Source organism: Amycolatopsis acididurans, assembly GCF_012328925.1.
Lineage (GTDB): Bacteria > Actinomycetota > Actinomycetes > Mycobacteriales > Pseudonocardiaceae > Amycolatopsis_E > Amycolatopsis_E acididurans.
In genome coordinates this window covers 1-57,671 of record NZ_JAAXLS010000008.1, presented here as the reverse complement: position 1 = coordinate 57,671, position 57,671 = coordinate 1, and the positions used below count along the sequence as shown (strand labels likewise).

General features: G+C 70.6%; 50 protein-coding genes and 1 riboswitch (1 of these 51 running past the window's edge). Of the genes, 26 read left to right on the top strand and 24 right to left on the bottom strand.

The genetic code is table 11. From position 1 onward, the window contains the following. The 6 genes from HFP15_RS14560 to HFP15_RS14535 form a co-directional block, all read left to right on the top strand. A protein-coding gene (locus HFP15_RS14560; protein ID WP_168515694.1) for an ABC transporter ATP-binding protein crosses the window boundary here: on the top strand, positions 1–623 show its 3' portion. The gene continues 151 nt to the left of window position 1, outside the view; only the last 623 of its 774 coding nucleotides appear in the window; its start codon lies off the left edge, out of view; its stop codon occupies positions 621–623. Next, complete coding sequence (locus HFP15_RS14555) at positions 620–1,498, top strand: branched-chain amino acid ABC transporter permease (RefSeq protein WP_168515693.1); 879 nt, start codon at positions 620–622, stop codon at positions 1,496–1,498. Before HFP15_RS14560 ends, HFP15_RS14555 begins: the two co-directional genes overlap by 4 nt. Then, positions 1,491–2,636 carry a branched-chain amino acid ABC transporter permease gene (locus tag HFP15_RS14550; protein WP_168515692.1) on the top strand — a complete coding sequence of 382 codons (1,146 nt, stop codon included), beginning with the start codon at positions 1,491–1,493 and terminating at the stop codon, positions 2,634–2,636. Before HFP15_RS14555 ends, HFP15_RS14550 begins: the two co-directional genes overlap by 8 nt. Beyond that, positions 2,633–3,880 carry an ABC transporter substrate-binding protein gene (locus tag HFP15_RS14545; protein WP_168515690.1) on the top strand — a complete coding sequence of 416 codons (1,248 nt, stop codon included), beginning with the start codon at positions 2,633–2,635 and terminating at the stop codon, positions 3,878–3,880. The genes HFP15_RS14550 and HFP15_RS14545 overlap by 4 nt, the downstream gene beginning before the upstream one ends. 63 nt (positions 3,881–3,943) lie before the next feature. Next, on the top strand, positions 3,944–4,729 hold the full coding sequence (locus HFP15_RS14540; protein WP_168515688.1) for a 2-keto-4-pentenoate hydratase: 786 nt from the start codon (positions 3,944–3,946) through the stop codon (positions 4,727–4,729). 77 nt (positions 4,730–4,806) lie between these two features. Then, positions 4,807–6,057 carry an HNH endonuclease signature motif containing protein gene (locus HFP15_RS14535; RefSeq protein ID WP_168515686.1) on the top strand — a complete coding sequence of 417 codons (1,251 nt, stop codon included), beginning with the start codon at positions 4,807–4,809 and terminating at the stop codon, positions 6,055–6,057. A 1-nt stretch (position 6,058) separates the two neighbouring features. Here the strand turns inward: HFP15_RS14535 and HFP15_RS14530 are convergent, their stop codons facing one another. Genes HFP15_RS14530 through HFP15_RS14520 form a run of 3 tightly spaced genes read right to left on the bottom strand, consistent with a single transcriptional unit; the run spans position 6,059 to position 9,443 of the window. Further along, positions 6,059–8,077 carry a phage holin family protein gene (locus tag HFP15_RS14530; RefSeq protein ID WP_168515684.1) on the bottom strand — a complete coding sequence of 673 codons (2,019 nt, stop codon included), beginning with the start codon at positions 8,075–8,077 and terminating at the stop codon, positions 6,059–6,061. Continuing rightward, complete coding sequence (locus HFP15_RS14525; RefSeq protein ID WP_312871596.1) at positions 8,074–8,670, bottom strand: DedA family protein; 597 nt, start codon at positions 8,668–8,670, stop codon at positions 8,074–8,076. The genes HFP15_RS14530 and HFP15_RS14525 overlap by 4 nt, the downstream gene beginning before the upstream one ends. After that, positions 8,667–9,443, bottom strand: coding sequence for an MBL fold metallo-hydrolase (locus HFP15_RS14520; protein WP_168515682.1), 777 nt, complete (start codon positions 9,441–9,443; stop codon positions 8,667–8,669). Before HFP15_RS14520 ends, HFP15_RS14525 begins: the two co-directional genes overlap by 4 nt. 122 nt (positions 9,444–9,565) lie before the next feature. Between HFP15_RS14520 and HFP15_RS14515 the strand changes: the two genes are divergently transcribed. The 6 genes from HFP15_RS14515 (at position 9,566) to HFP15_RS14490 (ending at position 18,419) form a co-directional block, all read left to right on the top strand. Beyond that, entirely contained in the window at positions 9,566–9,841 is a 276-nt protein-coding gene (locus tag HFP15_RS14515; RefSeq protein WP_168515680.1) for a hypothetical protein, read from the top strand. A gap of 482 nt (positions 9,842–10,323) precedes the next feature. Further along, a complete protein-coding gene (gltB, locus tag HFP15_RS14510) occupies positions 10,324–14,853 on the top strand; it encodes a glutamate synthase large subunit (protein WP_168515678.1) in 4,530 nt (1,509 codons plus the stop codon). After that, on the top strand, positions 14,846–16,297 hold the full coding sequence (locus HFP15_RS14505) for a glutamate synthase subunit beta (protein WP_168515676.1): 1,452 nt from the start codon (positions 14,846–14,848) through the stop codon (positions 16,295–16,297). Before gltB ends, HFP15_RS14505 begins: the two co-directional genes overlap by 8 nt. A gap of 150 nt (positions 16,298–16,447) precedes the next feature. Beyond that, a complete protein-coding gene (locus HFP15_RS14500) occupies positions 16,448–17,233 on the top strand; it encodes a DeoR/GlpR family DNA-binding transcription regulator (RefSeq protein ID WP_168515674.1) in 786 nt (261 codons plus the stop codon). 249 nt (positions 17,234–17,482) lie between these two features. Continuing rightward, positions 17,483–17,689, top strand: a complete 207-nt coding sequence (locus HFP15_RS14495; RefSeq protein WP_168515672.1) for a CbtB domain-containing protein — start codon at positions 17,483–17,485, stop codon at positions 17,687–17,689. Position 17,690: 1 nt separating this feature from the next. Continuing rightward, positions 17,691–18,419 (top strand): CbtA family protein, encoded by a 729-nt coding sequence (locus tag HFP15_RS14490; protein ID WP_168515670.1) that lies wholly within the window; start codon positions 17,691–17,693, stop codon positions 18,417–18,419. Here the strand turns inward: HFP15_RS14490 and HFP15_RS14485 are convergent. Next, complete coding sequence (locus tag HFP15_RS14485) at positions 18,379–19,845, bottom strand: cobyric acid synthase (protein ID WP_168515668.1); 1,467 nt, start codon at positions 19,843–19,845, stop codon at positions 18,379–18,381. The two genes, HFP15_RS14490 and HFP15_RS14485, sit on opposite strands and share 41 nt — an antisense overlap. After that, complete coding sequence (locus HFP15_RS14480) at positions 19,842–20,759, bottom strand: cobalamin biosynthesis protein (protein WP_312871595.1); 918 nt, start codon at positions 20,757–20,759, stop codon at positions 19,842–19,844. The genes HFP15_RS14485 and HFP15_RS14480 overlap by 4 nt, the downstream gene beginning before the upstream one ends. Before the next feature lie 36 nt (positions 20,760–20,795). Here HFP15_RS14480 and cobU point away from each other — a divergent pair, with 36 nt between their 5' ends. The 3 genes from cobU to HFP15_RS14465 all read left to right on the top strand — a co-directional run bounded on the left by cobU (position 20,796) and on the right by HFP15_RS14465 (position 23,269). Then, entirely contained in the window at positions 20,796–21,413 is a 618-nt protein-coding gene (cobU, locus tag HFP15_RS14475) for a bifunctional adenosylcobinamide kinase/adenosylcobinamide-phosphate guanylyltransferase (RefSeq protein ID WP_168515666.1), read from the top strand. Further along, positions 21,413–22,435, top strand: coding sequence for a nicotinate-nucleotide--dimethylbenzimidazole phosphoribosyltransferase (cobT, locus tag HFP15_RS14470; protein WP_376768873.1), 1,023 nt, complete (start codon positions 21,413–21,415; stop codon positions 22,433–22,435). Before cobU ends, cobT begins: the two co-directional genes overlap by 1 nt. A 120-nt stretch (positions 22,436–22,555) precedes the next feature. Beyond that, positions 22,556–23,269, top strand: coding sequence for an adenosylcobinamide-GDP ribazoletransferase (locus tag HFP15_RS14465; RefSeq protein WP_168516020.1), 714 nt, complete (start codon positions 22,556–22,558; stop codon positions 23,267–23,269). Here the strand turns inward: HFP15_RS14465 and cobC are convergent. The 4 genes from cobC to HFP15_RS14445 are packed head-to-tail and all read right to left on the bottom strand — an operon-like array spanning position 23,252 to position 28,167. Then, positions 23,252–24,283, bottom strand: a complete 1,032-nt coding sequence (gene cobC / locus HFP15_RS14460) for an Rv2231c family histidinol phosphate aminotransferase CobC (RefSeq protein WP_168515662.1) — start codon at positions 24,281–24,283, stop codon at positions 23,252–23,254. The two genes, HFP15_RS14465 and cobC, sit on opposite strands and share 18 nt — an antisense overlap. Beyond that, on the bottom strand, positions 24,276–25,604 hold the full coding sequence (locus HFP15_RS14455; RefSeq protein WP_168515660.1) for a cobyrinic acid a,c-diamide synthase CobB: 1,329 nt from the start codon (positions 25,602–25,604) through the stop codon (positions 24,276–24,278). The genes cobC and HFP15_RS14455 overlap by 8 nt, the downstream gene beginning before the upstream one ends. After that, positions 25,598–26,212 (bottom strand): cob(I)yrinic acid a,c-diamide adenosyltransferase, encoded by a 615-nt coding sequence (cobO, locus tag HFP15_RS14450; protein WP_168515658.1) that lies wholly within the window; start codon positions 26,210–26,212, stop codon positions 25,598–25,600. The genes HFP15_RS14455 and cobO overlap by 7 nt, the downstream gene beginning before the upstream one ends. Further along, complete coding sequence (locus tag HFP15_RS14445; RefSeq protein ID WP_168515656.1) at positions 26,212–28,167, bottom strand: putative cobaltochelatase; 1,956 nt, start codon at positions 28,165–28,167, stop codon at positions 26,212–26,214. The genes cobO and HFP15_RS14445 overlap by 1 nt, the downstream gene beginning before the upstream one ends. Before the next feature lie 85 nt (positions 28,168–28,252). Then, a riboswitch (cobalamin riboswitch) is annotated at positions 28,253–28,314 on the bottom strand. 43 nt (positions 28,315–28,357) lie between these two features. On the opposite strand from HFP15_RS14445, the gene cbiE reads away from it, so the two are divergent. Continuing rightward, on the top strand, positions 28,358–29,527 hold the full coding sequence (cbiE, locus tag HFP15_RS14440; RefSeq protein ID WP_312871594.1) for a precorrin-6y C5,15-methyltransferase (decarboxylating) subunit CbiE: 1,170 nt from the start codon (positions 28,358–28,360) through the stop codon (positions 29,525–29,527). Continuing rightward, positions 29,524–30,288, top strand: coding sequence for a precorrin-4 C(11)-methyltransferase (gene cobM / locus HFP15_RS14435; RefSeq protein WP_168516016.1), 765 nt, complete (start codon positions 29,524–29,526; stop codon positions 30,286–30,288). The genes cbiE and cobM overlap by 4 nt, the downstream gene beginning before the upstream one ends. Before the next feature lie 24 nt (positions 30,289–30,312). On the opposite strand, the gene HFP15_RS14430 is transcribed toward cobM, so the two are convergent. After that, on the bottom strand, positions 30,313–31,356 hold the full coding sequence (locus HFP15_RS14430) for a cobalt-precorrin-5B (C(1))-methyltransferase (protein ID WP_168515654.1): 1,044 nt from the start codon (positions 31,354–31,356) through the stop codon (positions 30,313–30,315). Between the two features lie 29 nt (positions 31,357–31,385). Between HFP15_RS14430 and HFP15_RS14425 the strand changes: the two genes are divergently transcribed. Genes HFP15_RS14425 through HFP15_RS14415 form a run of 3 tightly spaced genes read left to right on the top strand, consistent with a single transcriptional unit; the run spans position 31,386 to position 36,025 of the window. Continuing rightward, positions 31,386–32,114 (top strand): cobalt-precorrin-6A reductase, encoded by a 729-nt coding sequence (locus tag HFP15_RS14425; protein WP_376768872.1) that lies wholly within the window; start codon positions 31,386–31,388, stop codon positions 32,112–32,114. Beyond that, positions 32,111–32,758, top strand: coding sequence for a 5,6-dimethylbenzimidazole synthase (bluB, locus tag HFP15_RS14420; RefSeq protein ID WP_168515652.1), 648 nt, complete (start codon positions 32,111–32,113; stop codon positions 32,756–32,758). The genes HFP15_RS14425 and bluB overlap by 4 nt, the downstream gene beginning before the upstream one ends. 51 nt (positions 32,759–32,809) lie before the next feature. Then, positions 32,810–36,025 carry an arabinosyltransferase domain-containing protein gene (locus HFP15_RS14415; protein ID WP_446680242.1) on the top strand — a complete coding sequence of 1,072 codons (3,216 nt, stop codon included), beginning with the start codon at positions 32,810–32,812 and terminating at the stop codon, positions 36,023–36,025. A gap of 54 nt (positions 36,026–36,079) precedes the next feature. Here the strand turns inward: HFP15_RS14415 and HFP15_RS14410 are convergent, their stop codons facing one another. From HFP15_RS14410 to HFP15_RS14400, 3 genes are all read right to left on the bottom strand, one after another. Continuing rightward, complete coding sequence (locus tag HFP15_RS14410; RefSeq protein ID WP_168515648.1) at positions 36,080–37,573, bottom strand: precorrin-2 C(20)-methyltransferase; 1,494 nt, start codon at positions 37,571–37,573, stop codon at positions 36,080–36,082. Positions 37,574–37,717: 144 nt separating this feature from the next. Next, the gene (locus tag HFP15_RS14405; RefSeq protein WP_168515646.1) at positions 37,718–38,341 is read right to left on the bottom strand and encodes a precorrin-8X methylmutase; all 624 of its coding nucleotides are present in this window, start codon (positions 38,339–38,341) and stop codon (positions 37,718–37,720) included. After that, on the bottom strand, positions 38,338–39,375 hold the full coding sequence (locus tag HFP15_RS14400; protein WP_168515644.1) for a ferredoxin-like domain-containing protein: 1,038 nt from the start codon (positions 39,373–39,375) through the stop codon (positions 38,338–38,340). Before HFP15_RS14400 ends, HFP15_RS14405 begins: the two co-directional genes overlap by 4 nt. 214 nt (positions 39,376–39,589) lie before the next feature. Here HFP15_RS14400 and cobN point away from each other — a divergent pair, with 214 nt between their 5' ends. Beyond that, entirely contained in the window at positions 39,590–43,132 is a 3,543-nt protein-coding gene (gene cobN, locus HFP15_RS14395; protein WP_168515642.1) for a cobaltochelatase subunit CobN, read from the top strand. Between the two features lie 91 nt (positions 43,133–43,223). On the opposite strand, the gene HFP15_RS14390 is transcribed toward cobN, so the two are convergent. The 5 genes from HFP15_RS14390 to HFP15_RS14370 all read right to left on the bottom strand — a co-directional run bounded on the left by HFP15_RS14390 (position 43,224) and on the right by HFP15_RS14370 (position 46,684). Further along, complete coding sequence (locus HFP15_RS14390; RefSeq protein ID WP_312871593.1) at positions 43,224–43,982, bottom strand: adenylate/guanylate cyclase domain-containing protein; 759 nt, start codon at positions 43,980–43,982, stop codon at positions 43,224–43,226. A 68-nt stretch (positions 43,983–44,050) separates the two neighbouring features. Next, a complete protein-coding gene (locus HFP15_RS14385; protein ID WP_168515640.1) occupies positions 44,051–45,415 on the bottom strand; it encodes a sensor histidine kinase in 1,365 nt (454 codons plus the stop codon). Beyond that, complete coding sequence (locus HFP15_RS14380; RefSeq protein ID WP_168515638.1) at positions 45,412–46,095, bottom strand: response regulator transcription factor; 684 nt, start codon at positions 46,093–46,095, stop codon at positions 45,412–45,414. The genes HFP15_RS14385 and HFP15_RS14380 overlap by 4 nt, the downstream gene beginning before the upstream one ends. A gap of 14 nt (positions 46,096–46,109) precedes the next feature. Further along, positions 46,110–46,289 carry a hypothetical protein gene (locus tag HFP15_RS14375; protein WP_168515636.1) on the bottom strand — a complete coding sequence of 60 codons (180 nt, stop codon included), beginning with the start codon at positions 46,287–46,289 and terminating at the stop codon, positions 46,110–46,112. After that, on the bottom strand, positions 46,286–46,684 hold the full coding sequence (locus tag HFP15_RS14370) for a hypothetical protein (RefSeq protein ID WP_210717259.1): 399 nt from the start codon (positions 46,682–46,684) through the stop codon (positions 46,286–46,288). The genes HFP15_RS14375 and HFP15_RS14370 overlap by 4 nt, the downstream gene beginning before the upstream one ends. A gap of 101 nt (positions 46,685–46,785) precedes the next feature. On the opposite strand from HFP15_RS14370, the gene HFP15_RS14365 reads away from it, so the two are divergent. Beyond that, on the top strand, positions 46,786–47,553 hold the full coding sequence (locus HFP15_RS14365; RefSeq protein ID WP_168516010.1) for a LamB/YcsF family protein: 768 nt from the start codon (positions 46,786–46,788) through the stop codon (positions 47,551–47,553). Here the strand turns inward: HFP15_RS14365 and HFP15_RS14360 are convergent. The 3 genes from HFP15_RS14360 to HFP15_RS14350 all read right to left on the bottom strand — a co-directional run bounded on the left by HFP15_RS14360 (position 47,528) and on the right by HFP15_RS14350 (position 49,778). Continuing rightward, the gene (locus tag HFP15_RS14360; protein WP_168515632.1) at positions 47,528–48,760 is read right to left on the bottom strand and encodes a cytochrome P450; all 1,233 of its coding nucleotides are present in this window, start codon (positions 48,758–48,760) and stop codon (positions 47,528–47,530) included. The two genes, HFP15_RS14365 and HFP15_RS14360, sit on opposite strands and share 26 nt — an antisense overlap. Next, positions 48,750–49,511: an alpha/beta fold hydrolase gene (locus HFP15_RS14355; RefSeq protein ID WP_168515630.1), complete on the bottom strand. Its 762-nt coding sequence runs from the start codon at positions 49,509–49,511 to the stop codon at positions 48,750–48,752. The genes HFP15_RS14360 and HFP15_RS14355 overlap by 11 nt, the downstream gene beginning before the upstream one ends. 69 nt (positions 49,512–49,580) lie before the next feature. Next, a complete protein-coding gene (locus HFP15_RS14350; RefSeq protein WP_246271730.1) occupies positions 49,581–49,778 on the bottom strand; it encodes a hypothetical protein in 198 nt (65 codons plus the stop codon). 218 nt (positions 49,779–49,996) lie between these two features. On the opposite strand from HFP15_RS14350, the gene HFP15_RS14345 reads away from it, so the two are divergent. From HFP15_RS14345 to HFP15_RS14335, 3 genes are all read left to right on the top strand, one after another. Then, positions 49,997–52,357 (top strand): Tex family protein, encoded by a 2,361-nt coding sequence (locus tag HFP15_RS14345; RefSeq protein ID WP_312871592.1) that lies wholly within the window; start codon positions 49,997–49,999, stop codon positions 52,355–52,357. A gap of 112 nt (positions 52,358–52,469) precedes the next feature. Continuing rightward, complete coding sequence (locus tag HFP15_RS14340) at positions 52,470–52,883, top strand: DUF6401 family natural product biosynthesis protein (RefSeq protein WP_168515628.1); 414 nt, start codon at positions 52,470–52,472, stop codon at positions 52,881–52,883. A 137-nt stretch (positions 52,884–53,020) separates the two neighbouring features. Beyond that, positions 53,021–53,662, top strand: a complete 642-nt coding sequence (locus tag HFP15_RS14335) for an SDR family oxidoreductase (RefSeq protein WP_168515626.1) — start codon at positions 53,021–53,023, stop codon at positions 53,660–53,662. Between the two features lie 71 nt (positions 53,663–53,733). Here HFP15_RS14335 and HFP15_RS14330 read toward each other — a convergent pair whose 3' ends face one another. From HFP15_RS14330 to HFP15_RS14320, 3 genes are all read right to left on the bottom strand, one after another. After that, entirely contained in the window at positions 53,734–54,207 is a 474-nt protein-coding gene (locus HFP15_RS14330) for a MarR family winged helix-turn-helix transcriptional regulator (RefSeq protein WP_168515624.1), read from the bottom strand. A gap of 135 nt (positions 54,208–54,342) precedes the next feature. After that, complete coding sequence (locus tag HFP15_RS14325) at positions 54,343–55,854, bottom strand: DivIVA domain-containing protein (protein WP_168515622.1); 1,512 nt, start codon at positions 55,852–55,854, stop codon at positions 54,343–54,345. 71 nt (positions 55,855–55,925) lie between these two features. Beyond that, a complete protein-coding gene (locus HFP15_RS14320) occupies positions 55,926–57,140 on the bottom strand; it encodes an FAD-dependent monooxygenase (protein ID WP_168515620.1) in 1,215 nt (404 codons plus the stop codon). 104 nt (positions 57,141–57,244) lie between these two features. Between HFP15_RS14320 and HFP15_RS42180 the strand changes: the two genes are divergently transcribed. Then, the coding region (locus HFP15_RS42180) for a GntR family transcriptional regulator (protein WP_312871591.1) at positions 57,245–57,671 on the top strand (427 nt) is incomplete at its 3' end.

Below are 57,671 nucleotides of genomic sequence, written 5' to 3'. Positions count from 1 at the left end.
GCGGGCTCTACCGCGCGAGCGAAGGCCGGGTGCTGCTCGGCGAGGAGGACATCACCGGGCTTCGCGCGCACAAGCTGGCGCGGCTGCGGATCGGGCGCGCGTTCCAGAACGCCGCGCTGTCCCCCGGTTCCACGGTGCTGGACAACGTGATGCTCGGCAGGCACGCGCTGACCAGCGGCGGCTTCCTGGCCGCCGGACTGCGCCTGCCGTGGGCCATGCGGCAGCAACGCCGCCATGCCGAGCGGGCCCTGGAGATCTGCGAGTTCCTCGGCATCGGAGAGCTCGCGCACACCCCGGTCGGCGCACTGCCCTACGGCGCGACCAAGCGCGTGGACATCGCCCGCGCGCTCGCGGTCGAACCCGTGCTGCTCCTGCTCGACGAACCCGCCGCGGGCATGAACGCGGGCGAGACGGCGGACCTGGCGACGACGATCGAGGACGTGCGCGCCGAACTCGGCATCTCGATCCTGCTCGTGGAGCACGACATGGGCCTGGTGATGGGCATCGCCGACCGGGTCACGGTGCTGGACTTCGGCCGCCGGATCGCCGACGGCACACCGGCCGAGGTGCAGGCCGATCCCGAAGTCGTGAAGGCATATCTGGGCACGGAGGCCGCGACGTGAGCACGTTTCTGCAGCTGGTGGTCAACGGTCTCGGCAAGGGCGCGGTGTACGCGTTGCTGGCGCTGGGGTTCGTCATCATCTTCAAGTCCACCGAGGTGATCAACTTCGCGCACGGCTCGCTCGTGCTCTTCGGCGGCTACATCGTCGTCGTCACGCGTGAAGCGCTGGGCTGGGGCGGTGCGGCGGTGCTCGGCATCGTCACCGCGGGACTGCTCGCGCTGGTGATCGAACGCCTGTTGCTGTCGCGGTCCCGGCTGGCCGACCCGGCGAGTCTCGCGCTGCTGACGATCGGCATCGACGTGATCGTCACCGAGGAGATCGTGCGGCGGATCGGGGTCACCGTCCCGTTCATCGGTGACGCATGGGACGCCAAACCCGTGCAGGTCGGCGGAATCACGCTGTTCCGAACCCACCTCGTCGCACTCGGCGTCGCCGCCGTGCTGATCACCGCGTTCTACCTCGCGTTCAAGTACTCGAACTGGGGCATCGCGATGCGGGCGCAGGCGGAGAACCGGGAAGCCGCCGCGTTGATGGGCATCCGCAGTTCGCTGGTGACCGCCACCGCGTGGGTGGTGGCCGGGCTGCTCGCCGGGGTGGCGGTGCTGTTCATCGCCACACAGGACTTCTCGGGCTCGGGACTGTCCCGTGGCACGCACTCCATCGCGCTCGCCGCGTTCCCCGCCGCCATCCTCGGCGGCCTGGACTCGACGGCGGGCGCGGTGGTCGGGGGGCTGATCGTCGGGCTCACGGAGGCGCTTTCCGCGCAGTACATCTCGTTCGCCTTCTCCAAGAGCGCGGTGTTTCTCGTGATGCTCGTCGTGCTCGTGGTCCGGCCGTCGGGACTGTTCGGAACGAGGGAGAGCACCCGTGTCTAGTGCGGTCGTCAGCAAGCCCGTCCCGGTCGTCGCCGCGCCGAAACGGTTACGGTGGCTGCGAATTCTCGCGTGGGTCGCGCTGCTGGTCGTGCTGCTCGCGCTGCCGCTGTATCTCGACGCGCAGTGGCTCAAGGCCGGCGAGTACGCGATGGTCGGCGCCGTCGGCGCGATCGGGCTCACGCTGCTGGTGGGGCAGGCCGGGCAGTTGTCGCTCGCGCACGCGTTCTTCCTGCTCGCCGGCGGCACCGCGTACTGCGTGCTGTCCGGGCCGACGAACGACGAACGGGTGATCGGGTTCGGGCTGGACCCGTTGCTGTCGCTGGTGCTCGCGGTCGCGTTCACCGCGTTGCTCGGACTGGCGTTCGCCCCGGTGGCGGGGCGGCTGCGCGGGATCTATCTCGGCGTGGCCTCGCTTTCGCTGGTGTTCCTCGGACTCTACTTCGGACAGTCCGCCTCGAAGCTCACCGGCGGCACGTCGACCGGCAGGCAACCCACGCGGTTCCGGCTGTTCGGTTTCCCGTTCGACAATTCCGGCCCGCACGTGGAAATCCTCGGTGTGCCGCTGCGGCAGGCCGAGCGGTCCTGGTACCTGTTCCTGGCGTTGACGATCGTCGCGCTCGTGCTCGCGTGGGGCGCGGTCAAGGGCAGGGTCGGCCGGTCGTGGCGTGCGGTGCGGGACAACGAGGCCTCGGCGGCCGTGATGGGCGTCAACGTCGCACGGGCGAAGGCGGGCGCCTTCACGATCTCCTCGGCGTACGCGGGACTCGCGGGCGTGATGACCGTGCTGTGGTTCGACATCCTCAAACCGGACGAGAGCGAGTACGGCACCTACGGCATCAACGTGTCCATCGCCTACCTCGCGATGGTGATCATCGGCGGCCTCGGCTCGGTCGGCGGCGCGCTCGTCGGCGCACTGATCGTGAACGGGCTGCCGCAGGTGCTCGCCCTGTACTCGACACAGTCCGGCCTGTTCACCCAAAGCGGCGCGGGCGCGTTCACGCCCGTTCTGGTGAGCACCTTCGTCTACGGCGCGGCGATCATCCTCGTCGTGCTGTTCGAACCCGGGGGCCTCGCGGCGATCGGTCGCAGGATCACGGGATTTTCGCGCAAGAACCCCGGAAAGGAAGGACCGCGATGAGGCGACTTTCCCTCGCGCTCTGCGTCGTGCTGGCGCTGGCCGCGTGCAGTACCAAGGCGAACAACTCGGGTTCGTCGGGATCGGACGCCTCCGGCGTCAAGACCGACGTCGGCGTCACCGCGTCGGAGATCGTGCTCGGCGTGATGAGCGACCTGAGCGGACCGTTCAAGAACCTCTCGATCGGCATTACGCACGGCAACCAGTTGTGGGTCAACGACATCAACGCCACGGGCGGCATCTGCGGCCGCAAACTGCGGCTCGAGGTCGTGGACCACGGCTACCAGGCGGAAACGGCCAAGACGCTGTACCCGCAGCTGGAGCCCAAGATCCTCGGCATGGTGCAGCTGGTCGGCTCGCCGATCACCGCGGCGCTGAAGGGCAACCTCCAGTCGGACAAGCTGACCACCACGCCCGCGTCCTGGTCCTCGGAACTGCTGGACAACCCCTACATCATGATCGTCGGCACCACCTACGACGTCGAGATGATCGACGGCATGTCCTACCTGCAGGACCAGGGCATGATCAAGGACGGTGACACGGTCGGGCACATCTACATCGACGGTGAGTACGGCGCCAACGGCCTGCGTGGTTCGCGGTACTACGCGCAGAAGCACAACCTGCAGCTCAAGGAAGTCAAGATCACCTCGACCGACACCGACCTGACCAACATCGTGACCGGCCTGCGTGGCCAGGGTGTCAAGGCGATCATGCTGACCACCACGCCGGCGCAGACCGGTTCGGTGATGGCGGCGAACAAGGCGCTCGGGCTGAACGTGCCGGTGCTGGGCAACAACCCGACCTACGACCCGGTGCTGCTCAAGAGCCCGGCCGCGAACGCCCTCGACAAGCTCTACGTCGTGGCGAGCAGCGTGCCGTACTCGGCCGACATCCCGAAGGAACAGCAGGTCGCGGCGAAGTACAAGGCCGCCAACTACCCCGAGCCGCCGAACGCCGGGACGCCGTACGGCTACGCGGTCGCCGAGGTGTGGGGCACCGTGCTCAAGAAGGCCTGCGACAACAAGGACCTGACCCGGGACGGCGTGCTGAAGGCGCTGCAGCAGACCACGTCGGCCGACACCGGCAACCTGGTCGCCGCGCTGGACTTCTCCAAGCCGGGCGCGCCGGCGACGCGGCAGGTCTACGTGGCACAGCCTGACGCGAGTGTCGAAGGCGGCGTGAAGTACGTGAAGCCGCTGTTCGAGGCCCCGGACGCGGCCTCGTACGTGGCTCCGCACCAGAAGTGAGCCGTGCCGGTGAGCGGGACGGCGGGCTTGCGTCCGCCGTCCCGCGCGGCAAGAGTGCAGAGCATGGAACAGACAGCGGTGCAGGAGGCGGCCGCGCGGTTGCTGCTCGCCTACTCCAAGGGCGAGCCGACCGCCCCACTGATCGAGACCTATCCCGAGGCGACGATCACCGATGCCTACCGGATCCAGCAGGAGCAGGTGCGAACCTGGGTCGGCGACGGCGACATCGTCAAGGGGCACAAGGTCGGGCTCGCCTCCAAGGCGATGCAGCAGCAGATGGGCGTCGACCAGCCCGACTACGGGCACCTGCTCGCGGGCATGTTCCACCTGGAGCACCACCCGATTCCCGCTGACAAGTTCCTGCAGCCGAGGATCGAGCCGGAGATCGCGTTCGTCCTCGGCCGGCGCCTGTCCGGCCCCGGCGTGACGGTCGCCGAGGCGATCCGTGCCGTGGATTTCGTCGTCCCGGCGCTGGAGATCGTCGACTCGCGCATCACGGACTGGAAGATCTCCATCGTGGACACCATCGCCGACAACGCCTCCTCCGGCGGTGTCGTGCTGGGCAGCAAGCCGACTCAACTGTCCGAAGTGGACCTGCGGCTGGTGGGCTGCACCCTGCAATTGGGTGCCGAGATGGTCGCCACCGGCGCGGGTGGCGCGGTGCTGGGTTCGCCGATCAACGCTCTGGTCTGGCTGGCCAACACGATCGGGCCGTTGGGAATCGATCTGGAGCCGGGGCACGTGGTGCTGCCGGGGTCGATGACGCGGGCGTTCCCGGTCAAGCCGGGCGACACGGTGTTCGCGAACATGGGGCCGCTGGGCGGAGTGACGGCGGTTTTCGCACCCTGAGCGAATACATCGCCGCGAATAACCATTCCAACCAAACGAGTTAAAACATACGTTCGATTCTCGGCTAAGCTGAATGCGTGACCACCGCTCCCGTCTTCGCATGCAGCAACTCCGTGTCGGCACTGTCCGACGCGGAGTTGCTGGATGCGTTGCGGGACAGGGAAATCGAGCGGCGCCGGGCCTATCGTGACCAGCTGCGGCTGATCGCGGAGATCGACGTGCGCGGTGTGGCGGTGGCGCGCGGGTATCGGGATGTCGCGGCGCTGGTGCGGGAAATGTTCGCCGTCAACCCGGCCGATGCGCGCCGGATGGTGACGCATGCCCGGCAGCTGAATCCACGGGTGGCGGCGTCCGGGGCGCGGACCGAGGCGGAGCTACCGGTGGTCGCCGACGCGCTCGCCGACGGCGTGATCGTCCCGGAGCACGTCGAGGCCATCCACGCGGCGGTGCGGGCACTCCCGCCGGCGGCCTCGATCGAGGACCGCGTCATGGCGGAGAAGATCCTGTGCGAGGCGGCCGTTGTAAGCGAACCGCGGATCGTGGCGCGCCTGGGCCGCGAGATCCGGCAGCGTCTCGACCCCGACGGCGATCCGCCTCGTGACGAGGATGCAGCGCTGCCCCGGCGGCGGCTGGACATCTCCGAACGGCACGGCGGCGGTGTGGCGGGCTCCTTCGACCTCGACGCGGAGACCGGTGCCCTGCTCACGGCCCTGCTGTCCCCGCTGACCGAACCCCGCGCCGGTGCGGACGGCCCGGACCTGCGGAGCCCCGCCGAGCGTCGCGGTGACGCCTTCGCCGAGGTGCTCCGGCTGGCCGCGCGGTGCCCGGACGTTCCCACCGAAGCCGGTGAGCCGGCCACGCTGCTGGTCAGTGTCACCCTCGATCAGCTGCGATCGGGGCTGGGGCATGGGCTGCTGGACCGTCACGAGATGCTGTCCGCCGCCCAGATCCGCCGCCTGGCCTGCGATGCCAAGGTCGTGCCGGTGGTGCTGGGATCGAAGAGCGAGACCCTGGACGTCGGCCGCGCCACCCGGGTCGTGCCCAGGCGCATCCGGCGCGCGCTGATCCGGCGGGACAAGGGCTGCACATTCCCCTCCTGCGCCCGCAAGGCCAAATGGACCGAAGCTCATCACGTCATCCCCTGGGCCCACGGCGGGCCCACCTCGCTGGCGAACCTCACCCTGCTGTGCAGCCATCATCACCACCTGCTGCACCGCACCGACTGGCGAATCCACATGATCCACGGCCACCCCTGGTACATCCCACCCGCCCACATCGACCCGACTGGCCGACCCCGGCGCAACACGCTTCACGTGATGCGCACGTAGGTCACCGGTCGGCAGGCTCCGGGTGGCCCAGCTTGGTCAGCCACAGCCTGAACAACTTGTGCAGTGCCTCCGCGCCGACCGGCTCGCCCGGGGGCTCGAAATCACGTGGGTAGATCAGGAAGCCGCGCTCCTGCGGACCGCCGAACGCGCCGTGGGAACCGACGTGCGGCTCGAACGGGGAGGCCTCATCGGTTTCCGGGTCGTAGCGGCTGTTGATCATGACGTCGGCGCAGTGCGGGAAGGTGTCCGCGCGCTTGATCAGCTCGACCGCGTGCGGGCTGTAGCCCGCCAGCGGATCCTCGCCGATGATCACGCCCGTCGCCAGGCGGTGCACGCCGTCGCGGCCCAGGACGACCGGGCCGAACTCCGCGCTGTGCACCAGCATGAACCCGACGCCGGGGTGATCCACCAGCGCGGGCAGCAGACCGGGATGCTCCCGCTCGATCGTCTCCAGTTTCACCCTGCCGTCGAACTCGGTGAACGACACCATCGCCAGATGCCCGGACACCGTCACCACCACGCCCGGCGCGACCCTGGTCACCTCCGGTGTCGTGCTGTCGCTGTGCCTGCGGTGCTCGATCTGGGTGCTCGGCCGCAGCGCCCGCGCCCGCAGCCGCTGCGCGATCGGCCCGCCGCCCTCCACCTCGGGATCCGGACCACCGCACAACCGCCCGACCAGCTCCTCGATCGACTCACCGAAGCGGTCCGCGAACGCCCAGCCCTGCGTCTGCCCGTGATCGGAGAGCACAACCAGGTGGTACCGGCGTGGCGCGAGGCGGCTCGCGCGATGCAGGCGCCCGATCTGCTGGTCGATCGCACGCAGTACGGCGAGCGTGTCGAAACGTTCGATGCCGGAATGGTGCGCGACCTCGTCGTAGCCCAGGAAATCCGCGTACACGACCGGCCGCCCGTCGAGCATGTCCTCCAGCACCGCCGAGACGACGACATCCCGCGCGATGACCGTGGTGCCCGGCCGCGCCAGCGGATATATGCCGCCGCGCTTCACCCGTGGCCGCACCCCGGCCCGCCGCTGCTTCGCGGCCGCGGCCAGCTCACGCCCGACGTCGGTCAGCGCCGAGGCCAGGGTGTGCACCGCGTTGACCGGGTTGGCGAAGTACGCGTAGTACCCGGTGCCGACCTTGTCCCTGCTGCGCCGGCGCAGACCCTTGGGCAGCAACACCGAAACCGCGCTCATCGTGAGGCTGTAGTGCGGCGCGTCGCCGGTGAACAGGTTGCCGTGGCTCGCGCCGTCCACGGCCAGCAGCCCCCGGCCGTCGGAGTGCCGCCGCTCGATCTCCACCGCGTCCTTGGGATGCGCGCACGCCATCACGTGGTCGCGATCCTTTTCGTACCAACGGAAGCCGAGGATGTCGTGATTGGACCCGTGCAGGATGCCCGCGACGCTGGCACCGGTCTGCGAACTCCAGTCGGTATGCCACTTGCCGAGCTTGTGGCTGTCCCGCGCCAGCCACTTGGCCAGCGTCGGCATGTCGCCGTCCCGCACCGCGCGCCGCACGACGTCGTAGCCGAGCCCGTCGACCTGCAGGAAGATCACACCCGGCGGCAGGTCACCGTCCCAGTCCGGGGAACGCCTGCTGCGCCGCACCGCGCGCCGGAAGAAGATCTCGTCCTCGTCGATCGCCAGCACGCTGCTGACCAACGCGTTCACCACGGAAATCCCGAGCACGACCAGCACCGCCGTGCGCAGCCCGTCGACCTCGACACCCGGCACCGCCCAGAGCGCGGCCAGCGCGCCCGCGCCCAGCAGCAGGAAACTCCCGATCCCCAGCGTGAACAACGCGATCGGCAACGCGATCCGCAACACCAGCGGCCACACCACACTGGTCAGCAGGCCCAGCACCAGCGCGCACACGATCGGCTGCCACCACTGCGGCATCGCGAAGCCGTCGAGCCACACATCGAGGCCCCGCAACGCGAACGCGACCGTCAACCACACGAACGCGACGCGGGCGATCGTCCGCCCGCGCCGCAGGAGCCGTCCTCGCTCCGCTTCCGTCATCTACTTACTTTCGCTTTCTCCCGGCGCCGGCGCGCCACCAGATTCACCACGCCGGTCACCACGAGCACCAGCACGGCGGCCAGTAGCGTGGCGATCAGCGGCGAGTCGAAGATACCGCCGCTCACCACTCCGAGCAGGGCGTACGCGACCGCCCACAAGGCACACGCCGCGAGCGTGGCGGGCAGCAGCCGCCGCCACGGGTAGGCCACCGCGCCCGCCGCGAGCAACACCGGGATGCGCCCGGCCGGAATCAGGCGGCCCACGACCACGAGCTGCCAGCCCTGCCGTTCGAACCGCGCCTGCGCGTTGGCGAGCCGTTCCGGTTTCTGTCCGCGCGCCAGCCACCGCACGGCCGCGTCGCTGCCGAGCCGTGCGACCGCGAACGTCGTCAGGTCGCCGATGCCCGCGCCCAGCACAGCCAGCAACAACACCAGTGGCAGCGACAGGTGCGCGGTGGTCATCGCGACCGCGGCGGCCGCCCCGACGAGCGCGCCGGTGGGCACGATCGGCACGACCGAGCCGATCAGCACGCCCAGAAACAGGGTGGGATAACCGATCGCGGAGGCGTCGGACCAGTCGAGCGACAGCGTCACCGGCTCACCTCGGACAGCGCGACCTCTTCGCCCGGCGGCGTCACGAGCACCCGAGTGTCCCCGGCCGCGGCGTCCGCGAACCGGTGCGGCGGCTCGGCGAGCAGGCGGCGCATCCGCGCGGTGCGCGCGATGCCGGGCACGGCCAGCGTGCCCCAGTGCACCGGTACCGCGATCTTCGGCCGGACGAGCCGGACGGCCTCGGCCGCCCGTTGCGGGTCGAGGTGGCCCGGTCCGAGATTCGGCCCCCAGCCCCACACCGGCAGCAGCGCTACGTCCACTTCGGACAGATCGGACATGCCCTCGTGCAGATCGGTGTCCCCGGCGACGTACACGGTGGCGCCCTCGGCCTCGATGAGGTGCCCGGTCGCCGGCGCCTGCGGGCCGTGCGTGAACCGCGGACCCCAACGGTGTCCCGAATGCGCCGCGTGCAGCGCCGTGACCGTCAGTCCGTCCTCGATCAGCCGCTCGCCGACGCCCAGCTCACGCACACACGAGAATCCCCGGCGCCGCAACCAGGCCCCGGCCCCGCGCGGCACCACCACCGGCACGTCTCGCCCGAGCAGGCGCAGCGACGGCAGGTGCAGATGATCACCGTGCAGATGCGAGATGAGCACGAGATCGGCCCCGGCCCACGTGTGTGGCTCCAGCGGGGCGGCGACCCGGGTGAGCCCGCCGACGCGTCGCGTGAGGACGGGATCGGTGAGCACGATGCGGCCCGCGATCTCCAGCCGGACTGTCGAGTGCCCCAGAAAACGCATCAACAGTCCGTCCACCACCCCAGTATCACCGGCCCTACCGGACGCCGCCCGTCCAAAAGCGAGACATACCGCACAATCTCCCGGAAATCCGTGTGACCTCGGGTTTTAATCGAGACACGCCGAAAGGGAGGCGTGAGATGGAAGCCAATGATGCCGAACTGAATCATCGTGAACAGGCCACGCTTCGCGCCGTGGCCCTCGGCCGGGCCGAGCTGACGTCCAGCCGTGAACCGGACCTGTTCATCGACGGACTCGCGGTCTGCGACCAGTCGTGTGCCCACCGGCTCGCGAACCTCGGGCTGATCGCCACGGCGCGCGACGGGCGCCCCGGCGAGCGGGTACCCGCGGTGCTCACGGAGACGGGCAAAACGGCCTTGATGACCATGCGGAGTGTGCCCGTGGCCGCTGCGTGACCCCACAATTGGGTAACACCTAGGTCACTACCGCTCACTTGGGTGAACCGATCACGGCGAGTCGCAAAAAGTGCGTTTGACCTGGTCAACCACTGCGTCGCGGCGCGGAACGCCGAACGGGCGATAGTCAACTCCGGCGTGGCATTTCCCACGCGCGGCGGTCGACGTATGTCGATAACAGCGAATTCACACTACTGTCATAAGACCCCGGAGAACCCGGGAGTAACAAGCGCGCCGCGTCAACGCCCCCACCAGAGGGTGGTTGCCGCGCGCCGAACAACCGGATAGAGCCAACTACACGCACCACAGGGCCACCCAGTGAAGTGTGGCCTGGCGTCGCAGCCTGCCCAGTGCCGGGCGCACGCCGAAACCCTTCTCGACTGACCATCGCGGTCCGGGACAACTGCGTTAGCCACGTCGACCAGACTTGGCACGAACGGGTGACTTCCTGCGACCGCCGACGCCTTAGGAGGCGGCCAGCCGTGACCCGCCACAGCCCGAGTGACCCCCAGGGGCTTTACGACCCGCAGTACGAGCACGATGCCTGCGGTGTCGCTTTCGTCGCCGATCTCGCCGGACGGCGAGATCACGAGATCGTGCGCAAGGCACTTGTCGCGCTGCGAAATCTCGAACACCGTGGGGCACGCGGGGCCGAACCGGAGACGGGTGACGGCGCCGGCATCCTCATCCAGGTCCCGGACGAGTTCTACCGCGAGGTCGTCGACTTCGACCTGCCCGAGGCGGGTGGCTACGCGGTGGGCACCGCGTTCCTGCCCACCGACGACACGACGCGCGGCCGTGCCATGAGCGCCATCGAGCGCATCGCCGCCGAAGAGGGCATGCGCGTCCTCGGCTGGCGTGAGCTGCCGGTCGACACCGAGCACGTCGGGCCCACCGCGGCCACGACGATGCCGCACTTCACCCAGCTGTTCATCGCCTCCCGCGAGGCCGGCGTGACCGGCCTGGCGCTGGAGCGCGCCGCGTTCTGCGTGCGCAAGCGGGCCGAGCACGCGCTGGAGCCCGAAGGCGTCTACTTCCCCAGCCTTTCCGCGCGCACCATCGTCTACAAGGGAATGCTCACCGAGCCGCAGGTCGAGAAGTTCTTCCCGGACCTGACCGATCAGCGTGTCACGAGCGCGATCGGGCTTGTGCACTCTCGCTTTTCCACCAACACGTTCCCGTCGTGGCCGCTGGCGCACCCGTACCGCTATGTCGCGCACAACGGCGAGATCAACACCATGCGCGGCAACCGGAACTGGATGGACGCGCGCGAGTCGATGCTCGCCACCGACCTGATCCCCGGTGACCTCAAGCGGATCTACCCGATCATCACGCGCGACGCGAGCGACTCGGCGACCTTCGACGAGGTGCTCGAACTGCTGCACCTGGGCGGGCGCAGCCTGCCGCACGCGGTGCTGATGATGATCCCGGAGGCGTGGGAGAACCACGAGGAGATGGACCCGGCGCGCCGGGCCTTCTACGAGTTCCACTCGACGATGATGGAGCCGTGGGACGGTCCCGCCCTGGTGTCGTTCACCGACGGTACGCAGATCGGCGCGGTGCTCGACCGCAACGGCCTGCGCCCGGCCCGGTACTGGGTCACCGAGGACGGTCTCGTCGTGCTGGCCAGTGAGGTCGGCGTGCTGGAGCTGGACCAGTCCACGATCGTGCGCAAGGGCAGGCTGGAGCCCGGCCGGATGTTCCTCGTCGACACGGCCGAGGGCCGGATCATCGACGACGAGGAGATCAAGGGCGAGCTGGCCGCGCAGCATCCCTACGGCGAATGGGTCGACGCGGGGCTGGTGCGGCTCGAGGAGCTGCCCGAGCGCGAGCGCGAGGTGCCCACGCACTCTTCGCTGGTGCGGCGGCAGCAGGCGTTCGGCTACACGCAGGAGGAGCTGGAAACCCTTCTCGAGCCGATGGCCCGCGCCGGCGCCGAACCGATCGGCTCCATGGGCAACGACTCGCCGCTGGCTCCGCTCTCGGCGCGGCCGCGGCAGATCTTCGACTACTTCACGCAGCTGTTCGCGCAGGTCACCAACCCGCCGCTGGACGCGATCCGCGAGGAGCTGGTGACCTCGCTCGGCACCCAGCTGGGCGCGGAGCCGAACCTGCTCGACGCCGGTCCGGAGCACGCGCGCAAGATCGTGCTGCCGTTCCCGGTGCTGGACAACGACGAGCTCGCCAAGCTCGTGCACATCAACGACGACGGCGACCTGCCCGAGTTCCAGGCCGTGACCGTGCACGGGCTCTACGAAGTGCACGGTGGCGGCAAGGCGCTGGTGCGACGGCTGGACGAGATCTGCGCCGAGGTGTCCGAGGCCATTGAGGACGGCGCGCGGCTGATCGTGCTGTCCGACCGTGGCGTCGACGCCGACCATGCGGCGATCCCGTCGCTGCTGCTGACCGGCGCGGTGCATCACCACCTGGTGCGGCAGAAGACCCGCACGCAGGTCGGCCTGATCGTGGAGGCCGCCGACGCCCGCGAGGTGCACCACATCGCGCTGCTCATCGGCTACGGCGTCGCCGCGGTGAACCCGTACCTGGCGATGGCGACCGTCGAGGAACTGGCCGCACAGGGCAAGATCCCCGGCGTCACGCCGGAGCAGGCCACCCGGAACCTGATCAAGGCGCTGGGCAAGGGCGTGCGCAAGACCATGTCGAAGATGGGTGTGTCCACAGTGGCCTCCTACACCGGCGCCCAGATCTTCGAGGCGATCGGGCTCGGCGCCGACGTCATCGACACCTGCTTCCGCGGCACCACCTCCCGGCTCGGCGGCGTCGGCTTCGACACCCTGGCCGACGAGGTCGCGCAGCGGCACCAGCACGCCTTCCCGAGGGACGGCGTGCGCCCGGCGCACCGCGAGCTGGAGACCGGCGCCGACTACCAGTGGCGGCGCGAGGGTGAGGCGCACCTGTTCAACCCGCACACCGTGTTCAAGCTGCAGCACTCGACGCGGTCCGGGAAGTACGAGATCTTCAAGGAGTACACCCGCTCCGTCGACGAGCAGGCCGAGAAGCTGATGACGCTGCGCGGGCTGTTCGAGCTCAAGGAGGGTGTGCGGGCGCCGGTGCCGATCGAGGAGGTCGAACCGGTCTCCGAGATCGTCAAGCGGTTCGCCACCGGCGCCATCTCCTACGGCTCGATCTCGATGGAGATGCACCAGACCCTCGCGATCGCGATGAACCGGCTGGGCGGCAAGTCCAACACCGGTGAGGGCGGCGAGGACCCGGAGCGGCTCTACGACCCCGAGCGGCGCAGCGCGGTCAAGCAGGTCGCGAGTGGCCGGTTCGGCGTGACGAGTGAGTACCTGGTCAACGCCGACGACATCCAGATCAAGATGGCGCAGGGCGCCAAGCCCGGTGAGGGCGGGCAGCTGCCCGGCGCGAAGGTGTACCCGTGGATCGCCAAGACGCGGTTCTCCACGCCGGGTGTGGGGCTCATCTCCCCGCCGCCGCACCACGACATCTACTCGATCGAGGACCTGGCGCAGCTGATCCACGACCTGAAGAACGCCAACCCGGCCGCCCGCATCCACGTGAAGCTGGTGTCCGAGGTCGGGGTCGGCACGGTCGCGGCCGGTGTGTCCAAGGCGCACGCCGACGTGGTGCTCATCTCGGGGCACGACGGCGGCACCGGCGCTTCGCCGTTGTCCTCGATCAAGCACGCGGGTGGCCCGTGGGAGCTGGGGCTGGCCGAGACGCAGCAGACGCTGCTGGCCAACCGGCTGCGGGACCGGATCGTGGTGCAGACCGACGGTCAGCTCAAGACCGGCCGCGACGTGGTGATCGCCGCGCTGCTGGGCGCCGAGGAGTTCGGTTTCGCGACCGCGCCGCTGGTGGTGTCGGGCTGCATCATGATGCGCGTCTGTCACCTCGACACGTGTCCGGTCGGCGTCGCGACGCAGAACCCGAAGCTGCGCGAGAAGTTCAGTGGCAAGGCCGAGTACGTGGTGAACTTCTTCGAGTTCATCGCGCAGGAGGTGCGGGAGTACCTGGCGGCGCTCGGTTTCCGGTCGATCGCCGAGGCGGTCGGGCACGCGGAGCTGCTGGACAAGCGGCGCGCGGTCGAGCACTGGAAGGCCGCGGGGCTGGACCTGTCGCCGATCTTCCACGTGCCCGAGCTGGAGCCGCGTGCGGCCCGGCACCAGGTCGTCGCGCAGGACCACGGTCTGGACAAGGCACTGGACAACACGCTGATCCAGCTCGCCGAGGGCGCGCTGTCCTCCGGTGACAAGGTGCGGCTGGAGCTTCCGGTGCGCAACGTCAACCGGACCGTGGGCACGATGCTGGGCTCGGAGCTGTCCAAGCGCTGGGGCGGCGAGGGTCTGCCCGACGACACCATCGACGTGACCTTCACCGGCACGGCGGGGCAGTCGTTCGGCGCGTTCATCCCGCGCGGCATCACCTTGCGGCTCTACGGCGACGCCAACGACTACGTCGGCAAGGGACTGTCCGGTGGCCGGATCGTGGTGCGGCCGCCGAAGGAGGCGCGTTTCCCCGCGGAGGAGCACATCATCGCGGGCAACGTCATCTGCTACGGCGCCACCGCCGGGGAGATCTTCCTGCGCGGCAAGGTCGGCGAGCGGTTCTGCGTGCGCAACTCCGGTGCCGTGGCGGTCGTCGAGGGCGTCGGCGACCACGGGTGCGAGTACATGACCGGCGGGCGCGTGGTCGTGCTCGGCAGCACCGGGCGGAACTTCGCGGCCGGTATGTCCGGCGGGATCGCCTACGTGCTCGACCTTTCGCCGATGCGCGTCAACCGGGAGATGGTGGACCTCGACCCGCTGGACGACGAGGACACCGAGTTCCTCCGCGACGCGGTGGAAAGGCATTACGTGGAGACGGAATCCGCGGTGGCGCACGCGCTGCTGGCGGACTGGGACGTGGCGGTCGAGCGGTTCGGCAAGGTCATGCCCAAGGACTACAAGCGAGTACTTCAGGCGCAGGCCGCCGCCGAGCGGGACGGCCGCGACGTGAACGAGGCGATCATGGAGGCCGCTCATGGCTGACCCCAAGGGTTTTCTCACGACGGAACGCGAGACCCCGACGAGCCGGCCGGTCGACATCCGGATCCTGGACTGGAAAGAGGTCTACGAGGGCTTCCCGTCGAACAAGCTGGAGAAGCAGGCCGGGCGCTGCATGGACTGCGGTATCCCGTTCTGTCACCAGGGTTGTCCGCTGGGGAACCTGATTCCCGAGTGGAACTCGCTGGTGTGGCAGCAGGACTGGCTCGACGCGATCGAGCGGCTGCACGCGACCAACAACTTCCCGGAGTTCACCGGGACGTTGTGCCCCGCGCCGTGTGAAACCGCGTGCGTGCTCGGCATCAACGACGATCCGGTGACGATCAAGCGGGTCGAGATCTCGATCGTCGACCGGGCGTGGGACGAGGGCTGGATCAAGCCGCAGCCGCCCGAGACGCGCACCGGCCGCAAGGTCGCCGTGGTCGGCTCCGGCCCGTCCGGGCTCGCCGCCGCACAGCAGCTCACCCGCGCCGGGCACGACGTGGTCGTGTTCGAGCGGGCCGACGCGATCGGCGGGCTGCTGCGGTACGGGATCCCCAACTTCAAGATGGAGAAGTGGCGCCTGGACCGGAGGCTGGACCAGATGCGCGCGGAGGGCACCGAGTTCCGCACGAACGTCGACGTCGGCGTGGACGTGACGGTCGAGCAGCTCAAGTCCGACTACGACGCGGTGGTGCTGGCCGGTGGCGCGACGGCGTGGCGGGATCTGCCGATCACCGGCCGCGAGATTCCCGGCGTGTACCAGGCGATGGAGTTCCTGCCGCCGGCCAACCGCGTCGCGGCGGGCACCCTCGACGAGACGCCGATCAGCGCGAAGGACAAGCACGTCGTCGTGATCGGCGGCGGTGACACCGGCGCGGACTGCGTCGGCACCTCGCACCGCCAGGGCGCCGCGTCGGTGACGCAGCTGGAGATCATGCCGAAGCCGCCGCAGTCGCGTTCCGACGCGCACCCGTGGCCGACGTACCCGATGATCTACCGGGTGTCCTCGGCACACGAGGAGGGCGGCGAGCGGCTGTACTCGGTGAACACGCAGGAGTTCCTCGCCGACGACGAGGGCGACCTGCGCGCGCTGAAGCTGGTCGAGGTGCGCAACGAGGGCGGCAAGTTCGTTCCCGTCGAGGGCACCGAGACGGAGCTGCCCGCGCAGCTGGTGTTGCTGGCGATGGGTTTCGTGGGGCCGCAGCAGGAGGGGCTCATCGAGGAGCTGGGCGTCGAACTGGACCAGCGCGGCAATGTCGCGCGGGACAAGACGTTCAAGACGTCGGTGGACAACGTGTTCGTGGCGGGTGACATGGGCCGCGGCCAGTCGCTCATCGTGTGGGCGATCGCCGAAGGCCGCTCGGCGGCCGCCGCCGTGGACGCGCACCTGATGTCGCGGGATCTGCTGCCCGCGCCCATCGCGCCCACGGACCGGCCGATTTCGTAATACGACGTTCGAGCGACAACGGGGTGGACAGGCATTCGGCCTGTCCACCCCGTTGTCGTAGAAGACCGCGAACCCTTTCCCCGCCTTATAGGCCAGCCGCCAACAACTGACCGGTTTCCACGGCGCGGGGAAAGCGGGTAATAGTTAATCGTGGACCGCCATGAGCGCCTGAACGCGCTGCTCGAAATGGTCGGGCAGCGCGCCAGGCTCGACGTCGAGGAAACCGCGAAAGAACTTCGCGTCTCGCCCGCGACAATTCGCCGCGATCTCGACCATTTGGCCGGACGTCAATTGCTTACCCGCACCCGGGGCGGTGCGGTGCCGAGCAACGTCGCCTACGACCTGCCCCTGCGGCACAAGGCGGCGCGCAACGCGGTGGAAAAGCAGCGGATCGGCGCGGCCGCCGCGCGACTGGCCGAGCGCGGGATGAGCGTCGGGATCAACGGCGGCACCACCAGTACCGAGGTGAGCCGGGCGCTGGCGACCCGTCCGGAGTTCAACAGCGCCGACGGCGCGCCCGCGCTGACCGTGGTCACCAACGCGCTCAACATCGCGCACGAACTGACCGTGCGGCAGTGCATCAAGATCGTGGCCACCGGCGGGGTCGCGCGCGCCCGGTCGTTCGAGCTGACCGGGCCGCTGGCCGAACCGGTGCTGAACGAGGTGAGCCTGGATCTGGCCTTCCTCGGCGTGGACGCGATCGATCCGCTGCGCGGCCTCTACGCCCACCACGAGGCGGAAGCCACCATCAACCGGCTGCTCGCGTCGCGGGCCCGGCAGGTCGTGGTCGTCGCGGACAGCTCGAAGCTCGGCGCGTACGCGTTCGCCCGCATCTGCCCGACGCCGGAGGTGGACATCCTGATCACCGACTCGCGCGCGCCGCGTGAGGTGGTGACCGCGTTCGAGTTGGAAGGGATCGAGGTCATCCAGGTTTAGCAGGCGCTCGAACCGGCCGGTACTGGGCTGAACGTGGGACACCCGGCGCCGTCCGGGTGTCCAATACGACACAACCTTGCCCTGGTTTTCCACGTGGTTTACCTTTAGCGGGCCAGGCGATGGCCTCCGGAAGCGGTGAAACTCCGCACGGACGCGCCACTGTGACCCGGTTCGGAAACGAGCCGGGAAGTCAGACCCGGACCATCGCGTCACCCCAGACAGGCCGCGCAAGCCCGAGGAGGTTTTCCCGTGACCCAGGCCGCTACGGCGATCCCGGTTCCCGTTCGTATTCCCATCCGCCAGATCCTGCCCTGGGCCGTCCTCATCGGACTGCTCGCGCTGATCGCGCTGTACTTCGTCAGCACCGAGCAGGGTGCCACGGCGATGTTCGCCAACAGCTACATCCACGAATTCCTGCACGACGGCAGGCACCTGCTCGCCTTCCCCTGCCACTGACATGATGAGGACCCTGCTGGTCCGCGGCATGGCCGCGGGCCTGGTCGCGGCCGTCCTCGCCACGGTGTTCGGCTACGTGGCCGGCGAACCGACGGTGAGCACGGCCATCGGATTCGAAGAGTCCCTGCCCCACGACCACCACGGCGCGGAACTCGTCAGCCGTGGGGTGCAGTCCTCGATCGGGTTGTTCGTGGGCGTCGGCGTGTACGGCATCGCCATCGGCGGTCTGCTGGCGCTGGCGTTCGCGTTCGCTTATGGACGGATCGGGACGTTGCGCCCGAGGCTGACGGCATTGCTGGTCACCGCTTGCGCGTTCGCAGTGGCCGTCGTGGTGCCGTTCCTGAAATACCCGGCGAATCCACCCGCGGTCGGCCAGGAAGGCACGATCCAGTCCAGGACCGAGCTGTACTTCGCGTTCGTCGCACTGTCCATTGTGGTCGGCTTGGTCGCGGTCGTGGCCGGCCGCAAGGTGACCGAGCGGTTCGACGCGTGGGCGGGCGGTATCACCGCGTGCGTCGGTTATCTCGTGGTGATGGCGCTGTGCGCCTGGCTGATGCCGATCGTCGACGAGGTACCGGCGCAGTTCCCGGCGTCGGCGTTGTGGAGTTTCCGCATCGCCTCGCTCGGCACGCAGGTCACCCTGTGGGGCTCGCTGGGACTGATCTTCGGCACGCTCGCCGAGCGGGCGTTCACAAGATCGGCAGTCCCGCAGGCGAACCCCGCCGTATGACCTCGAGGAGCGCCTCGGTGTCGAGGTGCTCCACAATGGACTGGGCAAGCCGGTCCAGCATCGATTCCCGCAGTGCGGCGAATCCAGGCGCGTCCACGGCCGGGGTCCACGTGACCCCGGCCATCGCCGCGGCCTCGGTCAGCCAGGCGCGACGGAAACCGTCGTTGTCGAAGGCGCCGTGCCACATCGTTCCCCACACCGGGCCCGCGTTCCAGCCGTCGAGGAACGGTTCGGCGTAGCCGTCCGGTTCGGCGCTGCCGTGGTGGATCTCGTACGCCTCGACCTCGTGCCCGCGCCAGGAGCCGCTCGGCCGGGCGAGCACCTTGTCGTGCGCGAACGACACCGTGGTGGGCAGCAACCCGAGCCCCTTGACGGCGCCCTCGCCGGATTCGACGTCGTCGCGGATCTCCCGCGCCATCATCTGGTAGCCACCGCAGATGCCCAGCACCGGTTTTCCGCCGGCCACACGGGCGTTGAGCGCGCTTTCCAGGCCCCGTGAGCGCAGCCAGCGCAGATCGTCGACCGTCGCGCGCGTACCGGGCAGCACCACGATGTCGCTGGCTCGCACGACGTCCGGCTCGGCGGTGAGGCTCACGGTGACGCCGGGTTCGGCGGCGAGAGCGTCCACATCGGTCGCGTTGGAGGCACGCGGGAACCGCACCACCGCGACCTTCAGCGAGCCGCCCTGCTGCTCACGCGTCCAGCCTGCGGCCGCGAGCGCGTCCTCGGAGTCGATCCACACGCCGTGCAGCCACGGCAGCACTCCGAACACCGGGCGGCCGGTCAGCTCGGCGATCCGGTCCAGCCCCGGCCGCAGCAACCCGAGATCGCCGCGGAACTTGTTGACGATCCAGCCCGCGATGTGCGACTGGTCCTCGGCGTCCAGCAACGCCTGCGTGCCGTACATCGCGGCCAGCACCCCGCCGCGGTCGATGTCGCCGACGACGACCACGGGCAGCCCGAACCGCCGCGCGAGGCCCATGTTCGTGTAGTCGCCCGCGCGCAGGTTGATCTCGGCCGGGCTGCCCGCACCCTCGCACACGACCACGTCGAAACGGGAGCTGAGGCCTTCGTAGGCGTCGAAGGCCAGGCGTGCCAGAGCGGCGCGGCCCGAGGCGTACTCCCCCGCCTCGAGCGTGCCGAACGGCTTGCCCAGCGCGACGATGTGGCTGCGGTGATCGCTGCCCGGTTTGAGCAGCACCGGGTTCATCGCGGCCTCGGGCTCCACCCCGGCCGCGCGTGCCTGCAGCCACTGCGCGCGGCCGATCTCCGCGCCGTCGGCGCACACCATCGAGTTGTTCGACATGTTCTGCGCCTTGAACGGCGCCACGCGCAGGCCCGCGCGCGCGAGCCAGCGGCAGATTCCCGCGGTGACAAGGCTTTTGCCCGCGTCCGAGGTCGTCCCGGCGACCAGCAGCCCCTTCATCGCGCGACCGCCGCGGCCAGTGCGGCGGCCCCGACCGCCCGCGAAAGCCGCACCGAACGGCGGAGGTCCGCCGGGCCGGGAGCGGGACCGTCGCCCAGCGTGCCGCGGTCCTCGGTGCGACTGCCGTAGGTGTTCACGCCGCCGAGCCGGATGTCGAGCGCACCGGCGAAGGCGGCCTCGACCTGGCCCGCGTTCGGGCTCGGATGCCGGTGCGCGTCGCGCCGCCACACCCGCCACGCGCGCTTCGGGCTGCCACCGACGAGCGGCGCGCAGGCCGTGGCGGCGAGGGCGCCGACGCGGGCGGGCACCAGGTTCGCCACGTCGTCGGCGCGGGCCGCGGCCCAGCCGAACCTTTCGTAGCGGGGTGAACGATGTCCAACCATCGCGTCGAGTGTGTTGAGCGCGCGATAGCCGAGCAGCCCCGGAAGGCCCGCGACCGCGCCCCAGCACAGCGGCGCGACGACCGCGTCCGACGTGTTCTCCGCGATGGACTCGGTGGCGGCGCGCGCCAGTTCCTTGGTGCCGAGGTTCGTGGCGTCGCGGCCGCACAGGTGGGACAGGCGGCGCCGGGCGGCGGGCAGGTCGTCGTCCTCGAGCAGGCGCGCCATCGCCTCGCCCTCCTCGGCCAGGCCGCGTCCACCGAGGACGGCCCACGTCGCGAGCGCGGTCAGCGCGAACCGGGCGCGCGGGCGGCGCCGGGTGGCCGCCTGCGCCACGGCACCGAGGCCCGTCGCGGCACCCACGCAGGCCGCCGCGAACACCACCCCACGGGTCCGCGAGCCGGCCCACATCCGCCGCTCCAGCGCCCCGGCGGCGCGGCCGAACAGCGCGACCGGATGCCCGCGCCGCGGATCGCCGAAAACGGCGTCAAGCAGGTAACCGGCGGCCAGGCCGGACTTACTCGCATACACCACGCACGGCACGTTAGCGCTTGCACGACAATGCCGGGTATGACCAAGCTGACCCAGCGGCTCGCCGGCACCCTCGAAGGTGCCGCCCGCCGCCTGCGCAGGTGGGGGCGCGACGAGGGCAAGGTGCTGATCCTTGGCGGTGTGCGCTCGGGCAAGTCCCGTCACGCCGAGCGGTTGATGTACCCCCATCCCGAGATCGTCTACGTCGCGCCCGGCCTGCCCGCCGGCGACGATCCGGAATGGGCGGCGCGGGTGAAGCAGCATCAGGCCCGCCGTCCGGCCAACTGGCGCACGCTGGAAACCACCGATCTCGCCACGGCCGTGCGCCGTGCCTCGCGCCCGCTGCTCATCGACTGTCTCGGCACGTGGGTCAGCCGGGTACTCGGCGAGGTCGGCGCGTGGGAGCAGACAGCGGGCTGGGAGCTGCGCCTCGACGAGCGGATGGAGGACTTCCTCGCCGCGTGGCGCGAGGCGCATGTACCGATTGTCGCGGTCAGCAACGAGGTCGGCATGGGTGTGGTGCCCGCGACCTTCTCCGGACGCCTCTTTCGTGATGTGCTGGGCGCACTGAACAACCGGGTCGCCGCCGAGTCGGACAGCGTCCAGCTGGTGGTGGCCGGGCGCATTCTCCGGCTGAGCGAAAGGGCATTGCTGTGATCGAGATTCCGCTTCCCGACCCCGAGGCACGTACCGCGGCACTGGAGCGGCTCGACGCACTGGTCAAACCGCTCGGCGCGCTGGGACGGCTGGAGGAGCTGGCGGCGTGGCTGTGTGCCGCGCACGGCCAGGTCCCGCCGAAGCCCCTGGACGACGTGCGGGTCGTCGTGTTCGCCGGCGACCACGGCGTGTCCAGCGTGTCCGCGTACCCGCGTGAGGTCACGGCCGCCATGGTGCGGGTCTTTCTGGCGGGCAAGAGCGGCGTGAACGTGCTCGCGGGCCAGGTCGGCGCCAAGGTCCGCGTGGTCGACATCGCTGTCGACGCGGATCTTTCCGACGTGCCCGAGGACGTGCGCGCGTTCAAGATTCGCCGCGGTTCGGGGTCGATCGACGTCGAGGACGCGCTGGCGCCCGGCGAGGCCCGCGCGGCGTTCGACGCGGGCCGGGCGATCGCGGACGCGGAGATCGCCGACGGTGCCGATCTGCTCATTCCCGGTGACATGGGCATCGGCAACACCACGCCCGCGGCGGCGCTGGTGGCCGCGACGCTGGGCCTGCCCGCGGCCGATGTCGTGGGCACCGGCACCGGGATCGACGAGGCCGGGCGCGAGCGCAAGATCTCCGTGGTCTCGCACGCGCTCGCCCGCTACGCGCAGGCCAAGGACGGCACGGATCCGTTCGACCTGCTCACCGCGCTCGGAAGCGCTTGCGCCGCGGCGACGGCCGGGTTCCTCGTGCAGGGCGCCGCACGGGGTGTGCCGGTGCTGCTGGACGGCGTGTTCTCGGGTGCGGCCGCCGTCGTGGCGCGGGAGATCGCGCCGGACGCCGTGCGCTGGTGGCTCGCCGGACACCGCTCGACCGAACCGTCGCAAGCGTTTGCGCTCAAGGCCTTGGGCCTCGAGCCGATCCTCGATCTGGGGCTGCGGCTCGGCGAGGGCAGCGGCGCCGTGCAGGCCGTACCGACCCTGCGCGCGGCCCGCGCCGTCATCGCCGACATGGGCCTACTGGCCGACCTAGCCTGAAATGCGCGAGTCGAGCGTTCCGCGCGCCCGAGTCGTGGGTTGCCTGCGCGCGAGTTGGGACTTCCATGCGGCCGAGTCGCAGGGCGAGGGCGGCTCGTGATCGCGCTTGACTCGATGCGCATGGCGGTCGGCACGCTGACCGCCATGCCGGTACCGCCGCCCCGCGCGATCGACCGTCGTGTCGCGAGCGGGGCGATGCTGTTCGCGCCCGTCGCGGTGGTGCCGCTCGCGGCGCTGGCCGGGCTGATCATGTGGGCCGGCAGCGTGCTCGGCCTGCCCGGCCTGGCCACCGCCGCCGTCGCGGTCGGGGCCGTCGCGCTCGGCAGCCGCGGCCTGCATCTGGACGGGCTCGCCGACACCGCCGACGGACTGGGTGCCTCCTACGACCGCGACCGGGCGCTGGAGATCATGCGGCGCGGCGACTCCGGGCCGACCGGGGTGGCGGCCCTGGTCTTCGTGCTCATCGTCCAATGTGGAGCACTCGCGGCGGGCGGCGCGGCCGCCGCCGTGGTGGCCGTGATCGCCGGACGGTGCGTGCTGTCGTTGTGCTGCGCCACCGGGGTTCCCTCGGCGCGGCCGGAGGGGCTCGGCGCGACGGTCGCGGGCTCGGTGTCGATCCCCTTCGCCGCGGCGGTTTTCGTGCTGGCTGCCGGGTTGTCGGCGCTGGCGCCGGGCTACGACTGGTGGCGCGGACCGATCGCGGTGGCGGTGGCGTATGCGGTGGCGGGGCTGCTGTTGTGGCGTTGTGTCCGTCGCCTCGGCGGCATCACCGGTGACGTGCTCGGGGCGTGTGTGGAAGCCGCGACCGCCGCCGCGCTACTCGCCCTGGCCTGACCCGTTCATCGTGAGCTCCAGCGCACGCAGGAACCTCGCCGTCGTGGCTTCGTCGCGGACGGCGAGGCGCAGATAGTCACGGCTGAGCCCGGGAAACGTGTCGCCGCGGCGCACCGCGTAACCGGTCGCGCGCAACCGCTCCCGGACACGGTCGGCGCCCGGAATCCGGATCAGCACGAACGGCCCACGCGGCTCGCCGGCGACCTCGACACCGCGCTCCCGCAGACCCGCGACCAACCGCTCCCGGTCCCGTTCCCCGGCGACGGCGAGCTTGTCCGCCTCGTCCAGCGCGGCTGGACGGCAGCAGGCGACGACCGCCCGCGCGGCGAGGCTGGAGACCGACCACGGCGGCTGAACGGCGCGCAAGCGCTCGATGATCTCCGCTTCCGCCAGCACGTATCCCGCACGCAGGCCCGCGATGCCCCACGTCTTGGTGAGGCTGCGGATGACGACCACACCGGAAAGCGTTTCCTCGGCCAGCGACTCCGGTTCGCCGGGCACCGCGTCGAGGAACGCCTCGTCCACCACGAGCACCCGGCCGGGCCGCACCAGTGCGCGCAGCGCCTCGGCCGGATGCAGCACGGACGTCGGATTCGTCGGATTACCAACGAAAACCAGGTCCGCGTCGCCGGGAACGAGCGCGGGATCGAGGACGAAGTCCGGCAGTACGACGCGGCGCACCTCGTGCCCGGCGGCCAGCAGCGCCGCCTCCGGTTCGGTGAACTGCGGATGCACCACGACGGCATTCCGGCCGCGAAAAGCCCGTGCCAGCAACGTGAACGCCTCGGCGGCACCCGCCGTGATCAGCACTTCACCGCTGTCCCTCCGATGCCGTGTGGCGACCGCTTCGGCCGCCGCGACCGGGTTCGGGTACGCGGCCAGGTCGTCGAGCGCCTCGGCGAGTTCGCGGCGCAACCACTCGGGCGGTTTGGGCAGCCGGACGTTCACGGCGAGGTCGACCAGCCCGGCGCCGACCTCCTGGTCCCCGTGATGGTGCAGGTCGTAGTCACTCATAGGCGTGTACCGCCGCCGCGAACCGCTTGGCCAGCCTCGGATGCCCAGCCCAGTGAACGTGCAAATAGGACGCGTGCAGATTCGGCGACGCGAAGCCTTCGCCCGAACCGTCCCATTCCCACGCGGCGGTCGTGCCGTGGCGTGGGCGCACCTGGGTGCGGTGGAACTCGTGCCCGGTGACCCGTTCACCCGCTTCGGCGAGCAGGTTCGGCGCGGGCGCGGTCGCCTCGCGATAGCCGAGGGCGCCGCGTTTCGTCATCTGTGCCACCGCGTCCACGGCGCCGACCATGGGCAGCCCGTCCAGCTCACGGCACAGGTACAGCAACCCGGCGCATTCGGCGACTACCGGCATTCCACTGTGGACCGCGTTGCCGATCTCCTCGCGCAGCGGCGCGTTCGCCGACAGGTCCTCGACGTGCACCTCCGGGAAACCGCCGCCGAAGTACAGTCCCGCGCAGCCCTCGGGCAGGGTCTTGTCCCGCAGCGGATCGATGTCGGCCACATCGATGCCTTGCGCGGCGAGCAGTTCGACGGTCTCGGTGTAGCGGAAGGTGAACGCCTGCCCGGCCGCGGCGGCGACCACACGGCGCCGCCCGGTCCATTCCGGACCCGGTGACCAGGGCCGCCCGCTCAGCCGTGAGGCTCCGCGGGCCACCCGCACGATCGCTTCGAGATCGACACCCTGACTGATCCACTCGGCCAGTTTCGGCAGCAGCCGCGCGGATTCCGTCTCGCGCTCGGCGGCGGGCACCAGGCCGAGGTGACGGCTGGGCGCGTGGATGTCGTCGCTGCGCCGCAGTGCTCCCAGCACCGGGATGCCGGTGGGCTTCAGCGCCGCCCGGATCTCGTCCTCGTGCCGCTGCGAACCGAGCTTGTTCAGGATCACGCCCGCCAGCTCGAGACGCGGGTCGTACCGGGCGAAACCCAGCACGGTCGCGGCCACGCTGCGGCTCGCGGCGCTCGCGTCCACCACGAGCACGACCGGCGCGGACAGCAGCCGGGCCACGTGCGCGGTCGAGGCGTAGCCCTCGGTGCCCAGCCTGCCGTCGAACAGGCCCATCACGCCCTCGATGACCGCGATCTCGCCCGCCCCGTGCAGCAGCAGCGGCACGAGCAGCTCCTCGCTCTGCAGAAAGGGATCGAGGTTGCGCGGCGGCCGGCCGGTGGCCAGTGCGTGGTAGCTCGGATCGATGAAGTCCGGGCCGATCTTGTGCCCGGAAACCGCGTGCCCACGCGAACGCAGCGCGGCCATCAGCCCGGCCGCGATCGTCGTCTTACCGTGTCCGGAACCAGGCGCCGCGATGACGACCCTGGCTACCATTCGATGCCCCGCTGGCCCTTTTGCCCCGTGTCCATCGGATGTTTGACCTTGGTCATCTCGACGACGAGATCGGCGACCTCGACCAGTTCCGGCGGCGCGCTGCGACCGGTGATCACGACGTGCTGACGGCCTGGCCGGTCCGCGATGGTCTTGGCGACGTCGGCGGCGTCGATCCAGCCCCATTTCAGGGGATAGGTGAACTCGTCGAGCACGTAGAAGTCGTGGCGCTCTTCGGCGAGCCTGCGCTTGATCTCGACCCAGCCCTCGCGCGCGTTCACCGCATGGTCCTCTTCGGACCCGGATTTACGCGCCCAGCTCCAGCCTTCGCCCATCTTGTGCCATTCGACCGGTCCCCCCTGGCCGGTCTGCTCGTGCAGCTCGCCGAGCGCACGGAAAGCGCTTTCCTCGCCGACCCGCCATTTCGCGGACTTGACGAACTGGAACACGCCCACCGACCAGCCCTGGTTCCAGGCACGCAGCGCCATCCCGAAGGCGGCGGTGGACTTGCCCTTCATCTCGCCGGTGTGGATGGCGAAGATCGGCCGGTTGCGGCGCTGGCGCGTGGTGAGGCCGTCGTCGGGCACGACCTCCGGTTTGCCCTGTGGCATCAGGCAGCCCTCCCGAGGCGGGATTTCACGGCGCTGGTCAGCGAGTCCGCGGCGACCTCGCCGAGCGGCACGTGTTCGGCGCCGAGGTGTTCGGCGAGTTCGGCGGCGAGCCCGAGGCGCATGCGGCCGGTCTCGCAGTCCATCACCACGGCGGTAACCCCGGCCAGCAGCCCGGCCGCGGCCTGTGCCCGCCGCACCGCGTCCGCACCACTGGTCGCGCGCCCGTCGGTGACGACCACGAGCAGCGGGCGGCGCCGGGGATCGCGTACCGACTCGACGCGCAGAACCCTTGCGGCTTCGAGTAATCCTTCCGCCAGCGGGGTGCGGCCGCCGGTGGGAAGCGCTTCCAGCCGTGCGGCCGCGTCCTCGACGCTGATCGTCGGCGGGAGCGCCAGATCGGCCCCGTTCGCGCGGAACGTGACGAGCCCGACCTTGTCCCGCCGCTGGTAGGCGTCCAGCAGCAGCGACAGCACGGCGGCCTTCACCTCGCGCATCCTCGCCCGGGCACCCATCGACCCGGAAGCGTCCACACAGAACAGTACGAGGTTGCCCTCGTTGCCCTCGCGCAACGCGTAGCGCAGATCTCCCTTGCGCAGCACCAAACCCGCGCCCGTGCGGCCCCGCGAACGCTGGTGCGGCGCGGCGGCGCGCATGGTCGCGACCAGGTGCGGCCGTCCTTCCCGGACACTCGGCGGCCGTACACCGACCGTGCGGCCGCTGTCGGTCACCGCGCGGGAACGCCGTCCGCGCTCTCCCTCACCGACGCCCGCGACCTGGAACAACCGTGCCCGGTACGGCTTGCCCGCACCGGTCGTCTGCTGCTGACCGCCTGCCCCGCCGCCGGTTTCCGGCTGCTGCCCGCCTTCGGTCTCGCCCTGCGGGCCCGCTTCCGGCTCGGGTGCTTGCGAACCGGAGCCGGGTCCGTCGTCGTCGGGGCCGGGGTCCTCGGGCGGTTCGGCGTCCTGGAGTGCCTGTTCGAGCTGGTCCTCGTCGATGCCCGGCGCGTCGAAGGGATTGCGGCGGCGCCGGTGCGGCAACGCGAGCCGCGCGGCGACCCGGATGTCCTCTGTGGACACTTTGTCGCGACCGGACCAGGCCGCGTGCGCGACCGCGGTGCGCGCGGTGACGATGTCCGCGCGCATCCCGTCCACCTCGAACGACGCGCACACCTCGGCGATCTGCCGCAGCGCGTCGTCGCTGAGCGTCACCGAGGGCAGAAGTTCCTGTGCCGCCTGGATTTCCCGCGCCAGGGACGCGTCGTCGTCGGCGTAGCGCCCGGCGAACGTGCCGGGATCGGCTTCGTAGGCGAGACGCCTGCGGATGACCTCGGCGCGTTCCTCCGGATCGCGGCTGGAGGCGACCTCGACGGTCAGCCCGAACCGGTCGAGCAGCTGCGGCCGCAGCTCCCCTTCCTCCGGGTTCATCGTGCCGATCAGCACGAACCGCGCCGCGTGCGAGACCGACACGCCCTCGCGCTCGACCGTCGCGCGGCCCATCGCCGCCGCGTCCAGGAGCGTGTCGACGAGATGGTCGTGCAGCAGGTTGACCTCGTCCACGTAGAGCAGGCCGCGGTGCGCCGCCGCGAGCAGCCCGGGCTGGTAGTCGGTGACCCCCTCGGCGAGCGCGCGTTCGAGGTTGAGCGAACCGACCACGCGGTCCTCGGCGGCGCCGACGGGCAGCTCCACCAGCCGCGCCGGACGACGGATCGCGGGGCCGGCATGCGGGCCGTCCGGGCATTGCGGGTCCGGCGCGGCCGGATCGCACGAGAAGCGGCAACCCTCGGCCACGTCGACCGGCGGCAGCAGCCCGGCCAGTGCGCGGACCATCGTGGATTTCGCGGTGCCCTTCTCGCCGCGCACGAGCACACCGCCGATGGCGGGCGAGATCGCCGACAACACGAGCGCCAGCCGCAGCTCCTGCATGCCCACGACAGCGGTGAAGGGATACGGCCGCATGCGACTCCTCAGGCTCTGAGCGGGTGTCCGCGCCCACTGGTTCTGGCCGCGCGCCGCGAGGGCACGCAACGGGCTTCGAAGCTCTGGCTCCCGGCTCCGGAGAACCGGTCACAGTGGCGGGACCGCCCCGGATTCGCACCGGGTTCCGCGAAGGACCGTCGCCAGGCATCATGACATACGGTTCACGGTCGTGACGATTGTTGTGGTGGGGATCGGCGCCGACGGCTGGGCCGGGCTGACCGAGGCCGCGCGGGCCGAGCTGAGCGCCTGTGACGTCCTGTTCGGCGCGTCGCGTCAGCTCGACCTGGTACCGCTCGACCTGCCGAAAACCGCCTGGCCAAGCCCCCTGCTGCCCGCGCTGGACCGGCTGCTCGGCGCGCACGAGGACCGACGGCTCGGCGTGCTGGCGAGCGGCGACCCGATGCTGTCGGGCATCGGCACCACGCTGATGCGGCGGTTCGCCGATGTGCGGATCGTGCCCGGGGTGTCGTCCGTCACGCTCGCACGGGCGCGGCTGGGCTGGGCCGCGGAGGAGACCGAGGTGGTCAGCGTCGTCGGGCGCAACGTGCACCGCGTCGCGCGTGTGCTGACGCCCGGTGCGCGGTTGTTGGTGCTCAGCTCCGACGCGTCGAGTCCCGCCGCGATCGCGTCGCTGCTGGTCGAGCACGGTTTCGGGGACAGCGCGATGACCGTGCTGGCGCAGCTCGGCGGCCCTGGTGAGCAGATCGTGCGCGGCACGGCGCGCGAGTGGTCGGCCGAGGTCGACCCGCTGAACGTCGTCGCCGTCGAGTGCGCGGGCGGGCCGGGACTCGCGCTTGTGCCGGGGTTGCCGGACGACGCGTTCGAAAGCGACGGCCAGCTCACCAAACGGGATCTGCGCGCGGTCGCGCTGGCCCGGCTGGCACCGCGTCCCGGCGAGCTGTTGTGGGACGTGGGCGCGGGCGCGGGCAGTGTCGCGATCGAATGGTCGCGTACCCATGCGTCGAACCGGGCCATCGCCGTGGAACGTTCCGCCGAACGCGCGGCCCGGATCGGACACAACGCCGAGCGCCTCGGCGTGCCCGATCTGCGGGTCGTGGAGGGCTCCGCGCCCGATGCGCTGGACGGGCTGCCCGCGCCGGACGCGGTGTTCCTGGGCGGCGGGGTCACCGCGTGGCCGGTCTGCTGGGCCGTGCTGCGGGAGGGCGGACGGCTGGTCGCGCACGCCGTCACGCTCGAATCGGAGCAGACGCTCGCGCAGGCCTACCGCACGCATGGCGGAGAGCTGGTACGCATCGCCGTCGAGCACGCCGCCCCGCTGGGCGGATTCACCGGGTGGGCGCCGGCGCGCACCGTGACGCAATGGAGCATCAGGAAATGACCGTGTACTTCATCGGTGCCGGACCGGGCGCCGCCGACCTGATCACCGTGCGGGGCCGGGACCTGCTCGGGCGCTGCCAGGTGTGCCTGTATCCGGGCAGCCTCACGCCGCCGGATCTGCTCGCGCACTGCCCGGCGGACGCCGAACGCGTCGACACGGCGAACCTCAACCTGGACGAGATCATCGCGAGGGTGGTGGCGGCGCACGAGGCGGGACACGACGTGGCGCGGCTGTGCTCGGGCGACCCGTCGATCTACAGCGCGGTCGCCGAGCAGATGCGGCGGCTCGATGCGGCGGGCGTGCCCTACGAGGTCGTGCCGGGGGTGCCCGCCTTCGCCGCCGCGGCGGCGGTTCTGGGGCGCGAGCTGACGGTGCCGACGATCGGGCAGAGCCTCGTCGTCACACGGGTGCAGGCCCGCTCCACGGCGATGCCCTCCGGCGAGACGCTCGAAGCCTTCGCCGCGACCGGGGCGACGCTCGCGCTGCACCTGGCCATCGGGCGGATCGAGCGGGTGGTGGCCGAACTGGTGCCGCGCTACGGCCAGGACTGCCCGGTGGCCGTCGTGGCGCGGGCGAGCCAGCCGGAGGAGGTCGTGCTGCGCGGCACGCTGGCGACCATCGCGGCCCAGGTCAAGGCGGCGGAGATCAAGCGGGCGGCGGTGATCTTCGTGGGCCGGGTGCTGGCCGCGGAGACGTTCCCGGACAGCTTCCTGTACTCGGCGACGAGGGAACGCACGGCGAAGGGCCTGACACGGGATTGACGTGCCTCGCGGTGCTACAGCGGGTCAACCGGCCCGCCCGACGATCGTGCCCGCGCGGTCGATCACCACGACGTCCACCGCGACCGGCGCCGATCCGAGTACCGACAGCGCCGTCTCCCGCGCCTTCGCCGCGACCAGGTCGCCGATCGGGATCCCCGCGTCCTGGCAGATCTCCAGCGCGTGCAACGCCGTGTTGGCAGCCAGGATCGCCGGGGCCTGTTCCGGTGCGAGTGACGCCAGCAGCGACAAGTCCACTTGCGACCGTTTCGAATGCAGGTCCAGGTGCCCCGCCGCGAGCTTCGAGAACTTCGCGAACCCACCCGCGAGGGTGAGCCGCGGCACGGGGTGGCGCGCCAGGTACTTCAGCACGGCGCCCGCGAAATCGCCCATGTCCAGCAGCGCACTCTCCGGCAGGTCGTACAGCTCGGCGACGACACGTTCCGACGTGCTGCCCGTCGCGCCCGCCACGTGTGTCAGCCCCAGCGCCCGCGCGACATCCACGCCGCGCCGGATGCTGTCGATCCACGCCGAGCACGAGTACGGCACGACGACACCCGTCGTGCCCAGGATCGACAGGCCGCCGAGGATGCCCAGCCGCGGGTTCCACGTCTGGCGCGCCAGTTCCTCGCCGTCCGGCACCGAGATCTCGATCACGACGTCACCCGCGTCGCCGTGCGCCGCCGCGACCCGCGCGACCGCCTCGGTCATCAGCCGCCGCGGCACGGGGTTGATGGCGGGTTCGCCGACCGCCAGCGGCAGGCCCGGTTTCGTCACCGTGCCGACGCCCTCGCCCGCACGGAACGTCACTCCCGTACCGGGTGCACCACGCGACACGGTGGCCACGATGAGCGCGCCGTGCGTCACGTCCGGATCGTCGCCCGCGTCCTTGATCACACCGGCGCTGGCCGATCCGGCGTCCAGCCGCTCGGTCGCCAGCGCGAACGCCGGGCGCTTGCCCTTCGGCAGCAGCACCTCCACCGGATCGGGGAAAGTACCGGTGAGCAGCGCGGTGTACGCGGCGGTCGTCGCCGCGGTCGCACACGCCCCCGTAGTCCAGCCGTACCGCACAAACAGGGAGTATGGCTCGTGTGAACACAGTGCTCGTGCTCGGAGGCACCGGTGAGGCTCGCGCGCTCGCGTCGGCCCTGCTCGCCCGCGGCGTCCACGTGGTGTCCTCGCTGGCCGGACGCGTCGCCAACCCCCGGCTGCCCGAGGGCGAGGTGCGCATCGGCGGGTTCGGCGGACCGGACGGGCTCGCGCGTTGGCTCACCGACCACGAGGCGGTCGCCGTCGTGGACGCGACGCATCCGTTCGCCGAACGCATCGGCACCTCCGCGGTGGCGGGCGCGAAGGCGGCGAACGTGCCGTTGCTGCGGCTGCAGCGACCGGGCTGGCAGCCCCGTCACGACGACTGGCACTGGGTCGCCTCGCTCGACGAGGCCGCCGAGCGGATCCAGGAGCTCGGCGACCGGATCTTCCTCACCAGCGGACGCCAGGGACTGGCCGCGTTCGCGCACTGCGCCCGCCAGTGGTTCCTCGCGCGGTGTGTCGATCCGCCGGAACCGCCGCTGCCGCCCAACATCGAGATCCTGCTCGACCGGGGCCCCTACCGCGTCGAGGGTGAGCGGGCGCTGATGCGTGAGCACCGGATCGACGTTCTGGTCACAAAGGACAGCGGGGGCGATATGACCGCCGCGAAACTTCTCGCCGCCCGTGAACTGGGCATTCCCGTCGTGGTCGTGCGACGTCCGGAACGTCCGGATGCACACACGGTTCACGACGTGGCGGCAGCGCTGGATTGGGTATCAGCGATGCTGGAGGGATGAGCCAACCGTTCTACGACGTGGTGCTGCGAAGGCGAGACGTCCGGGCCGAGTTCACCGGGGAACCGATTCCGGAGGACGTACTCACCAGAGTGCTGGAGGCGGCGCACGCCGCACCGAGCGTCGGGCTGAGCCAGCCGTGGGACTTCGTGCTGGTGTCCAATCGTGAGACCCGCACCGCGTTCCGCGACCACGTGCTCGCCGAGCGCGACGTGTTCGCACGATCGCTGTCCGCCGAACGGGGCGAAACCTTCGACAAGATCAAGATCGAGGGGATTCTCGAGTCCAGCCTCGGCATCGTGGTGACCTACGACTCCCGCCGCGGCTCCCCCGACGTACTCGGCCGCCACGCGATCGCCGACGCCGGCCTGTACTCGGTGTGCCTCGCGATCCAGAACCTGTGGCTCGCGGCGACCGCCGAGGGGCTCGGCGTGGGCTGGGTGAGCTTCTACCGCGAGGAGTTCCTGCGGGAACTGCTCGGCATCCCGCCCGAGATCCGGCCGGTCGCGTGGCTGTGCACCGGACCGGTGAGCCGCCTGCACGAAACGCCTGATCTGGAGCGGTTCGGCTGGCGCGAACGGCGGCCGCTGGCGGCCGCAACCCATCTCGAACGATTCGGCGCCGGGGCCACCGTGCATAATCCCTGACCGACAAGACCGGTGGAAATCTCGACACAGTAGGGCGATAGCGTTCGTTCAATGTGGATGGCCAGCAGGACGCCGACAGTCACCCCGGATGAGGTGACCGACCAGGAGCAGGCGCAGCGCGACAGCTCTCCGCCTGTGAAACCCCACGCGCCGTTGTGGCGCTGGCTGGCCATCGTTCTCGGCCTGTTCGCCGCCGCCTGCGCGCTGGCCTACCCGTTCCTGCCGGTCGTGCAGGACACGGCTCAGATCAACTGGCCCGCCGGCAGCGACACCCGCCCGGTGAACGCGCCGCTGGTCGGCTACTGGGCGCAGGACATGCGCGTGGACCTGCCGTGCGCCACGATCCAGTCGGTCAGCGGCCGCAGCCCCGGCGGCGGCCTGCTGTTCTCGACCATTCCCGCCGAGCGCACCGGCAACGGCGCCGGCATGCAGCTCCGCGTCGACAACGGCCTGCTCACCGCGCTCAACCGCGGCGAGCAGGTCGCCCGCCAGCCGCTGCCCGCCACCGGTTGCGACGTCCAGTTCACCTCCGACGCCACCCACACGACGCTGAAGGTCGCGGGCACCCCCGTGTACGACTCGGGTGGTGACGTCCGGCCGCGCGTGCTCGGCATTTACACCGACATCACCTCCGCCAAGGACCCCACGAACGGGCTGCACGTCTCGATCACGCCCGACACGCGCTACCAGTCCTCGCCGACCGGCTGGAAGGTCGGCATCGGCGTGTTCGGCGTGCTGTCGCTGATCGGCTGCCTGATCGCGGTCAACCGCCTGGACGCGCGCACCGCGCGGCGCGCACCACGCTGGGCGCCGGTCGGCTGGTGGAAGCTCACCGCCCGCGACTTCACCGTGTTCGGCACGCTCGGCGCGTGGGTGTTCATCGGGCCGGTGACCTCGGACGACGGCTACATCCTGACCATGGCCAGGGTCGCCGACCAGTACGGATACCTGACCAACTACCACCGCTGGTTCGGGGTCGCCGAAGCGCCGTTCGGCTGGAACGACCACATCTACGAGCTGATGGCCACCGTGTCCACGGTGCCGCCGTGGATCCGGCTGCCCTCGTTCCTGATCGGCGTGATCAGCTGGCTGCTGATCAGCCGTGAAGTCCTGCCCCGGCTGGGCACCCAGGTCCGCGCCAGCCGCGCCGCGAGCTGGGCCGCCGCGATGGTGTTCTTGGTGTGGTGGCTGCCGTTCAACAACGGTGTCCGCCCCGAGCCGTGGGCCGCGCTCGGCTCGCTGCTCGCCCTGTGCGCCGTCGAGCGGACGCTGGTGACCCGGCGGCTGTTGCCGCTGTGCCTCGGCCTGATCGCGGCCGCCTTCGCGCTGGCCGCCACGCCGACCGCGCTGATCGCGGTGGCCCCGTTCCTGGTCGCCGCGCGCCCGCTGTTCCAGATGCTGCGTGCCCGTGCCAGGGAGAGCGGCTGGATCGAGGTGCTGGCGCCGATCGCGGCGGCCGGCTTCATCGTGCTCGTCGTGGTATTCGCCGACCAGACGTTCGCCTCGGTGATGGAAGCCACCAGGCTGCGCGGCAAGGTCGGCCCCGACCTGCCGTGGTACGAGGAGCTGTCCCGCTACGAGCTGCTGTTCGCCAACAGCGCGGACGGTTCGATGACCCGCCGGTTCCCGGTGCTGCTGCTCATCCTGTGCACCGGCACCTGCCTGGTGGTGCTGTTGCGCCGCAGCCGGATCCAGGGCGCCGCGCTCGGCCCGGCGAGGCGGCTCATCGGCACCACGGCCCTGTTCTTCCTGCTGCTCGCGCTGACGCCCACCAAGTGGACGCACCACTTCGGGGCCTTCGCCGCGGTCGGGTCCGCGATGGCGGCGCTGACGGCACTGGCCACCAGTTCCACGGTCCTGCGGTCACGGCGCAACAGGGCGGCGTTCCTGGCGGGCCTGCTCGCCGTGGCGGCGCTCGCCGCGACGGGGCCGAACGCGTACTGGTTCGTCTCCCAGCTCGGCGTGCCGTGGTTCGACAAGGCACCCTCGATCCACGGCTACCACCTGTCCACGCTGCTGCTGCTGGCCGCGGCCGTCGCGGCGGTGTTCGCGTTCGTGGAGAACGTGCGCGCCCAGCGGCCGGGGCTGCCGCCACCGGTCGAGGAACGCCGGGGCCGCGCGCTCAAGCTCGGCTCGGCCGGTCTCGTCGTGGTCTGTGGCCTCGTGGTGGCCTTCGAGTTCGCCAGCATGGGCAAGGCGATCCAGAAGCAGTGGGGCAGCTACAGCCTCGGTGCGGCGAACGTCGAGCACCTGTTCGGCAAGAGCTGCAACCTGTCCGATCACGTGATGGTCGAGCAGGACCCGGTGTCGAGCGTGCTCAAGCCCGTCGCGGCGCAGACGGTTCCGGTCAAGCAGCCGCAGCCTGCCAACTCCACACTGCCGCCGGTGGATCAGGACAACGGCAAGACCGACACCGGTTTCCACACCGACGCCCGCAGCGACAACGATCCGCTGACCGGGCCGCCGCACGGCTTCACCACCAGCACGGTGCCGATGTGGAGCAGCTACCACGAGGACCACAGCGAGACGCCGACCGGGCGGCTGCGCACCGACTGGTACGCGCTGCCCCAGCAGCACGCGGGTGCGCAGGTCGCCGTCGCCGTCGCCGCTCCGGCCGGGAAGGCGACGAGCGTGTCGCTGGAGTTCGGCAGGCAGACCCCGCAGGGCGTCGAGGTGACCAAGAGCCAGGTGGCCCTGCCCAGCGGCACCGGCACCGTGTCCGGCAGCGGCAGCACCAAGACCAAGTGGGCCGACGAGCGCGTCGAGATCGGCGACCTGCCGCCGGACGTGACGCTGGTGCGCGTGGTCGCCGAGGACAACGACATCACCGACGACGGCTGGGTCGCGGTCAGCGCCCCGCGCGTGCCGACGTTCACCACGCTGACGCAGCGGGTGGGCAACGCGCCGGTGTACATGGACTGGCCGGCCGCGTTCGTGTACCCGTGCATGAACCCGGTCACCGCGCACGACGGCGTCTCGCAGATCCCGGCCTACCGGATCACCGCGGGCAACCTGGCCGAGGAGGCCGGCATCGCCGACAACATCGGCGGCGGTCCGCTCGGCTGGCTCGAGGAGGTCGCGACCACGCCGGAGGTGCCGAGCTACCTCAACGGGGACCCGGGACAGTCCTGGGGCCAGCTGATGCAGGTCGAGCCGTTCACCGAGGGCGCCGCGCCGCAGGTTACACACGGGGAGAAGACCGTGTGGGGCTGGTGGTCACCCGGTCCCGGACCGCAGCAGCCGACCGGCTCGACCAACACGCGCTGAGCGGAGGTCCCTGGGGACCCCTCATGGTGCATGAGGGGTCCCCAGGGTGTTTCCTCAGTAGCTCCGCGGGGTCCAGACCTGGCCGTTGCTCACCTGTGTGCGGCTGCTGCCGATGATCAGCAGGCAGCGCATGTCCACACTGGAGGGATCCAGCTCCCCGAGACTCGTGATCGTGACGTGCTCTTCGGCGCCGCCGATGTCCCGTGCGATCACCACCGGGGTGTCCGGTGCGCGGTGCCGCAGCAGCACCTCCCGCGCCTGTCCCAGTTGCGTGGTGCGCGTCTTCGAAGCCGGGTTGTAGATCGCGATCGCGAGATCCGCCGCGCCTGCCGCGTCCAGCCGTCGCTCGATGATTTCCCACGGCTTGAGGCGGTCCGACAGCGACAGCACGCAGTAGTCGTGCCCCAGCGGCGCACCCACCCGGGACGCCGCGGCCTGTGCCGCGGTGACACCGGGCAGCACGCGCACCGTGACCGGCGGGTCGAACGAGGCCGCCTGCTCCAGAACCGCCGACGCCATCGCGAAAACACCCGGATCGCCCGAGGACACGACCGCGACGCGGCCACCGCTTCGGGCCAGTTCCAGCGCTTCCCGCGCCCGTTCGGCCTCGACGCGGTTGCCCGACGCATGCCGTCGCTGTCCGGCCCGCTGCGGCACCTTCGCCACGTACGGTCCGTAGCCGACGATGTGCTCGGCATCCTCCAAGGCGGCCGCGGCCTCCGGGGTCAGCCACTCCGGACCCGCCGGGCCCAGCCCGACGACGACCACCTCCCCGGTCACCGTCTCCGTGGCATCCACATCGGACGGTTCGCCGGATTTGCGTGCCGCATAGGCAGGGCTGGGCACCAGGGCCAGCGAGAAGTACGGCACCGAAGCGGGATCGACATCGGCGAAGGGCTCCACGCGCTGATTGGTCCAGGTCGCGCGCTCGACGTAGAACGCCTCGTCGAGACGGCCCGACTCCGCGAGCGCCTCTCGCACGGAATCGAACGTACGGCCCAGTTTCATCACGGCGGCGGCCTCGGTGTCCGCCAGCCGCCGCGCCAGTTCCGGGGCGGGCAACGTGCCGGGCAGCACGGTGAACACTTCGTCCCGCTGCACGAGCGGGCGCCCCAGCACCGACGACGCCGCGCTCACCGAGGTCACCCCGGGCACGGCTTCGGCTTCGTACCGGTCGCACAGCCGTTCGTGCATGTACATGTAGGACCCGAAGAAGAACGGATCCCCTTCACACAGCAGAACCACATCGCGCCCGGCGTCGAGATGCTCGGCCAGCCGCTTCGCGCTCAGCTCGTAGAACTCGGCGATCGCACCCTCGTAACCGCCGGGATGGTCGGTGCCCTCGGTGGTCACCGGGTACATCAGGCGTTCCTCGATCTGCCCGTCCCGCAGATGCGGCTCGGCGACCGATCGCGCGATGCTGCGCCCGTGCCGCGCGCAGTGGTAGGCGATCACCTCCGCCTCACTGATCAGCCGCGCCGCCTTGACGGTCATCAGCTCCGGATCGCCCGGACCCAGACCCACACCCCAGAGCTTGCCCGTCTTCACTCGGCCTCCTGTGTCTGGCGGGACACCCGCACCCGGTCAGCCTCGCGAGCAGGGCTTCGCCGATCGTCGCTCACTCGGCCTCCTGTGTCTGGCGGGACACCCGCACCCGGTCAGCCTCGCGAGCAGGGCTTCGCCGATCGTCGCTCACTCGGCCTCCTGTGCCAGCGCGTTCACCGCGGCGACGGCCATCGCGCTGCCGCCACGCCGCCCGTGCACCACCAGATAGGGTGCGGGCGCCCGCTTCGTCAATTCCACTTTGGACTCCGCAGCGCCGACGAATCCCACCGGCACCCCGATGATGGCGGCGGGCGCCCCGGCACCCTCGTCGAGCATCTCCAGCAACCGGAACAGCGCGGTGGGCGCGTTGCCGATCGCGACGACGGACCCCGCGAGCCGGTCGCGCCACAGTTCGAGCGCGGCGGCCGAACGGGTGGTGCCCATGCGCTCGGCCAGCGCGGGCACCTGCGGATCCGAGAGCGTGCACAGCACCTCGTTGTCCGCGGGCAACCGCTTGCGGGTGACCCCGCTGGCGATCATCTGCGCGTCGCACAGCACGGGCGCGCCACCGTTGAGTGCCGCGCGGGCGGACTCGACCAGATCCAGCGAGTACGCGAGATCGTCGACGAGATCGACCATCCCGCACGAGTGGATCATGCGCACGGCGACCGTTTCGAGATCCTCCGGCAGGATCGCGAGATCGGCCTCCTCACGAATGGTGGCGAACGAGTGGCGGTAGATCTCCGCCCCGTCGCGAATGTAGTCGATCACAGCGATCCCTTCTCCAACAACACATCCACCGGCACGAAGGCACCCTCGACCAGATAGCCGCCCTCGACCGCCAGCACATCGGCCGCGTCCCGCGGCCTGCCACAACGCCGTTCACAACCCGAGAAATGCGCGCGGCCGGTGAACCGCTGCGCATCGGCCCGTACGTCGGCACGCGATTTCGCGCAGCCGGGCAGCCCGACGCACGCGCTCACTTCGCTGTCCGAGGACAACGCGAGCAGATCCGGCCGGCGCCCAGGTACGACCACGCTCCGCCACGGGGTGACCACCACGTCCGTCTCCAGCGACCGCAGTTCCGCCGCGGTGAGCACACCGAACAGGGGCGTCAGCACCGTCGCCCCGTCGAGCACACCCTTCGGCGGCTCCGGGCGCCGCATCGGCGGCACCTCGGCGAACTCGGGCAGCTCCCGCATCCGCCAGGCCGTGCCCCGCACCTCCAGGAACCGTGCCGCCTCCCCGACCAGCGCCTCGACCGCCTCGGCGACCGGCACCCGCCGTCCGGCCCGGCCCGCCAGCCGCAGCACGCCGGCCGACTCGTCGACGGCCTGCCAGCACACGTCCGGCTCCTCGGCGGCCACGTCGCCACGCCCGTCGTCGAGCGCGAACAGGAACCGTCCCGGCAGGCCGGCCAGTTCCGGCCGCGCGCACACGGCGGCGTCCAGGCCGGTGACCAGCGGCCGAACGTCGACCAGTCCCCCGGTGAGCCCGGACAGCGGCGAGGCGAGGTAGTTGCGCACCCGCTCGTGCGAAGGCGCGGGCAGCAAACCCGCATCGGACAGCCGTCCGACCAGCTCCCCGGTGTCCCGCGCGAGGCCCCGCAGCTGGACGTTGCCGCGCGAAGTCAGGTGCACCGAACCGTCGCCGAGGTCCTCCGCGCAGCCGGCGAGTACGCCCAGCTGTGCGGCGGTGACACGGCCGCCCGGCAGCCGGACCCGCGCCAGCGCGCCGTCGGTGGCGTCGTGGGTCGCGAACACGCCTGGGCACGCGTCGGGCCGGGCACGGACCGGGTTGGGCATGGCATCACTGTAAACGGCGGGTCCACCCCGTCAGGACGACACCGGAGATGTCCCACACCGGCCCTGAAACGATTCACAACCGCCTGGCCCCGAAGATCGCGCGGTACGTCGTGGTCGGCGTGGAGGTGATTTTCTCCACTGAACCGTTCCGGCGGCTGGGTGAGCGAAGGGCCGGATCCCCCTTACAGTGAGGGGTGACCAAAGGAGGCCAAGCGTGATCCTGCTGCTGTCCACTTCGGACACCGACCTGCTCAGCGCTCGTGCGAGCGAGGCCGGATACCGGCTGGCCAACCCGGCCAGGCTGGATCTGGCGGAGCTGCCCGCACTGCTCGAGGACGTGCGCATCGTCGTGGTCCGCATTCTGGGCTCGGCCCGGACGTGGCAGCAGGGCTTGGACACCGTTCTGGCCTGCGGGGCGCACGTCGTGGTGCTCGGCGGCGAGCAGACGCCGGACGCGGAGCTGATGGAGCTGTCCACGGTGCCGGCCGGTATCGCCACCGAGGCGCACGCCTACCTCGCGCAGGGCGGCCCGGTCAACCTCACCCAGCTGCACCGCTTCCTGTCCGACACGCTGCTACTCACCGGCGACGATTTCGAACCGCCCGCACCGCAGCCGATGTGGGGGGTGCTGGAGCGCACCCCGCGCAGCACCGAGGGCCCGGTGATCGGGATCCTGTACTACCGGGCGCACCACCTGTCGGGCAACACGGCCTTCGTCGAAGCCCTGTCGGACGCGATCGAGGACTCCGGCGGGCAGGCGCTGCCGATCCACTGTGCGTCGTTGCGATCACGTGAGCCGGACATGATGGCCGAACTGCGGCGCTGCGACGCGCTGCTGGTCACGGTGCTGGCCGCGGGCGGCACGCGCCCGTCGGAAGTCGGCGCGGGCGGGGACGACGAGGCGTGGGACGTCGCCGAGATGGCGGCGCTGGACGTGCCGATCCTGCAGGCGCTGTGCCTGACCAGCGACCGTGACACCTGGGCGGACAACGACGAGGGACTGTCCCCTTTGGACGCCGGGAACCAGATGGCGGTACCGGAGTTCGACGGCAGGATCATCACGGTTCCGTTCTCCTTCAAGGAGATCGACGACGACGGCCTTCCCCGTTACGTGCCCGACGCCGAGCGCGCGTCCCGAGTCGCGCGGATCGCGGTGGCGCATGCGCGGCTGCGGCACACCCCGCCGCCCGAGCGCCGCACCGCGCTGATGCTGTCGGCCTATCCCACCAAGCATTCGCGCGTGGGCAACGCGGTCGGCCTTGACACTCCCGCCTCGGCGGTGAAACTGCTGCGGCGCATGATCGAGCAGGGCTACGACCTGGGCCCGGAGCCCTTCCCCGGCGTCGAGTCCGGCGACGGTGACGAGCTGATCCACGCGCTGATCGCCGCCGGTGGCCAGGATCCGGAATGGCTCACCGAGGAACAGCTCGCGGGCAACCCGATCCGCGTACCCGCCGCGCGCTACCGCGAGTGGTTCGGGCAGCTGCCCGAGGACCTGCGTGCCGAAATGGAGCAGCACTGGGGCCCGCCGCCGGGTGAGCTCTACGTCGACAACGGCGACATCGTGCTGGCCTCGTTGCAGGCGGGCAACGTGGTGCTGATGATCCAGCCGCCACGCGGATTCGGCGAGAACCCGGTGGCGATCTACCACAACCCCGACCTCCCGCCGAGCCACCACTACCTGGCGGCGTACCGGTGGCTCGAGGAGGAGTTCGGCGCGCACGCGGTCGTGCACCTGGGCAAGCACGGTTCGCTGGAATGGCTGCCGGGCAAGACCGCGGGCCTGTCGGCGTCGTGCGCGCCCGACGCGGTGCTGGGCAATCTGCCGCTGATCTACCCGTTCCTGATCAACGACCCCGGGGAGGGCGCGCAGGCGAAACGCCGTGCGCACGCCACGATCGTCGACCACCTCATCCCGCCGATGGCGCGCGCCGAGAGCTACGGCGACCTCGCGCGGCTGGAGCAGCTGCTCGACGAGCACGCGAACATCGCCGCGATGGACCCGGCGAAACTGCCCGCGATCCGCGCGCAGATCTGGACGCTGATCCAGGCCGCCAAGCTCGACCACGACCTCGGCGTCAGCGAACGCCCGCACGACGCGGAGTTCGACGACTTCCTGCTGCACATCGACGGCTGGCTGTGCGAGGTCAAGGACGCGCAGATCCGCGACGGCCTGCACATTCTCGGCGAGGCGCCGGTCGGCGAGGCGCGCGTGAACCTGGTGCTGGCGATGCTGCGCGCACAACAGATGTGGGGTGGCAAGGCCGGCGCGGTACCGGGCCTGCGTTCGGCGCTGGGCCTGAAGGAAGACGTCCCCCTGTCCGAAGTGGATTCCGTCGAGCAGGCCGCGCGTTCGCTGGTGGAGGAGATGGAGGCGGCGGACTGGTCGGTCGACGCGATCACCGCCGAGGAGCCGGTGGCGAGCGTGCTGCGGTTCGCGGCGACCGAGATCGTGCCGCGGCTGGCCGGAACGACCGGCGAGATCGACGCGGTGCTGCACGCACTCGACGGTGGCTACATCGCGGCCGGGCCGAGCGGTTCGCCGTTGCGGGGTCTGGTCAACGTGCTCCCGACCGGCCGCAACTTCTACACCGTCGACCCGAAGGCGATCCCGAGCCGCCTGGCCTGGGAGACCGGACAGGCGCTGGCCGATTCGCTGCTGCGGCGCTACCGCGAGGACACCGGGGAATGGCCGCGCTCGGTCGGGCTGTCGGTGTGGGGCACCTCGGCGATGCGCACGTCCGGCGACGACGCGGCGGAAGTCCTCGCGCTGCTCGGTGTCCAGCCGGTGTGGGACGAGGCTTCCCGTCGCGTGACCGGTCTGGAACCGGTACCGCCGGCCGAACTGGGCAGGCCGCGCATCGACGTGACCGTGCGCATCAGCGGTTTCTTCCGCGACGCGTTCCCGCACGTGATCGACCTGCTCGATGATGCGGTCCGGATGGTCGCGACGCTGGAGGAACCGGTTTCGGAGAACTATGTCCGTGCCCACTATCTGTCCGATCTGGACGGTCACGGCGACGAACGCCGGGCTACGACGCGGATTTTCGGATCGAAGCCGGGTGCCTACGGGGCCGGACTGCTGCCGCTGATGGACTCGGGTAACTGGCGCGACGACGCCGACCTGGCCGAGGTGTACGCGACGTGGGGCGGTTACGCGTACGGGCGCGAACTGGACGGCAAACCGGCCCGCGAGGACATGGAAAGCTCGTACCGGCGGATCGTGGTGGCGGCGAAGAACACCGACACCCGCGAGCACGACATCGCCGATTCCGACGACTACTTCCAGTACCACGGCGGCATGATCGCGTTCACCAGGTCGCTGACCGGCAAGGCGCCGGTGTCCTACATCGGCGACTCCACCAGTCCGGACGCCGTGCGCACCCGCACGCTGTCGGAGGAGACGGCGCGCGTGTTCCGGGCCCGCGTGGTGAACCCGCGCTGGCTGGCCGCGATGCGCAAGCACGGCTACAAGGGCGCGTTCGAACTCGCCGCGACGGTCGACTACCTGTTCGGTTTCGACGCCACGGCGGGCGTGGTGGACGACTGGATGTATGAGAAGCTGTCCGAGTCCTATGTGCTCGACCAGCAGAACCGGGAGTTCCTGACCAAGTCGAACCCGTGGGCGCTGCGCGGCATCATCGAACGCCTCACCGAAGCGGCCGACCGCGGCCTGTGGGCCGAGCCGGACCCCGACCTGCTGGCCCGCATGCGCGAGGTCTACCTCCAGACGGAGGGCGACCTCGAGGGCGAGTAAGCCCTACCCCCTGGCGAACAGGCAGAACGGGTGGCCGTCCGGGTCAGGCGTGCCCAGCACGGTGGCGGTCAGCGTCATCATGCGTCCGACGTTAGCCCCGGGGTACGACGGAGAACACCTCCAGATCGCGCGGCGCGCCCTTGGCCCGGAACCAGCGGCGCCGCCGCACGACGTACCGTTCCGTGTCCACTGTGGACAACGCGGGCCCGGACACGAGGATCTCCCCGCCCGAGGCGGCGTCGGCCACCCGCGCCGCGATGTTGACGTCGACGCCGAGGTAATCGCGCCCGACGCGCTTCGGGCGGCCGAGGTGCACGCCGGTGCGCAACTGCGGCCGGTAGCCGTCGAGGGTGATCGCGCTGACCGCGGTGCACGCCTCGGCCGCGGCGTCGATCGCCTCCGCCGAGTCGGCGAAGACCGCCATCATGCCGTCGCCGAGGAACTTCACCACCGTGCCGCCGTGCCTGCCGACCGCCGTCCGGCTCACGTCGCCCACCTCGCGCAGCAGCCGCAGCACGTGGTCGTCGCCGGCGTGCAGGGCCCAGCTGGAGAAGCCGACCAGGTCGGTGAACAGGATCGCGACCTCGGCCCCGTCGGCGGCGACCGCACGTGAACGGCTCAGCGCCTGCCACACCTGCACGGCCGCCAGCCCCAGCTCCCGCGTCGCACTTGGTTCGTCCGTGCCCGCCTCGGCGATCAGGCGCGCGACCCGGTCCGACGGGCGCGCGCCGCCCATGAGCCGGTCCGATCCGGGCGCCAGCCGCCGCACGGTACGCGCGGTGCGCACCACGGCGTTGTTGCGGTCGGCATCGCGCAGCAGCTTGGCCAGCCTCGGTCGCTCGTCGTTCACAGCCCCGAGCCTACTGGCGAGTCACCTTCGGGCGCGTCCGCGCGAGCGGAACGGCACCGGACCGGGCTTCAGGGGATCACCGGGAAGCGGATCGTGAACGCGGCTCCGCCCTCCGGCGCCGGTCCTGCCGAGATCGTGCCGCCCATCCGGGTCACCAGCCCGTGCGCGAGCGCCAGTCCGATCCCCGAACCGACCGGGCGGCTGCCGCGATACTTCGCGTTGAGCGCGCCGCGTTCGAAGGCCACCGCGTAGTCCTCGGGCGCGAGGCCGGGGCCGCCGTCGCGGACACCGATCACCCCGCTGGCGTCCAGGGACAGCGCGATCGGCGCCCCGGCGGGCGTGACACGCAGGGCGTTCTCGGCAAGCCCGTCGAGCACCTGGCGCAGACGGCGGGCGTCGACGTGCGCGAAAACCGGACCGGGCGGGTAATCCACGGCGAACCGGACACCGGCGCGCGAACACCGGACCGCCCACACCTCCGCGCAGTTGCGCACCGCGTCCGCGAGATCCACCCGTGCCAGGTCGAGCCGGAACTCGTCCGCGCCCAGCCGCGCCAGGTCGAGCAGATCGCTCACCAGGCGTTCCAGCCGCTGCGACTCGCGCTGAATCGTCTGCCCCGCCTGGCGCGCCTCCTCGCCCGTGACCACCCCGTCGGCCAGCGATTCGGCGAACCCGTGCACCGCGGTCAACGGGGTGCGCAGTTCGTGCGACACCGACAGCAGGAACTCCCGCTGCCGCGATTCGCTGTGCCGCAACGCTTCGGCCAGTTCGTTGACCGCGCCGGCGACCTCCGCCACCTCGGCGGGACCTTCGACCGGGGCACGCAGATCCCGTCTGCCCTGCCGCATCGCGGCGGCGACCCCCGCGATCCGGCGCAGCGGGCGGGCCAGCAGCCGCCCGAGCAGGAGACCCGCCAGCGCCGCCACGAGCAGGCCGGCGCCGAGCGCGAACAACACGTTGCGCACCAGTGAGCGCTGCGTGTCCCGCGCCATCCGCACGGGTTCGACCAGGGCGAAGCCGGTTTCCGCGGCGACCCCGCGCCCCTCGACGAGGTACTCCTGACCCGCCACGGTCCGCTTGACCGAGATCGACTGCCCGGCACCGATCGTCGCGACACCGGCCTGGGTCGCGGCCCGCACCGCCGCGGGATCGGGCGCGACGAGACCGGCCCTCGGCCGCGCCAGTACGACGACGATTCCTTGTCCGCGAACGACATTCTCGGCCTTGCCCAGCCCCACCCGCGAACCCAGCGCCGCCTCGTCCAGCTGGCTCACCAGCACGTCGGCCTGCGCCGCGAGCGATCGCTGCAGCACCTCCTCGCCCGTGCGCCGGACCAGGCTCGCCGCGACGACCCCCGCCACCAGTACCGCGACCCCGGCCACGGCAAGGCAGAGCAGGATGATCCTCGTCGCGAGCGAGGCCCGGCGTTTCACCGGCTCTCCGCGGCGTAACCGACCCCACGGACCGTCCTGATCGGACTCTCCTCGCCCAGTTTCGCCCGCAGCTGCGCGATGTGGACGTCCACGGTGCGGGTGCCTGCCGCCGCCTGGTATCCCCACACCGCGCTGAGCAGCTGCCCGCGTTCGAACACCCGGCCCGGCTGCCGCAGCAGTTGCGCGAGCAGGTCGAACTCGGTGGAGGTCAGCACGACCTCCCGGTCTCCCGCCCACGCCTTGCGCTGCGTCACGTCCAGCCGCACCGCGCCCGCGGTCAGCACCTCGGCCGGAGCACCGGCGGTGCGCCGCAGGACCGTGCGGACCCGCGCGGCGAGTTCACGCGGGCTGAAGGGTTTGGTGATGTAGTCGTCCGCGCCCAGTTCCAGCCCGAGCAGCCGGTCGACCTCGTCGTCGCGGGCCGTCACGAACAGCACGGGCGTCCAGTCACCCGCCGCGCGCATGGTGCGGCAGACCTCCACACCGTCCTTACCGGACAGTCCGATGTCGAGCACCACCGCGACCGGGCGCAGCCGCCGGACCGCCGCGAGCGCGGCGTCCCCATCGGACTCGATGTGCACGCCGAACCCGTCGCGTCGCAGGTAGAGCGCGACGAGGTCGGCGATGGCGCGCTCGTCCTCGACCACGAGGACGAGACCACGTCCCGCTGGGTCAGCCATCGGCACTCCGAGTGTCACTGCGATTCGTCGCCTGCCACCTCCGAATCGATCGCGTTCAGCGTAGTCTGGATGCTGCTCAGTTCGTCGCCCCCGCTCGGGGCGGGCGTGGTGCTCGCCGAATCATGGCAACCACTCGCACCCACCCCGATGGCCAGCAGCGACACTCCGGTGACCACCAGCCTGCGCGTGTTCATTTCGCCACGCAGTGCGCGTTCTTGAAGTCGTTCAGCCGCTGGTCGGCCTTGGCCAGATCGTCGAGCCTGCCGTGCAGCCGGTCCGCCCGCTGGTCGAGCTTGTCGGCGAGCTGCGTGTGCCCCTTGGCGCGCTGGGCCTGCGCCCGCGCCTTGAGCCACGCCACGGACCCCTTGGTGTTCGCGTCGCCGTTGATCCGCTGGGTCAGCTTGTTCTTGTGGTCGATCATCTTCGGCAGGACGTCGGCGCACAGCTGCTGCGACTCCTGTGGGCTCAGCGTGATCGGCGGGTAGCTGGGCGCGGGCGGCGCCGTGGTGTCCGCGTACGCGGCCACCGGGGCACCGACGGCCAGCAGGACCGCGGCGCCACAACTTACGATCGCGGCGGAGATGCGCATTGATTCACTCCTCATGTCGTCCTTCCGGGCACCGATCACTCTGCTGGGCCAGGATTCGAGGAGGATGGGCGGAATGTTCGGGTTGTGTAAGGAGCGCGGTGATCGACCTCAACAGCGACCTCGGTGAGGGTTTCGGCGTCTGGCCGCTGACCCACGACGACGCCTTGCTGGATATCGTGACCAGCGCGAACGTGGCCTGTGGCTTCCACGCCGGGGACCCCAGCGTGCTGCGCAGGGTGACCGAGCGGGCGGCCGCGCACGGGGTGGCCGTCGGCGCGCAGGTCGCCTACCGGGACCTGGCCGGTTTCGGCCGTCGGTTCATCGACGTGGACCCGGCCGAGCTGGTCAACGACGTGATCTACCAGATCGCGGCGCTCGACGGGTTCGCCCGCGTGGCCGGCACCCGGGTGCGGTACGTCAAGCCGCACGGCGCCCTGTACAACGCGATCGTCAAGCACGCCGAGCAGGCCGCCGCCGTGGTGAGCGCGGTGAAGACCTACGACCCGGACCTGCCCGTGCTGGGGCTGCCGGGTTCGGAGTGGCTGAGGCAGGCGGAATCAGCCGGGCTGCGGACCATCAGGGAAGCCTTCGCCGACCGCGCCTACACACCGGAGGGCACGCTGGTGTCGCGGCGGCTCCCCGGCGCGGTCATCCACGACCCGGACGAGGTGACCGAACGCGTGGTCCGGATGGCCACCGACGGCGAGATCACCGCCATCGACGGAACCACGGTGAAGATCGAGCCGCAGTCGATCTGCGTGCACGGCGACACCCCGGGTGCGGTGGACATCGCCGTGCGGGTCCGGGACGCGCTCGTGCGGGCCGGGGTGCCGCTCGGGCCGTTCACCAGCGCAGCGGGAGATGCGTGATCCCGTTGATGAAGTTCGACGTCAGGTGCCGCACCTCGCCGTCGAGCCGCACCTCGGGCAGCATGCGCAGGAACTCGGTGAAGAACACCCGCATCTGCAACCGGCCGAAGTGCGCGCCGAGGCACAGGTGCGGGCCCTGGCCGAACGCGAGGTGGTCGTTGGGCGTGCGGGTGATGTCGAACGTGTACGGGTCGTCGAACGCGCGCTCGTCGAAGTGCGCGGACGCGAAGTACACGACCACCTTGTCCCCGGCGCGGATGCGCTGCCCGGACAGTTCGGTGTCCTGTTTCGCGGTGCGCCGGAACGTCAGCACGGGCGGATGCCAGCGCAGCATCTCCTCGATCGCGCCGGGCAGCAGTTCGGGCTCGGCGCGCAGGCGACGGTAGGCCTGTGGGTGCTCGACCAGCGCCAGCACGCCGCCGGGCAGCGCGCTGCGCACGGTGTCGTTGCCCGCGATCACCACCAGGAAGAAGAACATCTCCAGTTCGGCGTCGTCGAGCGCGCGCCCGTCCACCGACGCGTTGACCAGCGCGGTCATCAGGTCGTCCGCCGGATGCTTCCGCTTGTCCGCCGCGAGCTGCTGCGCGTAGCCGAACATGTCGGCCAGCATCGCCGGTGAGCGCGGGTTGATCGGTTTGCCGTTCTCGTCGCGCATGATCTCGGCGTGCTCGGGATCCTGATACCCGATCACGCGGTTGGTCCATTTCAGCAGTAGTCCGCGGTCCTGCGCGGGCACGCCGAGCAGGTCGGACAGGTTGAGCAGCGGGAAGTCGTCGGTGACCTCGACCGGCAGATCGCAGTGCCCGCGCCCGGAGACGGCACCGATGAGCGTGCGGGCGCGGTCGGCGATCTGGTCGGCGAAACGTTCCAGCCTGCGCCGGGTGAACACGGCCGAGACGATGCGGCGCAGCCGGTTGTGTTCGGGCGGGTCCATGTTGAGGATCATCCGGCGGATGAAGGCGAGGTCGTCCGGTTCGGGATCGCGGATCTGCGTCGCACCGAGCCAGGACGAGTACACCTCGGGGGTACGCAGCACGTGCTTGACGTCCTCGTAGCGGGTCACCGCCCAGTAGCCGGGGCCGGCGGGCCAGTCGAGGACGTCGTGTTCTTCTTGCCATGCAACGGGTTCCGCCTCGCGCAACCGGCGTAGCTCGTCGTGCGGGAGGCCCCGCGCGAACACCCGTGGATCGAAAACGTCAGTGCTCATCGAGGAAGATCTCGATCGCGTTGGCCGTGGTCACCGGGATTTCGTCGGCGGCGTAGTGCCCGGCGTCGGCGAGGACCTCGATCTCGAAGTTCGGATACCACTTCGCGAACGTGGCGAGCATCGTCTGCTCGCCCAGCGCCGGGTCGTTCTCGCCGACGAGGACCTTGATGGGCACCTCGGCACCTTCGATGCGCTCGTGGAAGTCGGTTTTGGCCCACGCCCGCAGGTAGTCGCCGAACGCGGCCGTATCCGAATGCTCCAGCGAGTGGATCACCATGCCGTCCAACCAGGCGTCGGGATGCCTGCCGCCCGTGGTGAAGTCGATGATCGCGCGGCGGCTGGCGGATTCCTCGGCAGCGCTGGAAAACAGCTGCCACGTCTCCTCGTCGAACGGCACGCCGCCGGCGGGCACCGGTGAGATGCCGACCAGGCAGCGCACCCGTTGCGGCGCGTCGGCGTAGACCCACTGCATGATGCTGCCGCCCATCGAATGCCCGACGAGCGAGAACCGGTCGGCGTCCAGCCGGTCGGCGAGCGCGAGCACGTCGGCGGCGGCCTCGGCGACGGTATGCTCGCCCTCGACGTGCTGACGGGCGCCGTAGCCGCGGTAGTTCGCGAAGACGTAGGTGTAGCGGTCGCCGTCCAGATGCGGGATCAGCGACCCCCAGGCCCCGGCCGAACCGAACCAGCCGTGCAGCACCAGTACGAGGTGCCCGCCCTGCCCGAAGCGTACGAAATCCTCGTTGACCACGGCAGAAAGCTTGGCACATTCCGGCCCGTTCCGCACTGCCGCGAAGTGGGTGCCACCAGCACTCACCGGTCAGGAACCGCACCACGACGATGGCCGATGTTGTTGCCACAACAGGGCTCCGCGCAGTTCCTCGATCAGGCGCTCGTCGTCCTCTTCCGTCGGTTCCTCGCCAAAAGGCACCCATCGCTCGCAGACCGGCTCCTCATCCTCGTAGCCGACCAGCAGAATTCCGGGATACGAAAGCGAAGTACCCGACTCGAGGGTCACGTGTTTGCTTTGCACACGCATCTTGACACTGCGGTCACCCCCGCCAGAGCCTTCCATCCGCACCACCGAGGGGCCATGAGAACAACGACAGATACTCGACAGTCGCGCCCGCACCCGATTTGGTTACTTCGTGGTTCACGAACCCCTGTGCACCACCCCGCAGCGGGGCGCGGGCACAATGCTCGACGGCGACTTCAACAAGGGAGTGGATCAGGAACGTGACAGCCGCAGTGCAGTCGATCGAGCAGAGGATCGCCGAGGAGCTCGGCGTGCGCGAGGGACAGGTCAAGGCCGCCGTCGACCTCCTCGACGGCGGGTCGACCGTGCCCTTCATCGCGCGGTACCGCAAGGAAGTCACCGGCATGCTCGATGACGCCCAGCTGCGCACGCTGGAGGAGCGGCTGCGCTACCTGCGTGAGCTGGACGAGCGCAGGGACGCGATCCTCGACTCGATCCGCACCCAGGGCAAGCTGACCCCGGAGCTGGAAGAGCAGATCCGCGCGGCGGAGACCAAGGCCCGCCTGGAGGACATCTACCTCCCGTACAAGCCCAAGCGCCGCACGAAGGCCCAGATCGCGCGCGAGGCGGGGCTGGAGCCGCTGGCCGACGGCCTGCTCAACGACCCCTCGACCGACCCGCAGGCCGCCGCCGCGGTGTTCGTGGACGCCGAGAAGGGCGTCGCGGACGCGCAGGCCGCGCTCGACGGCGCGCGGGCGATCCTGGTCGAGCGGTTCGGCGAGGACGCCGACCTCATCGGTGAGCTGCGCGAAAAGATGTGGTCGCAGGGCAGGCTGGCCTCGAAGGTCCGTGCCGGCAAGGAGACCGAGGGCGCGAAGTTCTCCGACTACTTCGACTTCTCCGAGCCGTTCACCAAGATGCCCTCCCACCGCGTGCTCGCGATGTTCCGCGGTGAGAAGGAAGAGGTGCTCGACCTCACCGTCGAGCCGGAGGAGCCCTCCGACGAGCCGCGCGTCGGCCCCGGCGAGTACGAGCAGCGCATCGCGCAGCGGTTCGGCATCGCCGATCAGGGCCGCGCGGGCGACAAGTGGCTCCTGGACACGGTCCGCTGGGCCTGGCGCACCAAGATCCTGCTGCACCTCGGCATCGACCTGCGGCTGCGGCTGCGCCAGGCCGCCGAGGACGAGGCGGTGCGGGTGTTCGCCGCGAACCTGCGTGACCTGCTGCTCGCCGCCCCGGCGGGTACCCGCGCGACGATGGGCCTCGACCCGGGCTACCGCACGGGCGTCAAGGTCGCCGTCGTCGACGCCACCGGCAAGGTCGTGGCCACCGACACGATCTACCCGCACCAGCCCGCCAACCGCTGGGACGAGTCGATCGCGAAGCTGGCCAAGCTCGCCGCCGAGCACAAGGTCGACCTGATCGCGATCGGCAACGGCACCGCCTCCCGCGAGACCGACAAGCTCGCCATCGAACTGATCAAGAAGCGCCCGGACCTCAAGCTCACCAAGGCCGTCGTGTCCGAGGCCGGCGCTTCGGTGTACTCCGCGTCGGCGTTCGCGTCGCAGGAACTGCCCGGGATGGACGTCTCGCTGCGTGGCGCGGTGTCCATCGCACGCCGCCTGCAGGACCCGCTGGCCGAGCTGGTCAAGATCGACCCGAAGTCCATCGGCGTGGGCCAGTACCAGCACGACGTGTCCGAGGTGTCGCTGTCGCGCTCGCTCGACGCGGTCGTCGAGGACTGTGTGAACGCGGTCGGGGTGGACGTCAACACCGCGTCCGCGCCGCTGCTGACCAGGGTTTCCGGCATCACCGCCGGGCTCGCCGACAACATCGTGAGTCACCGCGACGAGCACGGCCCGTTCCGCTCGCGCGAAGTGCTCAAGCAGGTGCCCAGGCTCGGGCCGAAGGCGTTCGAGCAGTGCGCGGGCTTCCTGCGCATCCGTGGCGGCGACGACCCGCTCGACTCCTCCAGCGTGCACCCCGAGGCCTACCCCGTGGTGCGCCGGATCCTGTCCACCACGGGCAAGGACCTCACCGAGCTGATCGGCAACAGCCGGGTGCTCACCTCGCTCGAACCACAGAAGTTCGTGGACGACACGTTCGGGCTGCCCACGGTCACCGACATCCTCGTCGAGCTGGAGAAACCGGGCCGCGACCCGCGTCCGGCGTTCAAGACGGCCACGTTCGCCGAGGGCGTGGAGAAGCTCGAGCACCTCAAGCCGGGCATGACGCTGGAGGGTGTCGTGACCAACGTGGCGGCGTTCGGCGCGTTCGTGGACATCGGCGTGCACCAGGACGGCCTCGTGCACGTGTCGGCGATGTCGAAGAACTTCGTCAAGGACCCTCGTGAGGTTGCCAAGCCGGGCGACATCGTCAAGGTCAAGGTGCTCGAGGTGGACATCCCGCGCAAACGCATCTCGCTCACGCTGCGGCTGGACGACGAGGTCGGCGGCGGCAAACCCGCGAGCGGCGGTGGCGGTGGCGGCGACCGGCAGGGCCAGCGCCAGAACCAGCGCCGCGGCGGCGGGCAGAACCGCAACCGGCGCGACTCGGGCAACGCCGCCGGTGGCGCGATGGCGGACGCGCTCCGCCGTGCCGGCTACGGCAAGCAGCGTTAGACCGGTTCACGCAGTCACGTTCCGTCATTGCGTGGATCGCGTAAGCACGCATCCGGCGGAACAATCCACACCCGGCTGGCGCACGGGCGGGTCGGCGGCTCATCATCGACGCATGGGCTGGGCCGACTTGGTGGCGGACCGATCCGCCCGGCGCTGGCTGCAGGGCATCGCCGGGCGGCTGGAGTCCGGCTGGCCCGCCCTTGCCGAGGACCCCGCCCTGTGGAGCGCCTTCGAGCAGCACCTTTCGGCGGCGGTCCACGCGATCCGTTGCGAGTCCGAACTCGTGCCGCGCACCGAACCCGTGACCGACCTGGTATTGCTCGCCGGGCACGCGCACGACGTCTGGACCAGAGCGGTGGACAACGGCTGGGAGCCCCCGCGGGTACCGGCCGACTGGAACCAGCGGGAGTGGACCGGGCTGCGGATTCTCGCGTGTTACCGGCTCGCCTCGTTACAACCGCACGGCCCGCGGCTCACCGGCGCCGCGGCCGTGGTGCGGCCGCGCATTCCCAAGCGCGTCCGCTGAACGAAACCGCTCTGCGGCAAGGGATCTAGCACTGGCCGCGGCCTCGCCGCCCGGTGCTAGATCCACTGTGCACGGCCCATTGACCATGATCGCGATCAAGGCCATCCTGGTGCGAACGAGCGAGTCGGGAGGCACCGATGAGCACCTTCGTCGTGGTTGGCGGCGCCGGGCGGACCGGGCGCCGTGTCGTCGAACGGCTGACCGCGCACGGGCACCGGGTCGTGATCGCGAGCCGCGAGGCCCATGACGCGCCCGCCGGCGCGGACGTCACCAGACTCGATCTGGCGAGCCCCGATCCCGCGGTGTTCCATGACACGGAGGGAATCGTGATCAGCGTGGAACCGCCACGCGGCGCGGAAAGCGTGCTGCACGAGGGCGTCGGCCAGATCGCCGAAATCGGCGCACGCGAGGACGTTCCGGTCATCCTGGTCTCGCAGATCTACCTCACGCGCGCGGCGGAGCACCCCGAGATGACGACACGGATCGACGCACGCTCGCGTGGCGAGCGGGCGTTGCGTACGAGCGGGGCGCAGTACACGATCATCCGCCCCAGCTGGCTGCACGACCTCGCGGCGAACGGCGTCCGCGTCGAGCAGGGCGACACCGGCGAAGGCAGGATCAGCCGGGACGCGGTCGCCGACGCCGTGGTGGCGGCGTTGTTCGACCCGTCGGCGTCGGGCAAGACCTTCGAGCTGTACGACGACGCCGAGTCCGGCAAGCCGGACTGGCCGTCGCTGTTCGCGGCGCTGAAGCCGGATCCGGAAGCGCAGGATCGCTAACCGGCGTCGGCGATCTCCCCAGCCCGCGTCGCGGCACCAGCGTGCCGCGACTGGTCCATAGTGGACAGCGGCTACTCGCCCGGGTCGTAGGCGTTCATCGCCGGTACGTTGTCGTACATCCGGCGCAGGAAGCTCAGCAGCAGTTCCTTCTCCTGCTGACTGAACCCGGCGAGCAGGAACTCCTCGCGCTTGAGGGCGATCTCGATGAGCTGGTCGTGGAGTTCGTGGCCGGGCCCGGTCAGCCACAGCACGCGGCGGCCGTCCGCGGCGTCGACGTTGACCAGGTCGCGGCTCTGCAGGAACTGGAGGCTGCGGCTGACGACGGATTTGTTGAGGCCGAGTTCGTCGCCCACCTGGGTGGCCGTGCAACCGGGCTGGTTGACGATGGCGGACATCACGCGCCACTCGTTGATGCCGACACCGAAACGCCGGAGGAACAAGCGGGAACCGCCCCAGGAAAGGGCGTTCGAGATCAGGCTCAGATATGCGGGTACGTAGTCGTCCCGCCCGACGCTACGAACTCGGTAAGCTGACTGATTTTCCACCCCCTCGACATTAGCGCGTCAAGCGTTTGGAGAGGAGTGCGAATCATCGAGATCAATAAACACAGAAATTGTCGTTTCGCCAAATCTGTATTGCGGCCATGCCCGATTCCCGGTCAATGCGGGCTGATCCAGCGGTCAGCCCGCGTTGACCGGCTGTTTCGCGCGGGGTTCCGGCGATGGATTTGCCCGCGCGTCCGCGGTGCCGGCCACCGACGCCTCGGGCTCACCGTCGGCACCCTGCTCGTCGGGCTCGGCGGGTTCCACTCGCGGGACGGGCAACGGCACCGGATGGAGCGCAGCCGTGGCCGCGCCGTTCGGCTCGGCCGCGCCGGCCTCCTCGTGCGAGAGGTCGAACAGCAGCGGGGCCGCCTCGGCGAGGAGTTGCTGCGTCGCGTGGAGCTGGTCGGACGTGCGCTGCCGCAGCGACTCCAGCACGCCGACCCGGCCCTCCGCGTCCTCGACCAGGCGTTTCGCCGTGGCGGTCGCGTCGGCGACGAGTTCCTCGGACTTCGCTGTGGCCTCGGCGACCATCCGCTCCGACCGCGATCTGGCCTCCGCGAGCATCCGCTCGGACTCGGCCGTCGCGTCGGCGACCATCTGCTCGGAGTTCGCGGTGGCCTCCGCGACCATCTCCTCGGACCGCGACGTGGCATCCGCGACCATGCGCTCGGACCTCGTGGTCGCCGCGGCCACCATGTCCTCGGACTTCTTCGTCGCCTCGGCGACCATCTCCTCGGACCGCGCCTTGGCCTCCGCCAGCATGCGCTCGGACTCGGCCGTCGCGTCGGCGACCATCCCCTCCGACCGCGACGTCGCCTCGCTGACCAGCCGCTCCGACTCCGCCGTCGCCTCCGCGAGCATCCGCTCGGACCGCGACGTGGCCTCCGCCATCAACCGCTCCGACTCGGCCGTCGCGTCGGCGAGCATGCGCTCGGACCTCGTCCTCGCCTCGGTCAGCATCCGCTCCGACTCGGCCTTCGCGGTCGCGGTCAGGTGTTCCGCCTGCTCGCGCGACTCCTGGTCCCGCTCGGCGATCGCCTGCATCGCGGCGTTCCGGCGGACACTCATCGCCTCTTCGAAGTCCCGTTCGACCTGCTCCCGGCGGCGCGCGGCCTGCTCGTCCAGCCGCCGCCTGGTCTGCGCCGCCTGGCTCGTCATCAGCTCGACCTGCTCGTGTGTGCGCCGCATCAGCTCGTCGTGCTCCGCCGTGACCTGACGCCGCCGCGCGTCCACCTCCGCGACCAGCCGTTCGTGCCGCTCCCGCACGCGAACCGCGGCCTGCTCGGCCGCCGCCCAGCTCCGCTCGGCCGCCGCGCGCGCCCGGTCGGTGATCTCGGTCGCCTCGTCCTCGGCCAGCTCCACCATGCGCAACAGCCGCTCCGACAACCCGTCCGCCTCGATCGGCTCGCGGCTGATGCGGTCGATCTTCGCCTGGAGTTTGTCGTTCTGGTTGCGCAGTTCCTCCAGCCGCGACGCCAGTTCCTCGGCGTTCGCCGCGGCGGCGTCACGATCGGAGGTCAACAGCCGGAAGTCCGTCTCGACCCGGTGCACGTACTCCTGGACCTGGCGCGCGTCGTACCCGCGCCAGGACCGGTCGAAGTCCGTCCGCAGCGGAACGAGGTCCTCGCGAGTATCCGCGCCACTCATCAGCACCTCCCGAAGCGACAGTCCTTTATGGACCCCCGTTGAAAAACCCGTTGTTACCAAGCATCCTCTACTTACCGCCGTCCGTCCACCAGCATTGCGCCACTCGGGTAACTTTCCAGTGAAAGCGATGCGGCCTTGTCCTGGAGGTCACCGGTGAGCAACCTCCGCCACGGGCCGGCGAGCATCATCCGCATCGACAGGTCGCCGAGGAAGATCGCCGGGCGGGACGCCGGCAGGAACATCTTTGTCCCGCCTGGCACAGGTTTCTGGTTGGCCGCGACGTAATCGCGCATCCTGTTCTGATAGCAGGCGAACGCCCGCTCGTGCGCACCGCCGGCCGCGGCCAGCTCGGCCGCGAGCACGTAGGCTCCCACCACCGCCATGCTCGTGCCCATGCCGACCGAACCCCCGAACACCGAATCCCCGACCAGCACGGCACGTCCGCGCCACCACTTGCCGACGCGCACCATGCTTTCCCGGTCGAAGTAGAAGTCCGGCGTCTTCATCATGGACTCGACCATGCGCGGCACCTCCCAGCCCTGACCGGCGAACGCCTCGGCGACGATCTGCTTCTGCCGCGCGATGTCATGGCGGTCGTAGTCCAGCCGCGGCGCGGCGAAGAAGAACATTCCTCGCGTCCGCCCCGTGCGGGTCGGGTACAGCGAGGCGCGGCGCCTGCCGGGCATGAGGTACATCAGCTGCCGGCCGTCGAGCTCGAGCGCGGTCTCCGCCGCGAAGATCACCTTGTAGTAGCCCTGGTCGTGCACGTACTCCGCCTCGGGGCCGAACGCGAGCCGCCGCACGCCCGAGTGCAGCCCGTCCGCGCCGACGACCAGGTCGAACGTCCGGGACTTGCCGCTGGCGAGCGTGACGTCCACGCCGCCGTCGTGCTGGTTCAGCGCGGTGATCGAGTCGCCGAAGAGGTACTCGACGTCGTCCCGCGCCGCGTTGAACAGGATTCGCGCGAGGTCGGCGCGCAGGATCTCGATGTCGGCGATCATCCCGCCCGAGTGTCCGGACAGCTCGCTGCCCCAGTTCCACTTGCGTCTGTTCGCGCGGTCGACTCCGCTGACACCGACCGTGCCGGTGTGGTGCGCGCGGATGAGCTCCATCAACCCCATCCGCTCGACGACGGTCCTCGCGGTGCCGCGAAGATCCACGGCCTGGCCGCCCTCGCGCAGCGCGGGTGCCCGTTCGACGACGGTCGGTTCGAAGCCGTGGTGGCGCAGCCAGTAGGCCAGCGCGGGCCCGGCGATACTTGCTCCGGAAATCAGGATTCGCTTCATGCGTACACCGTACAAACGCAGGCGATACGCTGTAAACTGTCCTAGTGCACCCGAGCTCACGGTGAGAGCCTGCCGCAGGTGCACTAGAGCACCTGGAGGAACGCGTGACCCATCCCTACGCGAGGATCGTGAGCGAACTGCAGCGCCGGATCGCCGTGGGTGAGCTGCGCCCTGGCGACCGCGTGCCCTCGACGAGGCAGATCACCCAGGAGTGGGGCGTCGCGATGGCGACCGCGACGAAGGTGCTCAACGCACTGCGGCTGGCGGGCCTCGTCTACCCGGTGCCGGGCGTCGGCACGGTGGTCGCCGAGCCGGCACTAGCAGGCGGATCGAGCAGCGCAGGTGGCCCGGGAGGGGCGAACCCGGTGGCGACGGGCCCGCAGGCAGCGGCTGCGGCCCGCACGGGGACCCGAGAGACCGACGCCGTAACCAGCCATCCACGAACACCGGCCGCGGCCCCGACGCGAACGCCCGAGACAAACCCCCCACAAGCCGCGCCCGGAACGTACACGGCACCCGCCCACGAACCCC

What these genes read in the sequence shown, in the direction of transcription:
- HFP15_RS14545 (WP_168515690.1), top strand. Translation starts at nt 2,633, where the DNA reads ATGAGGCGACTTTCCCTCGCGCTCTGCGTCGTGCTGGCGCTGGCCGCG.
- HFP15_RS14540 (WP_168515688.1), top strand. Translation starts at nt 3,944, where the DNA reads ATGGAACAGACAGCGGTGCAGGAGGCGGCCGCGCGGTTGCTGCTCGCC.
- HFP15_RS14530 (WP_168515684.1), bottom strand. Translation starts at nt 8,077, where the DNA reads ATGACGGAAGCGGAGCGAGGACGGCTCCTGCGGCGCGGGCGGACGATC.
- HFP15_RS14515 (WP_168515680.1), top strand. Translation starts at nt 9,566, where the DNA reads ATGGAAGCCAATGATGCCGAACTGAATCATCGTGAACAGGCCACGCTT.
- HFP15_RS14505 (WP_168515676.1), top strand. Translation starts at nt 14,846, where the DNA reads ATGGCTGACCCCAAGGGTTTTCTCACGACGGAACGCGAGACCCCGACG.
- HFP15_RS14490 (WP_168515670.1), top strand. Translation starts at nt 17,691, where the DNA reads ATGATGAGGACCCTGCTGGTCCGCGGCATGGCCGCGGGCCTGGTCGCG.
- HFP15_RS14485 (WP_168515668.1), bottom strand. Translation starts at nt 19,845, where the DNA reads ATGAAGGGGCTGCTGGTCGCCGGGACGACCTCGGACGCGGGCAAAAGC.
- cobU (WP_168515666.1), top strand. Translation starts at nt 20,796, where the DNA reads ATGACCAAGCTGACCCAGCGGCTCGCCGGCACCCTCGAAGGTGCCGCC.
- HFP15_RS14465 (WP_168516020.1), top strand. Translation starts at nt 22,556, where the DNA reads ATGGCGGTCGGCACGCTGACCGCCATGCCGGTACCGCCGCCCCGCGCG.
- cobC (WP_168515662.1), bottom strand. Translation starts at nt 24,283, where the DNA reads ATGAGTGACTACGACCTGCACCATCACGGGGACCAGGAGGTCGGCGCC.
- HFP15_RS14455 (WP_168515660.1), bottom strand. Translation starts at nt 25,604, where the DNA reads ATGGTAGCCAGGGTCGTCATCGCGGCGCCTGGTTCCGGACACGGTAAG.
- cobO (WP_168515658.1), bottom strand. Translation starts at nt 26,212, where the DNA reads ATGCCACAGGGCAAACCGGAGGTCGTGCCCGACGACGGCCTCACCACG.
- HFP15_RS14445 (WP_168515656.1), bottom strand. Translation starts at nt 28,167, where the DNA reads ATGCGGCCGTATCCCTTCACCGCTGTCGTGGGCATGCAGGAGCTGCGG.
- cobM (WP_168516016.1), top strand. Translation starts at nt 29,524, where the DNA reads ATGACCGTGTACTTCATCGGTGCCGGACCGGGCGCCGCCGACCTGATC.
- bluB (WP_168515652.1), top strand. Translation starts at nt 32,111, where the DNA reads ATGAGCCAACCGTTCTACGACGTGGTGCTGCGAAGGCGAGACGTCCGG.
- HFP15_RS14415 (WP_446680242.1), top strand. Translation starts at nt 32,810, where the DNA reads ATGTGGATGGCCAGCAGGACGCCGACAGTCACCCCGGATGAGGTGACC.
- HFP15_RS14400 (WP_168515644.1), bottom strand. Translation starts at nt 39,375, where the DNA reads ATGCCCAACCCGGTCCGTGCCCGGCCCGACGCGTGCCCAGGCGTGTTC.
- HFP15_RS14380 (WP_168515638.1), bottom strand. Translation starts at nt 46,095, where the DNA reads ATGGCTGACCCAGCGGGACGTGGTCTCGTCCTCGTGGTCGAGGACGAG.
- HFP15_RS14375 (WP_168515636.1), bottom strand. Translation starts at nt 46,289, where the DNA reads ATGAACACGCGCAGGCTGGTGGTCACCGGAGTGTCGCTGCTGGCCATC.
- HFP15_RS14370 (WP_210717259.1), bottom strand. Translation starts at nt 46,684, where the DNA reads ATGCGCATCTCCGCCGCGATCGTAAGTTGTGGCGCCGCGGTCCTGCTG.
- HFP15_RS14360 (WP_168515632.1), bottom strand. Translation starts at nt 48,760, where the DNA reads ATGAGCACTGACGTTTTCGATCCACGGGTGTTCGCGCGGGGCCTCCCG.
- HFP15_RS14340 (WP_168515628.1), top strand. Translation starts at nt 52,470, where the DNA reads ATGGGCTGGGCCGACTTGGTGGCGGACCGATCCGCCCGGCGCTGGCTG.
- HFP15_RS14335 (WP_168515626.1), top strand. Translation starts at nt 53,021, where the DNA reads ATGAGCACCTTCGTCGTGGTTGGCGGCGCCGGGCGGACCGGGCGCCGT.
- HFP15_RS14325 (WP_168515622.1), bottom strand. Translation starts at nt 55,854, where the DNA reads ATGAGTGGCGCGGATACTCGCGAGGACCTCGTTCCGCTGCGGACGGAC.
- HFP15_RS14320 (WP_168515620.1), bottom strand. Translation starts at nt 57,140, where the DNA reads ATGAAGCGAATCCTGATTTCCGGAGCAAGTATCGCCGGGCCCGCGCTG.